29 protein-coding genes (1 of these 29 only partly in view) are annotated in these 57671 nt (G+C 73.9%); 21 read left to right on the top strand and 8 right to left on the bottom strand.

Going from position 1 to position 57671, the window contains the following annotated elements; genetic code table 11:
• The 19 genes from ACIQWR_RS13970 to ACIQWR_RS13880 all read left to right on the top strand — a co-directional run.
• On the top strand, nt 1-11703 hold the 3' portion of the coding sequence (locus ACIQWR_RS13970) for a non-ribosomal peptide synthase/polyketide synthase (RefSeq protein ID WP_404008207.1). The gene continues 10632 nt to the left of window position 1, outside the view; 11703 of the gene's 22335 nt are visible here — the last part of the coding sequence; its start codon lies beyond the left edge, outside the window; the stop codon is at nt 11701-11703.
• Entirely contained in the window at nt 11703-21770 is a 10068-nt protein-coding gene (locus ACIQWR_RS13965) for an amino acid adenylation domain-containing protein (protein ID WP_404008204.1), read from the top strand. The genes ACIQWR_RS13970 and ACIQWR_RS13965 overlap by 1 nt, the downstream gene beginning before the upstream one ends.
• Nucleotides 21771-21830: 60 nt before the next feature.
• Nucleotides 21831-22619 (top strand): thioesterase II family protein, encoded by a 789-nt coding sequence (locus tag ACIQWR_RS13960; RefSeq protein ID WP_404008201.1) that lies wholly within the window; start codon nt 21831-21833, stop codon nt 22617-22619.
• Complete coding sequence (locus ACIQWR_RS13955; protein ID WP_404008198.1) at nt 22616-26257, top strand: SDR family NAD(P)-dependent oxidoreductase; 3642 nt, start codon at nt 22616-22618, stop codon at nt 26255-26257. The genes ACIQWR_RS13960 and ACIQWR_RS13955 overlap by 4 nt, the downstream gene beginning before the upstream one ends.
• Nucleotides 26254-26466: an MbtH family protein gene (locus ACIQWR_RS13950; RefSeq protein WP_404008195.1), complete on the top strand. Its 213-nt coding sequence runs from the start codon at nt 26254-26256 to the stop codon at nt 26464-26466. The genes ACIQWR_RS13955 and ACIQWR_RS13950 overlap by 4 nt, the downstream gene beginning before the upstream one ends.
• Nucleotides 26467-26470: 4 nt before the next feature.
• Nucleotides 26471-27403, top strand: coding sequence for an ATP-binding cassette domain-containing protein (locus ACIQWR_RS13945; protein ID WP_404008192.1), 933 nt, complete (start codon nt 26471-26473; stop codon nt 27401-27403).
• Nucleotides 27400-28227 carry an ABC transporter permease gene (locus tag ACIQWR_RS13940; RefSeq protein WP_404008189.1) on the top strand — a complete coding sequence of 276 codons (828 nt, stop codon included), beginning with the start codon at nt 27400-27402 and terminating at the stop codon, nt 28225-28227. Before ACIQWR_RS13945 ends, ACIQWR_RS13940 begins: the two co-directional genes overlap by 4 nt.
• Nucleotides 28228-28464: 237 nt before the next feature.
• Nucleotides 28465-31389, top strand: coding sequence for an amino acid adenylation domain-containing protein (locus tag ACIQWR_RS13935; protein ID WP_404008186.1), 2925 nt, complete (start codon nt 28465-28467; stop codon nt 31387-31389).
• Between the two features lie 2 nt (nt 31390-31391).
• The gene (locus ACIQWR_RS13930; protein WP_404008183.1) at nt 31392-32375 is read left to right on the top strand and encodes a TauD/TfdA family dioxygenase; all 984 of its coding nucleotides are present in this window, start codon (nt 31392-31394) and stop codon (nt 32373-32375) included.
• Nucleotides 32376-32391: 16 nt separating this feature from the next.
• On the top strand, nt 32392-33423 hold the full coding sequence (gene sbnB, locus ACIQWR_RS13925; RefSeq protein WP_404008180.1) for a 2,3-diaminopropionate biosynthesis protein SbnB: 1032 nt from the start codon (nt 32392-32394) through the stop codon (nt 33421-33423).
• A gap of 29 nt (nt 33424-33452) precedes the next feature.
• Nucleotides 33453-34466: a 2,3-diaminopropionate biosynthesis protein SbnA gene (gene sbnA, locus ACIQWR_RS13920; RefSeq protein ID WP_404008177.1), complete on the top strand. Its 1014-nt coding sequence runs from the start codon at nt 33453-33455 to the stop codon at nt 34464-34466.
• Nucleotides 34463-35449, top strand: coding sequence for a TauD/TfdA family dioxygenase (locus tag ACIQWR_RS13915; protein WP_404008174.1), 987 nt, complete (start codon nt 34463-34465; stop codon nt 35447-35449). Before sbnA ends, ACIQWR_RS13915 begins: the two co-directional genes overlap by 4 nt.
• A gap of 48 nt (nt 35450-35497) precedes the next feature.
• The gene (locus ACIQWR_RS13910) at nt 35498-36145 is read left to right on the top strand and encodes a response regulator (RefSeq protein ID WP_404008171.1); all 648 of its coding nucleotides are present in this window, start codon (nt 35498-35500) and stop codon (nt 36143-36145) included.
• Nucleotides 36146-36243: 98 nt separating this feature from the next.
• Nucleotides 36244-37011, top strand: coding sequence for an ABC transporter ATP-binding protein (locus ACIQWR_RS13905; RefSeq protein ID WP_404008168.1), 768 nt, complete (start codon nt 36244-36246; stop codon nt 37009-37011).
• Nucleotides 37005-38342 carry an FtsX-like permease family protein gene (locus ACIQWR_RS13900; RefSeq protein WP_404008165.1) on the top strand — a complete coding sequence of 446 codons (1338 nt, stop codon included), beginning with the start codon at nt 37005-37007 and terminating at the stop codon, nt 38340-38342. Before ACIQWR_RS13905 ends, ACIQWR_RS13900 begins: the two co-directional genes overlap by 7 nt.
• Nucleotides 38339-39556: a sensor domain-containing protein gene (locus ACIQWR_RS13895; RefSeq protein WP_404008163.1), complete on the top strand. Its 1218-nt coding sequence runs from the start codon at nt 38339-38341 to the stop codon at nt 39554-39556. Before ACIQWR_RS13900 ends, ACIQWR_RS13895 begins: the two co-directional genes overlap by 4 nt.
• 135 nt (nt 39557-39691) lie before the next feature.
• Nucleotides 39692-40687 carry an alpha/beta hydrolase gene (locus ACIQWR_RS13890; RefSeq protein WP_404008161.1) on the top strand — a complete coding sequence of 332 codons (996 nt, stop codon included), beginning with the start codon at nt 39692-39694 and terminating at the stop codon, nt 40685-40687.
• Nucleotides 40680-42017 (top strand): acyltransferase family protein, encoded by a 1338-nt coding sequence (locus tag ACIQWR_RS13885; RefSeq protein ID WP_404008158.1) that lies wholly within the window; start codon nt 40680-40682, stop codon nt 42015-42017. The genes ACIQWR_RS13890 and ACIQWR_RS13885 overlap by 8 nt, the downstream gene beginning before the upstream one ends.
• Before the next feature lie 27 nt (nt 42018-42044).
• Nucleotides 42045-42821: a class I SAM-dependent methyltransferase gene (locus ACIQWR_RS13880; protein WP_404008155.1), complete on the top strand. Its 777-nt coding sequence runs from the start codon at nt 42045-42047 to the stop codon at nt 42819-42821.
• Nucleotides 42822-42919: 98 nt separating this feature from the next.
• Here the strand turns inward: ACIQWR_RS13880 and ACIQWR_RS13875 are convergent, their stop codons facing one another.
• On the bottom strand, nt 42920-45544 hold the full coding sequence (locus ACIQWR_RS13875; RefSeq protein ID WP_404008152.1) for a hypothetical protein: 2625 nt from the start codon (nt 45542-45544) through the stop codon (nt 42920-42922).
• On the bottom strand, nt 45541-47097 hold the full coding sequence (locus tag ACIQWR_RS13870) for a hypothetical protein (RefSeq protein WP_404008149.1): 1557 nt from the start codon (nt 47095-47097) through the stop codon (nt 45541-45543). The genes ACIQWR_RS13875 and ACIQWR_RS13870 overlap by 4 nt, the downstream gene beginning before the upstream one ends.
• Nucleotides 47098-47303: 206 nt before the next feature.
• Between ACIQWR_RS13870 and ACIQWR_RS13865 the strand changes: the two genes are divergently transcribed.
• The gene (locus ACIQWR_RS13865; RefSeq protein WP_404008146.1) at nt 47304-48461 is read left to right on the top strand and encodes a glycosyltransferase family 4 protein; all 1158 of its coding nucleotides are present in this window, start codon (nt 47304-47306) and stop codon (nt 48459-48461) included.
• A gap of 73 nt (nt 48462-48534) precedes the next feature.
• On the opposite strand, the gene ACIQWR_RS13860 is transcribed toward ACIQWR_RS13865, so the two are convergent.
• Complete coding sequence (locus tag ACIQWR_RS13860) at nt 48535-48972, bottom strand: cold-shock protein (RefSeq protein ID WP_404008143.1); 438 nt, start codon at nt 48970-48972, stop codon at nt 48535-48537.
• A 141-nt stretch (nt 48973-49113) separates the two neighbouring features.
• On the bottom strand, nt 49114-49563 hold the full coding sequence (locus ACIQWR_RS13855) for an Lrp/AsnC family transcriptional regulator (RefSeq protein WP_404008141.1): 450 nt from the start codon (nt 49561-49563) through the stop codon (nt 49114-49116).
• A gap of 127 nt (nt 49564-49690) precedes the next feature.
• Here ACIQWR_RS13855 and ACIQWR_RS13850 point away from each other — a divergent pair, with 127 nt between their 5' ends.
• A complete protein-coding gene (locus ACIQWR_RS13850; RefSeq protein WP_404008139.1) occupies nt 49691-50692 on the top strand; it encodes an asparaginase in 1002 nt (333 codons plus the stop codon).
• 69 nt (nt 50693-50761) lie between these two features.
• Here ACIQWR_RS13850 and meaB read toward each other — a convergent pair whose 3' ends face one another.
• From meaB to ACIQWR_RS13830, 4 genes are all read right to left on the bottom strand, one after another.
• Nucleotides 50762-51766, bottom strand: a complete 1005-nt coding sequence (gene meaB, locus ACIQWR_RS13845) for a methylmalonyl Co-A mutase-associated GTPase MeaB (protein WP_404008136.1) — start codon at nt 51764-51766, stop codon at nt 50762-50764.
• Nucleotides 51767-51782: 16 nt separating this feature from the next.
• Nucleotides 51783-53981 carry a methylmalonyl-CoA mutase gene (gene scpA / locus ACIQWR_RS13840; protein ID WP_404008133.1) on the bottom strand — a complete coding sequence of 733 codons (2199 nt, stop codon included), beginning with the start codon at nt 53979-53981 and terminating at the stop codon, nt 51783-51785.
• Nucleotides 53978-55852, bottom strand: a complete 1875-nt coding sequence (locus tag ACIQWR_RS13835; RefSeq protein ID WP_404008130.1) for a methylmalonyl-CoA mutase family protein — start codon at nt 55850-55852, stop codon at nt 53978-53980. The genes scpA and ACIQWR_RS13835 overlap by 4 nt, the downstream gene beginning before the upstream one ends.
• Nucleotides 55853-55929: 77 nt before the next feature.
• Nucleotides 55930-57117, bottom strand: coding sequence for an ROK family protein (locus tag ACIQWR_RS13830; protein WP_404008498.1), 1188 nt, complete (start codon nt 57115-57117; stop codon nt 55930-55932).
• Nucleotides 57118-57671: the final 554 nt, after the last annotated feature.

Here is a 57671-nt window from a genome sequence, read left to right as displayed (position 1 = left end):
GACCGGCCCCGCCCGCCGGTGGCCACCTACGGCGGCGCCGAGGCGCCGCTGCGCCTGGACGCCGCGCTGCACGACGCCCTGCTGCGGCTCGCCCGCACGGCCAACACCACGCTGTTCATGACCATCCAGGCCGGTCTGGTCGCCCTGCTGAGCCGGCTCAGCGGCGGCACCGACATCGCCATCGGCACCCCCGTCGCGGGGCGCACCGACGAGGCGCTGGAAGACCTGTTCGGCTACTTCGTCAACACGCTCGTGCTGCGCACCGACGTCTCCGGCGACCCCACCTTCCCCGAGCTGCTCGACCGGGTCCGGGAGACCGACCTGGCCGCCTTCGCGCACCAGGACGTGCCCTTCGAGCGGCTCGTCGAGGTGGTCAACCCCGTCAGGTCGCTCGCCCGACACCCGCTCTACCAGGTCATGTTGACCTTCGAGAACTTCGACGAGGTCACGCTGGCCGTCCCCGGCCTGGAGACCCGCCTCGAAGACGTGGTCGGCGACGCCTCCAAGTTCGACATGGACGTCCGCCTCCAGGAGCGCTACGGCCCGGACGGCGAGCCGGCCGGCATCGTCGGCGAGATCGAGTACGCCACCGACCTGTTCGACCGGGCGACGATGAACGCCTTCGGCGACCGCCTCATCCGGCTGCTCACCGCGGCCGCCGCCGACCCCACGGCACCGGTCTCGGCCTTCGACCTGCTCGCCGAGGGCGAGCGCGACACGGCGCTCGTCGACGGCGAAGGACGGGCCGTGCCCCCCGGCGTCGTCGCCACGCTCCCCTCCGGAGAGCTGGCGCGCCGCGCCCCGGACGGCGCCATCGAGCCGCTCGGCCGCCCCGAGGACGTCCGCGTGGTGCGCGGCTTCCGCGTCATCCCCGCGGAGGTCGCCGCCCGGCTGCGCGAGGTCTTCGCGGACGCCACCGTCGTGGCCGGCTCCGCCCGGGTCGTCGCGTACGTCGTCCACGACGGCGACGCGACCTCCGCACGGCGCCTCGCCGAGTCCGTGCTGCCCGACTACCTGATGCCCGCCGCGTTCGTCGTCGGTGCGCGGATCCCCGACGAACTCCCGGCCGAGGACCTCGCCGCCGCCGTCGTGCGGCGCGCCCCGCGCACCCTCGCCGAGGAGATCATCGCCGGCATCTTCGCCGAGACCCTGGGCGTCGCCGCCGTCGGCATCGACGACAACTTCTTCGACCTCGGCGGCCATTCGCTGTCCGCGATCCGGCTGCTCAGCCGGATCCGGTCCCAGCTCGGGGCGGAACTGACCGTCCGCTCGCTCTTCGCCGAGCCGACGGTGGCCGGACTCGCCACCCGGATCGACGGCGCGGCCCCCGACCGGCCCGCCCTGGTCCGCAAGGAGCGCCCCGCGCGGGTGCCCCTCTCCTTCGCCCAGCAACGCCTGTGGTTCCTGCACCGGCTGGAGGGCCCGAGCACGACGTACAACGTGCCGCTGCTGATCCGGCTCACCGGAGCGCTCGACGTCGCCGCCCTCGAAGCGGCGCTGGGCGACGTCGTGGCCCGGCACGAGACGCTGCGCACGGTCTTCCCGTCCGACGCCGACGGCACCCCGTACCAGCGGGTGCTCGGGGTCGACGAGGCCCGGCCCGTACTGATCACCGGTGTCGCGGGGCCCGCCGAGGCGGCCCGGCACACCTTCGACCTCGACCGCGAACCCCCGCTGCGCGCCACCCTGTTCAGCGACGGGCCGGCCGAACACCGGCTGCTCCTGCTGGTCCACCACATCGCCAGTGACGGCTGGTCGACCGGGGCGCTCGCCCGTGACCTGTCGGCCGCCTACGCCGCCCGCCGGGCGGACCGCGCGCCGCGCTGGCCCGGACTGCCGGTCCAGTACGCCGACTACACGCTGTGGCAGTCCGAACTGCTCGGCTCCGAGGACGACCCGGACAGCGTCGTCAGCGGCCAGCTGACGTGGTGGAAGGACGCCCTCGACGGCATTCCCGAGCTGCTGCCCCTGCCGACGGACCGGCTGCGGCCCGCCGAGGCCACCCACCGCGGAGTCGAGGTCGCCATCCGCGTCCCCGCCGAACTGCACGGTCGCCTCCAGGCGGTGGCGCGGGAGACGAACACGACCCTGTTCATGGTGGTGCAGTCCGCCCTCGCCCTGCTGCTGTCCAAGCTGGGCGCCGGATCCGACGTCCCGATCGGCACGCCGATCGCGGGCCGGACGGACGACGCCCTCCAGGACCTCGTCGGCTTCTTCGTCAACACCCTCGTCCTGCGCACCGACGTGTCCGGGTCCCCGTCCTTCCGCGACCTGCTGGTCCGGGTCCGCGAGGCGGACCTGGCGGCCTTCGCGCACCAGGACGTGCCCTTCGAGCGCCTGGTGGACGTGGTCCGCCCCGGCCGTTCGCTGGGGCACCACCCGCTCTTCCAGGTGATGCTCGTCTTCGAGAACGACGACGAGGGCGACTTCGCGCTCGCCGGTCTGGACGCCGCCTTCGACGAGGACGTCGAGATGGGCGCGGCCCGCTTCGACCTGACCCTGCACGTGCAGGAGAAGGTCGGCGCGGACGGGTCCGCCGAGGGCATCGGCATCGACCTGGAGTACGCCGAGGACCTCTTCGACGCGAGCACGGCGCAGCGGATGGCCGCGCAGTTCACGCACCTGCTGGAGACGGTCGCCGCCGACGCGGACGCCGTCGTGGACCGGATCGCCCTGCCGCACGCCGTGACCGGCCGCGACGCGGGCGCCTCGGTGGCCACGCCGACCCTGCTCGAACTGATCGGCGCGCACCCGGCGGACGCCGTCGCGCTCGTCGACGCGGACGTCGAGACGACCTACGGACAGCTGCTGGCGCAGCCGCCCGCCGGGATCCTGGCCGCCGTCGTCGCCGGCGAGCCCCTCGTCCTGCGCACCCGCACCGGTACCTCCGTCGTCGTCCCGCAGGACGTCGTCGCGGCCCGGATCGCGGCCCGTCAGGCCGTCCACGGCCTGGACGCCACCGACCGGGTCCGCTCGGCCGCCGAGCCGGGGACCGTGGGCGAGATCGACGAGCTGCTCTGGCCGCTCACCGCCGGCGCGACCGTCGTGCGCGGCGACCGCGCGGCCGCCCTGGCCGCGGCCTCCCCGCAGGGAGCCACCACGCTGCACGTCACGCCCTCCGAGCTGGCCGTGCTGCTCGCCGACCCGGCGCTGGCCCAGGCCGGTCTGCGGCGCGTGCTCTGCTCCGGCGAGGCCCTGGCCGAGCCGCTCCAGCGGGCCTGGTTCGACGCCGTGGACGTCCCGCTCTGGTACGGCTACGCACTGACCGAGGCCGCCGGCACCGTCACGGAACGCGCGTGCGATCCGGACGACTGGGACACCGTGGTGCCGCTCGGCGCCCCGCTGCCCGGCACCGTGCTGTACGTGCTCGACGCGGGCCTGTGCCCGGTCCCGCCGGGCGTCGTCGGCGAGCTCCACGTCGGCGGGCCGCTGCTCGGCTCCGCGCCGACGGTGGTCGCCGATCCCTTCGGACCGGACGGCGCGCGGATGGTCCGCACCGGCGACCTGGTCCGCTGGAGCGCCGAGGGCGAGCTGGAGTTCGTCGGGGCGCCGCTGCCGCTGCCGGGCTTCACCGTCCGGCCGACGCGGCTGGAGGCCGTCCTGGCCGAGCACGACGACGTCGCCCGGGCCGCCGTGGCGGTGCGCGACGGGTCCCTCGTCGCGTACCTGGTCGCGGCCCCCGGCGCCACCGTCGCGCCCGGCGCCGTCACGGCCTTCGCCCGGGCCACCCTGCCCGACCACCTGGTCCCGGCCACCGTGGTGGTCCTGGACCGGCTGCCGCTCACCGCCAGCGGCCGGCTGGACCGCGACGCGCTGCCGGTGCCCGGCCCCGCGGACACCGCGGCGGACCGCGGCCCCGCCAGCCCGGCGGAGCAGATCCTCCAGGGGCTCTTCGCCGAGGTGCTCGGCGTCGACCGGGTCGGCGTCGACGACGGGTTCTTCGAACTCGGCGGGCACTCGCTGCGCGCCACCCGGCTGATCAGCCGCATCCGTACGGCCTTCGGCGTCGAACTCCCCGTGCGTGCGGTGTTCGAGTCGCCGTCGGTGGCGGGGTTGGCGTTGCGTGTGGTGGGTGCGGAGGTGGCGCGTCGGGGGTTGTCGGCGGGTGTGCGTCCGGGGCGGGTGCCGTTGTCGGCGGCGCAGCGTCGGTTGTGGTTCCTGCATGCGTTGGAGGGTCCGTCGGCGACGTACAACGTTCCGTTGGTGTTGCGGTTGGAGGGTGAGTTGGACGCGGGTGCGTTGGAGCTCGCGGTGGGTGATGTGGTGGGTCGGCACGAGAGTCTGCGGACGGTGTTCGCGGCGGTGGATGGTGTGCCGTATCAGCGGGTGGTGCCGGTGGCGGACGCGGGTGTGGTGTGGGAGGTGGTGGAGGTCTCGGAGGAGGGGCTGTCCGCTGCTGTGGATCGTGCTGCGGGGTATGCGTTCGATCTGTCGGTGGAGTTGCCGTTGCGGGTGTCGTTGTTGCGGGTGGGTGAGCGGTCGTGGGTGTTGGTGGTGTTGATGCATCACATCGCTTCCGATGGTTGGTCGTTGGGTCCGTTGGCTGATGATGTGTCGGCTGCGTATGTGGCGCGTGTGGGTGGTGGGGTGCCGGGTTGGGCTCCGTTGCCGGTGCAGTACGCGGATTACGCGTTGTGGCAGGCGGAGGTGTTGGGTGACGAGAGTGATCCGTCGAGTCCGGCCGGCCGCCAGATCGACTACTGGCGCACCGCGCTCCAGGGCGCTCCCGCACTGATCGAGGTTCCGACGGACCGGCCCCGCCCCGCGGTGGCCTCCTACCGGGGCGCCGCCGTCGACCTCCACCTCGACGCCGCGTTGCACGGCCGTCTGCTGGCCGTCGCCCGCGCCTGCGGGGTGACCCCCTTCATGGTGGTCCAGGCCGCCGTCGCGGTCCTGCTCTCCCGGTTGGGCGCCGGTACGGACGTGCCCCTGGGCACGGTCGTCGCGGGCCGCTCGGACCAGGCCCTGGACGCGCTGGTGGGCTTCTTCGTGAACACGCTGGTGCTGCGCACGGACGTGTCCGGGGATCCCTCGGTGCGCGAACTGCTGGGTCGGGTGCGGGAGACGGACCTGGCGGCCTACGCACACCAGGACGTCCCCTTCGAGCGACTGGTGGAGGTCGTCAGCCCGCAGCGGTCGATGGCACACCACCCGCTCTTCCAGGTGATGGTCGTCTTCGACAACAACAGCGAAGCGACCCTCGAACTGCCCGGACTCACGGTGAGCGAGGGCGACTCCACCACGACGGTGTCGCAGTTCGACCTGTCCTTCTCCCTCTTCGAGCGCCACGACGCCGACGGCCTGCCGGCCGGAGTCAGCGGTGAACTCGAATACGCCTCGGACCTGTTCGACGGGGTGAGCGCCGAGGCGCTGGGCGAGCGGTTCGTCCGGGTGTTGGAGGGGCTGGTCGCGGATGTGGACGGTCGTATCTCGCAGGTCGAGGTGCTCTCGGCCGGTGAGCGCGGCCGGGTGCTGGAGGAGTGGGCCGCCCACGCCGGCGCTTCGGTGGAGCGTGCGTCCTTCCCGGAGTTGTTCGAGGCGCAGGTGGCGCGGGATCCCTCCGCGGTCGCTCTGGTCTTCGAGGACGTGGAGCTGACGTACGGCGAACTGTCGTCTCGGGTGGATGCCTTCGCGGGGCATCTGGCCTCGTGCGGGGTGGGTCCGGAGTCGGTGGTGGCGGTGGCGCTGCCGCGCTCGGTGGAGCTGGTGGTGTCGCTGCTGGCGGTGCTGCGGGCGGGCGGCGCGTACGTGCCGGTCGACCCGGACTACCCGGCCGACCGCGTCGCGTACATGCTCTCCGACTCCCGACCGCTGCTGCTGATCACCGACACCGCGACCCTGCCGCGACTCGGCGGGCACCCGGCGACGGTGCTCCTCGTGGACGAGGTGGAACTGTCCGGCGCGCTGCCTCCGCAGACGCGCCCCGGACCGGACCACCCGGCCTACGTGATCTACACCTCGGGCTCGACGGGCCGCCCCAAGGGCGTCGTCGTGACGCACGGCGGCATCGCCTCCCTGGCGCGGGCCCAGCAGGACGCCTTCGGCGTGGGCCCGGGCAGCCGGGTCCTCCAGTTCGCGGCGCTCAGCTTCGACGTGTCCTTCTGGGACAACGTGATGGGCCTGCTGTCGGGGGCGACCCTGGTGGTCGCCCCGGCCGAGCGGCTGATGCCCGGTCCCGACCTGGCCGCGCTCTGCGCCGAACAGGCCGTGACGCACCTGACCATGCCGCCCGCGGCGCTGGCCGTCCTCGCGGACGACGCGCTGCCCGCCGGTACGACCCTGATCGTGGCGGGCGAGGCCTGCGCACCGGAACTGGCGGCGCGCTGGTCGGTGGGGCGCCGGATGGTCAACGCCTACGGCCCGACCGAGACGACCGTCATCTCCACCATGAGCGCCCCGCTGTCGGACGGGGCGGTCGTGCCGATCGGACGTCCGATCGTGGGCACGCGGACGTACGTCCTGGACGCCGCGCTGCGTCCGGTCGCCCCCGGTGTCACGGGTGAGCTCTACGTCGCGGGTGCGGGTCTGGCCCGCGGCTACCTGGGCCGCCCCGGACTGACGGGCGAGCGGTTCCTCGCGGACCCCTACGGCCCCGCCGGCTCGCGGATGTACCGCACCGGCGACCTGGTCCGGTGGACCGCCGACGGCGAGATCGTCTACCTGGGACGGGCGGACACGCAGGTCAAGCTGCGCGGCTTCCGCATCGAGATGGGCGAGGTGGAGTCCGCGGTGCTCGCCGTGGACGGCGTGTCGCGGACCACCGCGGTGGTCCGCGAGGACCGCCCGGGGGACCGGCGCCTGGTGGCGTACTACGTCGGCGACGTCGACCCGGTCGCGGTGCGCGCCCAGGTGGCCGCCACGCTGCCGGAGTACATGATCCCGTCCGCCCTGGTGGCCCTGGACGAGATCCCGCTGATGCCCAACGGCAAGGTCGACCGGGCCGCGCTCCCCGCGCCCCGGTGGACCACGACGGCCGCGAGCGGCCGCCGGCCCGCCGACGCCCGCGAGGAACTGCTCTGCCAGATCTTCGCCGACGTCCTGGGGCTGACCGCGGTCAGCCCGGACGACAACTTCTTCGACCTCGGCGGGCACTCGCTGCTCGCCACCCGCCTGGTGAGCCGGATCCGTTCGGCGTTCGGACGGGAGCTCGGCATCCGTGCGGTGTTCGAGTCGCCGTCGGTGGCGGGGTTGGCGTTGCGTGTGGTGGGTGCGGAGGTGGCGCGTCGGGGGTTGTCGGCGGGTGTGCGTCCGGGGCGGGTGCCGTTGTCGGCGGCGCAGCGTCGGTTGTGGTTCCTGCATGCGTTGGAGGGTCCGTCGGCGACGTACAACGTTCCGTTGGTGTTGCGGTTGGAGGGTGAGTTGGACGCGGGTGCGTTGGAGCTCGCGGTGGGTGATGTGGTGGGTCGGCACGAGAGTCTGCGGACGGTGTTCGCGGCGGTGGATGGTGTGCCGTATCAGCGGGTGGTGCCGGTGGCGGACGCGGGTGTGGTGTGGGAGGTGGTGGAGGTCTCGGAGGAGGGGCTCTCTGCTGCTGTGGATCGCGCTGCGGGGTATGCGTTCGATCTGTCGGTGGAGTTGCCGTTGCGGGTGTCGTTGTTGCGGGTGGGTGAGCGGTCGTGGGTGTTGGTGGTGTTGATGCATCACATCGCTTCCGATGGTTGGTCGTTGGGTCCGTTGGCTGATGATGTGTCGGCTGCGTATGTGGCGCGTGTGGGTGGTGGGGTGCCGGGTTGGGCTCCGTTGCCGGTGCAGTACGCGGATTACGCGTTGTGGCAGGCGGAGGTGTTGGGTGACGAGAGCGATCCGTCGAGCCCGGCCGGCCGCCAGATCGACTACTGGCGCACCGCACTGCACGGCGTACCGGAACTGATCGAGCTCCCCCTCGACCGACCGCGGCCGCAGACCCCGTCGTACCGCGGTGGAGTGGCCCGGTTCACCACCGACGCCGCCCTGCAGGAGCGCCTGTCGGAGGTGGCCCGCACCTGCGGGGTGACCCCCTTCATGGTGGTCCAGGCCGCCGTCGCGGTCCTGCTCTCCCGGTTGGGCGCCGGTACGGACGTGCCCCTGGGCACGGTCGTCGCGGGCCGCTCGGACCAGGCCCTGGACGCGCTGGTGGGCTTCTTCGTGAACACGCTGGTGCTGCGCACGGACGTGTCCGGGGATCCCTCGGTGCGCGAACTGCTGGGCCGGGTACGGGAGACGGACCTGGCGGCCTACGCACACCAGGACGTGCCCTTCGAGCGCCTGGTGGAGGTCGTCAGCCCGCAGCGGTCGTTGGCCCACCACCCGCTCTTCCAGGTGATGGTCGTCCTCGACAACAACAGCGAGGCGGACTTCGCCCTCCCCGGCCTCGACGTCGGCTTCGAGGGCGTCGACCTGAACGTGGCCAAGTTCGACCTCACCTTCCACCTGGAGGAGACCCCCGACGGGCTGTTCGGAGAGGTCCAGTACGCCTCGGACCTGTTCGACGGGGTGAGCGCCGAGGCGCTGGGCGAGCGGTTCGTCCGGGTGCTGGAGGGGCTGGTCGCGGATGTGGACGGTCGCATCTCGCAGGTCGAGGTGCTCTCGGCCGGTGAGCGCGGCCGGGTGCTGGAGGAGTGGGCCGCGCACACGGGCGTGCTGGAGGAGCGTGCGTCCTTCCCGGAGTTGTTCGAGGCGCAGGTGGCGCGGGATCCGTCCGCGGTCGCTCTGGTCTTCGAGGACGTGGAGCTGACGTACGGCGAGTTGGCGGCGCGGGTGGATGCCTTCGCGGGGCATCTGGCCTCGTGCGGGGTGGGTCCGGAGTCGGTGGTGGCGGTGGCGCTGCCGCGCTCGGTGGAGCTGGTGGTGTCGCTGCTGGCGGTGCTGCGGGCGGGCGGCGCGTACGTGCCGGTCGACCCGGACTACCCGGCCGACCGCGTCGCGTACATGCTCTCCGACTCCCGACCGCTGCTGCTCGTCACCGACGGCGCGACGCTCCCCGGGCTCGGCGAGAGCGCCGTTCCGGTGGTGCTCGTGGACGAGGTGGATCCGTCCGGCGCGCTGCCTCCGCAGGTGCGCCCCGGACCGGACCACCCGGCCTACGTGATCTACACCTCGGGCTCGACGGGCCGCCCCAAGGGAGTGGTGGTGCCCCACGGCGGCCTCGCCTCCCTGGCGCGGGCCCAGCGGGACGCCTTCGGCGTGGGCCCGGGCAGCCGGGTCCTCCAGTTCGCGGCGCTCAGCTTCGACGCGGCGGCCTGGGAGATCGTGATGGGCCTGCTGTCGGGGGCGACCCTGGTGGTCGCCCCGGCCGAGCGGCTGATGCCCGGTCCCGACCTGGCCGCGCTCTGCGCGGAGCGGTCGGTCACCCACGTCACCCTGCCGCCGACGGCGCTGGCGGTCCTGCCCGAGGACGCGCTGCCCGCCGGTACGACGCTCGTCGTGGCGGGCGAGGCCTGCGCGCCGGAGCTGGTGGCACGCTGGTCGGTCGGGCGCCGGATGATCAATGCCTACGGCCCGACCGAGACGACGGTGTGCGCGACGATGAGCGCCCCGCTGTCGGGCGAGGTCGCACCGCCGATCGGACGTCCGATCGCGGGGGCGAGGGTCTACGTCCTGGACGCCGCGCTGCGTCCGGTGGCCCCCGGTGTCACCGGTGAGCTGTACGTCGCGGGTGCGGGTCTGGCCCGCGGCTACCTGGGCCGTCCCGGACTGACGGGCGAGCGGTTCCTCGCGGACCCGTTCGGCCCCGCCGGCTCGCGGATGTACCGCACCGGCGACCTGGCGCGCTGGGACGTCGAGGGTGAACTCAGCTACCTGGGACGGGCGGACACGCAGGTCAAGCTGCGCGGCTTCCGCATCGAACTGGGCGAGGTGGAGTCCGCGCTGAACGCCGTGGACGGCGTGGCGCGGGCGACCGCGGTGGTCCGTGAGGACCGCCCGGGCGACCGGCGCCTGGTGGCGTACTACGTCGGCGACGCGGATCCGGTCGCGGCGCGCGCCCGGGTCGCGGGCGGGCTCCCGGACTACATGGTCCCGGCCGCCCTGGTGGCCCTGGACGAGATCCCGCTGCTGCCCAACGGCAAGGTCGACCGGGCCGCGCTCCCCGCGCCCCGGTGGACCACCACCAGCAGTGGGCGTCCGCCGGCCGGCCCGCGCGAGGAACTGCTCTGCCGGATCTTCGCCGACGTCCTCGACCTGCCCGCCGTCGGCCCCGACGACAGCTTCTTCGACCTCGGCGGCGACAGCATCATGTCGATCCAGGTGGTCAGCCGGGCCCGCTCCGGCGGACTCCTGCTGACGACCCGGGACGTCTTCCGGGAGCGCACTCCCGCCCTCCTGGCGCAGGTGGCGACCGCGGTCGCGACCACGGTCGAGGACCGGGACGCGGGTACCGGCACCTTCGCCCCCACCCCGATCATGCGCTGGCTGGAGGACTACGACGCCACCGACGGGTTCAACCAGTCGATGACCGTACGGGTCCCCGCGGGGCTGGACGAGCGGGCACTGGCCGAAGCCGCCCGGGCGCTGGTCGACCACCACGACGTCCTGCGACTGCGCCGCCACGAGGACGGCACGTACGAAGTGCGCGAGCGCGGCACCGCGGCGGTCTCGATCCGGCGGGCGGGCCCGGGCGACGGCGAAGCCGCCGAGTCGGCCCGCCGGGAGCTGTCCCCGACGGCCGGCGAGGTCTCGCGGTTCGTCTGGTTCGACGCCGGACCGGACACACCGGGCACGTTGCTGATCACCTTGCACCACCTGGTCGTGGACGCCGTGTCGTGGCAGATCCTGCTGCCCGACCTCGCCGCCGCCTACGCGGCGGCCGCGGCGGGGCGGACTCCCGCACTCGACCCGGTGCTCACCTCGTACCGCACCTGGGCGGGCCACCTGGCGGCCGCCGACCGGCGGGCCGAACTCCCGGTGTGGCAGGAGATCGCCGCCACCCCGGACCCGCTGCTCGGCACGCGGCGGCTCGACCCGGCGCTCGACACGGCCGCCACGGCCGAGGAGTTCGAGCTGACCCTGGCGGCGGACGTCACCGAGGCGCTGCTCACCCGGATCCCGACGAGCGTGAACGGCACCGTCACCGACGTGCTGCTCTACGGGCTGGCGACGGCGGTCGCGGACGTGCGCGGCGCCGGACCGGTCCTCGTCGACCTGGAGGGTCACGGGCGCGAACACGTCGCCGACGGGGTGGACACCTCCCGGACGGTCGGCTGGTTCACCAGCCTCTACCCGGTCGGCCTCCACCCGGAGGGCCGCACGCCGACCGACCGGCTCAAGCGGGTCAAGGAGCAGTTGCGGGCCTTCCCGGACAACGGCGTCGGGTACGGCATCCTGCGCCACTCGGGCGACGCGCCCGAGCTGGCCGTCGCACCGCAGATCGGCTTCAACTACCTGGGCCGGTTCGGGGACGGCGAGGACACCGGCGCCGACTGGCAGACCGTCGACGGGCCGACGCCCGCGCCGCGGTCGCCGCGGATGGCGATGACGCACGCGGTGGAGATCACCGCGGTGACCGAGCACCGCGGGGGCCGCCCGCACCTGGTCGCCACCTGGGCCTGGGCGTCCGGACTGCTCGCCGAGCCCGACGTACGGGCGCTGGCGCGGGCGTGGTTCGACGCGCTCACCGCGCTCGCGGACGAGCGGCCGGACACGGTCGGGCTGACGCCTTCCGACCTGAGTGACGACTTGACACAGAGCGAGATCGACAGCCTTGAGGCTGAACTGGGGGACTGGTAATGAAGCGCTCGCGCCTCGAAGACGTACTGCCGTTGACGCCGTTGCAGGAGGGACTGCTCTTCCACTCCCTCTACGACGACGAGGCGGTGGACGTCTACAACACCCAGCTCGTGCTGGAGCTCTCCGGTGAGGTCGACGCGGCCCTGCTGCGCCGTAGCGCCGGAGCCGTCCTCCAGCGGCACGCCAACCTCAGGGCCGGATTCCGGATGCGGGCGAACGGCCGCCCGATGCAGATCATCCCGCGGGAGGTGGCGCCCGGCTGGTCCGAGTCGACCCTCGCGGCCGGGGAACTGGACGCGTTCCTGACGGCCGAACGGTCCACCCGGTTCGACCTCGCCCGCCCGCCGCTGATCCGGTTCCACCTGGTCCACCTCGGGCCCGACGAGCACCGGCTCGTGGTGACCAACCACCACATCCTGCTCGACGGCTGGTCCGCGCCCCTCCTGGTCGGTGAGCTCTTCGAGGTCTACGAGGCCGGGGGCAGCGCCGACGCGCTGCCCCGGGTCACCCCGTACCGGGACTACCTGGGCTGGATCGGCCGCCAGGACGCGGCCGCCGGGGCCACGGCGTGGGGATCGGCCCTGGCCGGCCTCGACGGGCCGACCCTGGTGGCCCCCGGCGCCCCCGCGGGCACCGTACTGCCCGAGCGGATCAGCGCCGAGCTGTCGCCCGGGGCCACCGCGCGGCTGGTCCGGCTGGCCGCCGAGCGCGGCCTGACCGTGAACAACCTGGTGCAGGGCGCCTGGGCGATGGTGCTCGGGCAGCTCACGGGCCGCGACGACGTCGTCTTCGGCGCCACGGTCTCCGGCCGCCCGGCCGCCCTGCCCGGCGTCGAGGGGATGATCGGCCTCTTCATCAACACGCTCCCGGTGCGCGTGGGGCTCGACCCCGCCGTGCCGTTCGCCGAGGCCGTCGGCGCCCTCCAGCGGCAGCAGGGCGACCTGCTCGACCACCACCACGTCAGCCTCGCCGAGATCAAGCGGGCGGCGGGCGCGGGAGAACTCTTCGACTCGATCCTCGTCTTCGAGAACTACCCCTTCGAGGAGGCGCAGGAGGCGGCGGACGCCGGGGCGGAGCTCCCGGAGAAGCTCAAGGTCACCGACATCGACGGCGGCGGTGCGACCCACTACCCGCTCACCCTCGTCACCGGGGTCCTGGGCGACCGCCTCGTCCTGCGGCTCGACGTCCGTCCCGGATCCTTCGACCGGGCGCGGGGCGAGGCCATCGCCGCCCGGTTCCTCCAGGTCCTGGACACCGTCGCCGCCGATCCCGACCGTCTCGTCGGGCGCATCGAGGTGACCCTGCCCGCCGAGCGCACGCAGGTCCTGGAGACCTGGAACGCCACGGACCTGGACCTGCCGTCCGCCGTCCTGCCCGAGCTGCTCGACGCCCAGGCCGCCCGCACCCCCGACCGGGTCGCGCTCGTCATGGAGGGCGCGCAGGTCAGCTACGGCGAACTGCACGCCCGGGCCAACCGGTTGGCCCGCCACCTCGTCGGCCGGGGCGCGGGCCCCGGCGGGCTGGTGGCCCTCGTCCTGCCCCGCTCGGTGGACCTCCTCGTCGGGCTGCTCGCGATCGTCAAGACGGGCGCGGCGTACCTGCCCGTGGACGTGGGCTACCCGGCCGAGCGGATCGCCTACATGCTCGACGACGCCGCCCCGATCTGCGTGCTGGACGCCGCCCTGCTGGCCGAGGTGGACGCGGGGGCGCCGGCGGACGCGCAGGCGCCGGCCGACACCCCGCTCACCGACGCGGACCGGCTCCGCCCGCTGCACCCGGCCGACCCGGCGTACGTCATGTACACCTCCGGCTCCACGGGCCGCCCCAAGGGCGTCGTCATCCCGCACGTGGCGGCCGTCAACCGGCTCGACGGCATGCAGCGGGCCTACCGCCTGGCCGCCGACGACCGGGTGCTGCAGAAGACCGCGACCAGCTTCGACGTGTCCGTCTGGGAGTTCTTCTGGCCGCTGCTGCAAGGCGCCACGATGGTGATGGCCAAGCCGGACGGGCACCGCGACCCCGAGTACCTCGCCGAGCTGATCCGCGCCGAACGCGTGACGACCGTGCACTTCATCCCCGCCGTGCTCGCCGCCTTCGTGCAGACGCCGCAGGCCGGCGACTGCACCAGCCTGCGCCGCGTGTTCTGCGGCGGCGAGGCGCTGCCCGCGGACCTGCACCGGACCTTCCGCGACCTGCTCGGCATCCCCCTGCACCACCTGTACGGCCCGACCGAGGCCACCGTCGACGTCACCGCGTGGCACGGCGGGCAGGAGATAGGCCCCGGCAACGCGCCGATCGGCTTCCCCGTGTGGAACACCCGCGTCCACGTGCTCGACCGGGCGCTGCGCCCGGTTCCGCCCGGCGTCGTGGGAGAGCTGTACCTCGCGGGCGTCCAGCTCGCGCACGGCTACTTCAACCGGCCGGGCCTCAGCGCCGAGCGCTTCGTCGCCGACCCCTTCGGCCCGGCGGGCTCGCGGATGTACCGCTCCGGCGACCTCGGCCGGTGGAACCACGACGGCTCGATCCAGTTCGAGGGCCGGGCCGACCGCCAGGTCAAGGTGCGCGGCGTCCGCATCGAGCTGGACGAGATCCGCGCCACGGCGGCCGAACTGCCCGAGGTGGGCCAGGCCGTCGTGACCGTGCTCGACGAGCGCCTCGTCGCCTACGTCGTGCCCGCCCGGTCCGGCCCGGCCGCCGACGCCCCGGCCGCCGACGACCTGGCCCGCACGGTCCGCGAGCACCTGGCCGCACGGCTGCCCGAGGTGCTCGTACCCGGCGCGGTCGTCCTGCTCGACGCCCTGCCGCTGACCCCCAGCGGCAAGCTCGACACCGCCGCCCTGCCCGCACCCGAGTTCACGGCCGCCCCCGCGGGGCGGGCCGCGACCACTCCGCAGCAGGAGATCCTCTGCGGCCTGTTCGCCGAGGTCCTCGGCCTGCACCGGGTCGGCGTCGACGACGACTTCTTCGCCCTCGGCGGGCACTCGCTGCTCGCCACCCGGCTGGTCAGCCGCATCCGGTCCACCTTCGCCGTCGAACTGCCCATCCGCGCGCTGTTCGAGGCGCCGACCCCGGCCGCGACGGCGGCCCGCCTCGACACCGCGGCCGCCGCGCGCCCGCCGGTCCTCGTCCGTCCCCGCCCGGAGCACCCGCCGCTGTCCTACGCACAGCGACGCCTGTGGTTCCTGGACCGGCTGGAAGGCCCCGGCGCCACCTACAACCTGCCGATCGCGCTGCGCCTGACCGGGCGCCTGGACCGCGCCGCGCTGCACGCCGCGCTCACCGACGTGGTCGAGCGGCACGAGGCCCTGCGGACCGTCTTCCCCGACTTCGCGGGCACGCCCTACCAGCGGGTCCTGCCCGCCGAGGTCGACCTGAGGACCGAGCCCTTCTCCCCGCGGGCCCTCGACGAAGCGGTCGCCCGCGCCTTCCACCTGGAGCGCGAGGCCCCGCTGCGCGTCACGCTCTTCGCGTCCGGCCCCGAGGAGCACACGCTGCTGCTGCTCCTGCACCACATCGCCGGTGACGGCTGGTCCGCCGCGCCGCTCGCCGCCGACCTCGCGACCGCCTACGCGGCCCGCTGCGCCGGCGAGGAGCCGGGATGGGCCGCACTGCGCGTGCAGTACGCCGACTTCGCGCTGTGGCAGCAGGAACTGCTCGGCGGCGAGGAGGACCCGGACAGCCTCATCGCACGCCAGCTCGCCTACTGGAGGACCGCACTGGCCGGCGCCCCCGAACTCCTCGAACTGCCCACCGACCGCCCGCGTCCCGGGGTGGCCGGGACCGGCGGCGGTGTCGTGGAGCTGTCCGTGCCGGCCGAGGCCCACGCGGCGCTCGCGGCACTGGCCCGCGACCACCAGGCGAGCCTCTTCATGGTGGTCCAGGCCGGCATCGCGGCCCTGCTGACCCGCATGGGCGCCGGACCGGACATCCCCCTGGGGACGGCGATCGCGGGTCGCACCGACGAGGCGCTCGACGACCTCGTCGGGTTCTTCGTCAACACGCTGGTGCTGCGCACCGACGTCTCGGGCGATCCGTCCTTCGCGGAGCTGCTGCGCCGCGTCCGCACGGCCGACCTGGGCGCCTACTCCCACCAGGACGTGCCCTTCGAGCGGCTGGTCGAGGTCCTCAACCCGGCCCGGTCGCTCGCCCACCACCCGCTCTTCCAGGTGATGTTGACCTTCGCGAACACCGCGGGCGGCGACTTCGACATGGCCGGGCTGGAGGTCGAGCGGGAACAGGTCGGCGGCGACAGCGCCAAGCTCGACCTGTCCTTCTTCCTCTCCGAGGAGCACACCGAGGACGGCCGTCCCGACGGCCTGCACGGGGCGATCCAGTACGCCACCGACCTGTTCGACGCCGAGACCGTACGGGCGATGGCGGACCGCCTGGTCCGGCTGCTCACCGCGGCCGCGGCCGACCCGACCCTGCCGGTCGGCGACCTGCCGGTGCTGTCCGCGCAGGAGCGCCACGACGTGCTGGTCGGCTGGAACGACCCCGGCCGCGACGTGCCCCGCACGACCGTGCCCGAGCTGTTCGCCGCGCAGGCGGCCAGCACCCCCGGGGCCCTGGCCGTGGTCTGCGGGGACGACCGGGTCACCTATGCCGAACTGGCCGACCGGGTCGAGCGGTTGGCCCGGACCCTGGTCGCGCGGGGCGCGGGCCCCGAGACGTTCGTGGCGATCGCCCTGCCGAAGTCCGTCGACCTGGTGGTCGCGGTGCTCGCCGTCTTCCGCGCCGGGGCCGCCTACCTCCCGCTGGACCCCGACCACCCGGCCGACCGGCTCGCCTTCGTCCTGGACGACGTCGATCCGCTGCTGGTGCTGACCACCACGGCGACCGCGCTGCCCGGCACCCGACCGCGCCTGCACCTGGACGAGGACGCCCCGCACGGGGACGGGGGCGCCGACGCGCCGCTGCCGGAGTTCGTACCGGACGGCGCCGCCGCCTACGTCATCTTCACCTCCGGTTCCACCGGCAGGCCCAAGGGCGTGGTGGTGGAGCACCGCTCGCTCAACGCGTACCTGGCGTGGGCCCGTGGCGCCTACGACTCCGTCGAGCGCGGTGCGCTCGTGCACTCGCCGATCTCCTTCGACCTCACCGTCACCGGCGTCTTCGCCCCCCTGACGGCGGGCGGCGCGGTGGACCTCGTCGACCTGAAGGGCGACGCCCCCGCTACGCGGCCCGCCTTCGTCAAGGCCACCCCGAGCCACCTGTCGTTGCTGCTGAACCTGCCGGACGCCTTCTCCCCGACCGAACAACTGGTCCTGGGCGGCGAGTCGTTGATGGGCGAGCTGCTCGACGAGTGGCGCCGGCGCCACCCCGGCGTCACCGTGGTCAACGAGTACGGGCCGACGGAGACGACCGTGGGCTGCACCGAATACCGCATCGCCCCCGGCGACGCCGTCCCCAGCGGTGTCATCACCATCGGCCGGCCGGTGTGGAACACCCGGATGTACGCGCTCGACGCGAAGCTGCGCCCGCTGCCCGTCGGCGTGACCGGCGAGCTGTACATCGCCGGCGACCTGGTCACCCGCGGCTACCTCAATCGGCCCGGCCTCAGCGCGACCAAGTTCGTGGCCGACCCCTACGGCCCCGCGGGCTCGCGGATGTACCGCTCCGGCGACCTCGGCCGGTGGAACCGGCACGGCGAGCTGGAGTTCGTCGCCCGCGTCGACCACCAGGTGAAGCTGCGCGGCTTCCGGATCGAGCTGGGCGAGGTCGAGTCGGCCGTCGGCGGCCACCCGGAGGTGACGCACGCCGCCGCCGTGGTGCGCGAGGACCGGCCGGGCGACAAGCGCCTGGTGGCGTACGTGACGCCCGCCGGGGTCGACCTGGACGCCGTCCGGGCGTACGCCGCCGAGCGGTTGCCCGAGTACATGACGCCGTCCGCCTACGTGGCGCTGGACCGGCTGCCCTCCACCGGCAACGGCAAGTTGGACCGGGACGCGCTGCCCGCGCCCGAAGAGGCGGTCGCGGGGGCCCGGGGTCCCCGGGACGCCCGCGAGGAAGCCCTGTGCGCGATCTTCGCCGAGAGCCTGGGCGTGGCGGGCGTCGGCGTCGACGACGTCTTCTTCGACCTCGGCGGGCACTCGCTGCTCGCCGCCCGGGTCGTCGCCCGCGTGCGGGACGAACTCGGCGTCGAGGTCGGCATCCGCACCCTCTTCGAGGCGCCCACCGTCGCCGGCTTCGCCGCGCGGATCGCCGCGTCGGGACCGCCCGACCGGCCGCGACGGCCCGCGCTCGCCCCGCGCCCGCGACCCGAGCGGGTGCCCCTGTCGGCCGCCCAGCGCCGGCTGTGGTTCCTGTACCGCTTCGAGGGGCCGTCGCCCACCTACAACGTGCCGCTCGCGCTGCGGCTCACCGGCGAGGTCGACCGGGACGCGCTGCGGGCCGCCCTCGTCGACGTGGTGGGGCGGCACGAGAGCCTGCGCACCGTCTTCGGCGACGAGGACGGCGTGCCGTACCAGCGGATCGTGACCGACGAGCCGGTCCTGGAGGAGGTGACCGGCGGCGACGTCACCGCCGCCGCGGCGCACGCCTTCGTCCTCGACCACGAACTGCCCATCCGCAGTTGGCTGTTCACCCAGGCGCCCGACGAGCACGTGCTGCTCGTGCTCGTCCACCACATCGTCAGCGACGGGTGGTCGATGGGACCGCTGCTGCGCGACCTGGGCACCGCCTACGGCGCCCGGCGCGCCGGCCGCGCCCCGCGGTGGACGCCGCTGCCGGTGCAGTACGCCGACCACGCCCTGTGGCAGCAGGAGGTCCTCGGTGAGGAGGGCGACCCGGACAGCGTCCTGGCCGGCCAGACCGCCTTCTGGCGCGACACCCTCGCGGGGGCGCCCGACCTGCTGGACCTGCCCGTCGACCGTCCCCGGCCCGCCGCCCTCAGCCACCGCGGCGGCACGGAGCCGCTGGTGATCGGGCCCGAGCTGCACCGCGCCGTCGCGGACCTGGCCCGCCGCCGCCACGCCAGCGTGTTCATGGTGCTCCAGGCCGCGGTCGCGGCCCTGCTCGCCCGGTACGGCTGCGGCACGGACGTCCCGCTCGGCTGCGCGGTCGCCGGACGCGAGGAGGAGGCCGCCCGCGAGCTGGTCGGCTTCTTCGTCAACACGGTCGTGCTGCGCACCGACGTCTCCGGCAGCCCCTCGCTGAACGAACTCGTCGACCGGGTGCGGGAGACCGACCTGGCCGCCTTCGCCCACCAGGACGTGCCCTTCGAGCGGCTGGTCGAGGTGCTCAACCCGGCCCGCTCGCTGTCGCACCACCCGCTCTTCCAGGTGATGCTCACCCTGCAGAACCTCGACATCTCGGAGCCGGAACTCCCGGGCCTGGTGGTCCGCGGGGAGCAGGTCGATTCGGAGTCCGCCAAGGTGGACCTGGCCTTCGTCCTGGAGGAGGACGAGAGCACGGGCCTGAACGGCATCCTGCGGTACGCCACCGACCTGTTCGACCCGGAGACCGTCCGCGGCCTCGCCGACGCCTTCGTCCAGCTGCTGGCCGAGGCCGTGGCCGCGCCCGACGAGCCGCTGGAGCGGCTCGACGTCCTCGGCCCGGAGCTGGCCCACCGGCTCGTCGAGGAGTGGAACGACACCGCCCGCGAGGTGCCCGCGCTCACCTGGCCGGAGCTGTTCGCGCGCCAGGCGGCCCGCACCCCGGACCGCCCGGCCGTCCAGGACGGCGCCGAGACGCTCGACTACGCAGCCCTCGACCGGCGGGCCAACCGGCTCGCGCACCTGCTGCGCGAGCGGGGTGCGGGACCGGGGGAGATCGTCGCCCTGCGGCTGTCCCGCTCGGCCGACCTGGTGGTCGCCGTGCTCGCGACGCTGAAGACGGGGGCCGCCTACCTGCCGGTCGACCCGGACTACCCGGCCGAGCGGATCGCCTTCATGCTCGACGACGCCCGCCCGGTGTGCGAGCTCTCGGCCGCCTCCTTCCCGGTCCCGCAGGGGCTCCCGGACACGGAGCCGGTGCTCGCCCGCCACCTCGACGACGCCGCCTACGTCATCTACACCTCCGGTTCGACGGGCCGGCCCAAGGGCGTCGTGGTGACGCACCGCGGCATCGCCGGCCTGGTCGCCAACCAGGCCGAGCGCTACGGGGCCGGACCGGACAACCGCGTCGCGCAGCTCATCTCCCCGAGCTTCGACGCGAGCGTCTCCGAACTGTGCCTGGCCCTGCTCAGCGGCTCCTGCCTGGTGATCCCCCCGGCCGCCCTGGCCGGTGACGAACTCGCCGCCTTCCTCGCCGACCGGCGCATCACCCACGCGCACCTCACCCCGGCCGTGCTCGCCGGCCTGCCGCGGATCGAGCTGCCCGCCCTGCGGATGATCGTCACGGGCGGCGACGTGCCCCCGGCGGACGTGATCGCGCACTGGTCGCAGGGGCGCGGCCTCGTCAACGCCTACGGCCCGACCGAGGCCACCGTGGACGTGGCCTCCTGGGTGCACGACGCCCCCGGACGCCAGCCCGCCCCGATCGGCCGGCCCATCGCCAACGCCGGTGTGTACGTGCTCGACCGCCACCTGCGGGCCGTCCCGCCCGGTGTGCCCGGGGAGCTGTACAGCACGGGCCCCGGCCTGGCCCGCGGCTACCTCGACCGTCCCGGCCTGACCGCCCAGCGGTTCGTGGCGAACCCCTTCGTACCGGGCGCCCGGATGTACCGCACCGGCGACCTCGTCCGGTGGGAACGCGACGGCCAACTGGTCTTCGTCGGCCGGGCCGACACCCAGGTCAAGCTCCGCGGCCTGCGGATCGAGCTGGGCGAGATCGAGTCCGCGCTCGCCGAGCAGCCCGGCGTCACCCACGCCGCGGCCGCCGTCCACGGCGAACGGCTCGTCGGCTACGCGGTCGCGGCCCCGGGGGAGACCCTGGACCCCGGCGGGCTGCGCGGGCGGCTCGCCACGGCGCTCCCGGCCCACATGGTGCCCGGCGTCGTCATCGTGCTGGACGCACTGCCGCTGAGCCCCAACAAGAAGCTCGACCGCAAGGCCCTGCCCGTACCGGAGGCGCCCGGGGCGACGGCCGGGCGCGACCCGCGCAGCCTGCGCGAGGAGCTCCTGTGCGGCCTCTTCGCCGAGGCGCTCGAACTGCCCCGGGTCGGCGTCGAGGCGAACTTCTTCGAACTCGGCGGCCACTCGCTGCTCGCGATGCGCCTGGCCACCCGGATCAGTACGGCGCTCGATGTGGTGACGGACGTGCGGACCCTCTTCGAGGCGCCCACCCCGGCCCTGCTCGCTGCGCGGCTCGACGCCCCCGACGACACCGGGCCGCTCGTGGTACTGCGCCGCGCCGCGGGCCGTCCCTCGCTGTTCTGCGCACCGCCCTCCCTCGGGCTGAGCTGGTGCTACGCCGGACTCCTGCGCGGACTGCCCGACGACGTGGGCCTGTACGGCCTGCAGGCCAGGGGACTCGACGGCCCGGGACCGCTGCCGCACTCGCTGGCCGAGTGGGCGCTCGACGCCGTGGAGCAGATCCGCTCCGTGCAGCCGCACGGCCCGTACCACCTGCTCGGGTACTCGACGGGCGGCAACGTCGCGCACGCCATCGCCACCGCCCTGCAGGAACAGGGCGAGCAGGTGGACCTGTTGGCCATCATGGACGCCCGGCCGGGCGACCCCGGCCAGCAGGGCCCGGTGGAGGAACACCGGCCGCTCACCGCCGCCGACGTGCTCGCCCGGGTCAGCGACGACGCGGGCGGTGATCCCGAGGACCGCGGGGACGAGGCCGAACAGCGGGAGCGGGGACTGACGTTGGTCGAGGACGTCCTCGGCGGCGCGGCCGACGAACGGCTCTTCGACGTCATGATCAACACGATCATGGTGGTCACCGCGCACCGGCCCGCCGCCTACAAGGGCGAGGCCGCCCTGTTCACCTCCGGCGGCGCGGAGGGGGGCGAAAAGCTGGCCGCCCACTGGGCCCCCTACGTGGACGGGGAGCTGACGACGATCCCGTACGACTGCGCCCACGACGACCTGTTGGACGCGACCGTACTGCGCGACGTGGCCACCCGTATCGCGGGGACCTTCGAATGCGGCCCGGAAATGGCCGTAATAGAGGACCGATAAGGCTGCTCAATACCGTAGTCCTCATTCCTGTTGTCCCGCAGATTTTGAGGCGGCTCGGTCATGCCTGACAGGCTCATAGCAGAAACTCCATTCGTCCGTCGTGCGCGGCGGACGAACCGGAGGACGCGTCTCTTCTGCTTTCCCCATGCGGGAGCGGGGGCGAGCGCCTTCGCCGCGTGGCCGGCGCTCTTCCCGCCGGAGGTGGAAATCGTGGCCGTGCAACTGCCCGGCCGCGAGGACCGCGTCGGCGAGCCGCACCCCGCCTCCGTCGCGGTCGCCGTCCGCATGGTCGCGGTGGCGCTGCGGCCCTACCTCCAGGGCCCGTACGCCTTCTTCGGCCACAGCGGCGGCGCCCTGCTGGCCTTCGAGCTGGCCAGGGCGCTGCGCAAGCGCGGCACCCAGCCCGGACACCTCTTCCTGTCCGGACAGCCCGCCCCGGGCGTCGACAGCGGCGCACCGGAGCTGCACCGGCTCTCCGACGAGGACTTCGCCGCCGCGCTGCGCGGCCTGGACGGCACGTCGGACGGCGTCTTCACCGACCCTGAGCTGATGAAGCTGCTGCTGCCCACGCTGCGCGCCGACTTCACCCTCTGGGAGAACCACCGGCACAGCCCCGGCGAGCCGCTGGAGGTACCCCTCACGGCGCTCGGCGGGGACACCGATCCGCGCGCCCCCGTCAGCGCCCTCCAGGGCTGGCGGGAGCAGACCACCGGGGCCTTCTCCACCCGGGTCTTCCCCGGCGGCCACTTCTACCTCAACGACTCCGAGAAGGAGCTCACCACGATGCTCGGCAGCACCCTGCTGGGCCGGGAGCCCGCGCACGCGGGCCAGGGGGAACGGATCCGATGACGATGCCCGGACACGATGCGGTGGCCCTGCTGAGGGCCGCGGCCGAATCCGTCGCGGGGGTCGAGGAAGCCGTACCCCTGCTCCGCCGGGAGGCCCGGCTCGACCGGGTGCGCCCGGTCGCGCCCCGCGCCGCGGACGACGCTCCCGCGGCGTCCGCGACGCCGGCCCTCGCCCACGGCGGCGAGCTGCCCGCCGACCCCGACTTCCCGACCACCCTGCAAGAGGCCCTGCGCCAGGCCGCCGCGCTCGCCCCCGACCACGGCACCGTGTACCTGACGGAGGACAGCGAGCGCGTCCAGAGCTACGCGCAGCTGCTCGCCGACGCGCAGCGGCTGCTCACCGGCCTGCGCACCACCGGCATCGCCCCCGGCGAGTCCGTGCTGTTCCAGTTCGACGACAACCGCGCCTTCGTCACGGCGTTCTGGGCGTGCGTCCTGGGCGGGTACCTGCCCACCCCGGTCGGCGCCGCGCCCGGCTACGACCGGGAGAACGCCGTCACGACCAAGCTCCGCAACGCCTGGGAGCTGCTGGACCGGCCGCTGGTCCTCACCGACGCCTCCCTCGCCCCGGCCGTGGCCAAGCTCTCCGCCCTGTGGGGCGTCGACGACCTGCGCGTGGCCGTCTTCGAGGAACTGAGCGACGGCCCGCAGAGCACGGACTGGTTCCCGGCGACCCCGGACACCCCCGCCGTGCACCTGCTCACCTCCGGCAGCACCGGCGTGCCGAAGGTCGTCCGGCACGCCAGCCGCAGCGTCCTGGCCCGCACCCGGGCCACCGCGGCGGCCAACGGCTTCGACTCCGCCGAGGTCGCGCTGAACTGGATGCCCCTCGACCACGTCGGCGGCATCGTCATGTACAACGTGCGCGACGTCGTCCTGCGCTGCCGCCACGTCAACGCCACCATCGACGCCTTCCTCGCGGACCCGCTGCGCTGGCTCGACTGGATCGACCGCTACGGCGTCACCAACACCTGGGCCCCCAACTTCGCCTTCGCACTGGTCAACGAGCGCGCCGACGCCATGACCGACCGGTCGTGGGACCTCACCACGCTGCGCCACCTCTGCAACGCGGGCGAGGCCGTCGTCAGCCGCACCGCGGACCGCTTCATCGAGCTGCTGACGGCGCACGGGATGCGGGCCGACGCGATGCGCCCCTGCTGGGGGATGTCGGAGACCAGCTCGGGCGTGACGTACTCGACGCTGCGCGCCGGGGACCCGCTGGCGGGCCGGCTGCGGGTGGACAAGGCCTCCCTCGGCGGGGCGCTGCGCTGGTCCACCGAGGCCGACGCCGACGCCGTCACCTTCACCGAGGTCGGCCCGCCGATCCCGGGCGTACGCCTGCGCATCGTCGCCCCCGACGACACCGTGCTGCCCGAGGACCACGTGGGGCGGCTCCAGATCACGGGGCCGACGATCATGGAGGGCTACTACCGCAACGAGGCCGCGAACGCGGAGGCGTTCACCGCCGACGGCTGGTTCGGCACGGGCGACCTCGCGTTCCTGCACGAGGGCCGGCTCACCATCACCGGCCGCGAGAAGGACCTCATCATCGTCCAGGGTGCCAACATCCTGAGCTACGACGTGGAGTCCATCGCCGAGCAGGTGCCGGGCACCGAGGTCACCTGGGTCGCCGCCTGCGGCTGGTCCGGCGCGGGCGACAGCACCGACAAGCTGGTGATCTTCTTCGTCCCCGCCGACGGCGACCGGACCGCGGTCCACGACACCATCACCGCGATCAAGGCCCGGGTCGCCGAGGTCCTCGGCCTCCAGCCCGACCTGGTGATCCCGGTGGAACGGGCCGACTTCCCCAAGACGGGCAGCGGCAAGATCCAGCGCGCCCAGCTGATCGCCGACCTCGACGCGGGCACGTACGCGCAGTGGGTCGACGAGCCCGACGGCTCCTGGTACTTCGAGCGGACCTGGACACCGGCCCCCGCCGACCGCGGCGCGCTGCCGCCCGGCCCGTGGCTGGTCAGCGGGGCGCTCCGGGAGGAGCTGGCCGCCGTACCCGGCGTCCCCGAACTCCGCGCGCTCCCCGCGGCCGGGGCCCCCGCGCCCGCACCGGTCGGCGCCGTGGTCCACCTGGCCGAGGGGCCCGACGCGCAGAGCGTCGCCCTCGACGTGCTGCGCCTGGTCCAGGACCTGGCCGCACACGATCCCGCGCCCCCGCTCCTGGTCGTCACGAGCGGCGGTCTGTGGACGGCCGAGGGCGAGAGCCTCGACCTCGCCGCCGCGGGCCTGCCCGGTCTGCTGCGGACGGCCGCGGCGGAGCGGGCCCTGCCGTCCGTCCGCCAGCTCGACGTGGCCGACCCGGCCGCCCGGGCCGCCGCGATCGTCACGGAACTCGCCTGCCACGACGGGGCCGACCTCGTCGCCCACCGCGGCACGCGGCGCCTGGTGCCCCGGCTGCGGCCGATCGTCCTCGACGACCGGGGCGGCGACGCCTTCGTCACGGGCGGCCGCTACCTGATCACCGGCGGCCTCGGCGGCGTCGCCCACCCGGTCGCGGAGTACCTCCTGGCCGCCCACGCCGCGAAGCTGCTGCTGGTGGGACGCGGCCCGGCCGACCGGGGCGAGCGCGCCGAGCGCCTGGAGGACCTGGCCGTCCTGGGCGACGTGGCCTACCGGGCGCTCGACGTGGCCGACCCGGTCGCGCTGGACGCCGCGGTGCGCGAGGCGGAAGCGCGCTGGGGGGCGCCCCTGGACGGGGTGCTGCACCTGGCCGGCGCCGACGTCTCCCACCAGTGGGGACAGCTGGAACTCCACCAGGTCGTCCGGGAATCGCCCCGCGCCTTCCAGGACGCCTACCGGGCCAAGGTGAGCGGCACCCTCGCGCTCGCCGGGCTGCTGGAGGACCGCCCCCGCACACCGCTGGTGCTCTTCTCCTCGGTCAACGGCGAGTTCGGCGGAAGCTCCTTCGCGGCGTACTCCTCCGCCAACGGCTTCCTGCACGGCTTCGCCGACCACTGGGGCCGCGAGCGCGGCCGCCCCGTGCACTGCCTCGCGTGGAGCACCTGGAGCGGCCTGGGCATGAACCGGGGCGCGCCCGAGGGCGCCGCCGCGGCCCGCGGGTTCCGCACCCTCGACCCCGACGAGGGCCTCGCCTCGCTCCTCGCGGTGCTGGGCCAGGACCGGCCCACCGTGCTCGTCGGCCTCGACGGCCGCAACGAGCACATCGCCCGCGCCCTCGCCCCGGAGAGCCTGCACACGGCGGAAGCGATCGTCGTCTACACCGGCACCGCCTCCGAGGCCGACGTGCGGGCGGCCGTGGCGCCGGTCGCCCGGGAGCTGGACCACCCCCTGCGCACCCTGCGCGTCGAGCGGCTGCCCGACGACCGGGAGCAACTGCTCACCGTCGCGGTCGCGGCCCTGGAACGCGGCGGACGGCCCTTCGTGGCACCGGGCACCGAGCTGGAGAAGGCCCTGGCCGACCTCTGGAGCGGCGTGCTCGGCCACGAAGTCGGCCGCGACGACCGCTTCTTCGACCTCGGCGGCAGCTCGCTGCGCGCCGCGCAGCTCGTCAACCGCATCAACAGTGCGCTGACGGCCCGGCTGTCGGTGCACCACCTCTACGAACACCCCACCGTCGGCGCGCTCGCCGCGGTGATCTCACCCCAATTGGAAGGAGAACGAGTATGACCAATCCGTTCGAGGACGCGGACGGCACCTACCTGGTGCTCGTCAACGACGAGGGCCAGCACTCCCTGTGGCCGACCTTCGTCGACGTGCCCGCCGGCTGGCGGACCGCCCACCCGGCCGACACCCGCGAAGCCTGCCTCGCCCACATCGAGGCCCACTGGACCGACATGCGTCCGCGCAGTCTGGCCACCGCGATGGACGCGCAATAGCGTCATGACTCTGGCCATCGAGGTCGAGGGTCTGGTCAAGCGCTTCGGCGCCCACCGGGCCCTCGACGGAGTCGACCTCACGGTGCCCGCCGGGCAGGTCCTGGGCCTCCTCGGCCCGAACGGAGCGGGCAAGACCACGACCGTGCGCGTCCTGGCGACCCTGCTGCGGCCCGATGCCGGGCGGGCCCGGATCTTCGGGTACGACGTGGCGAAGGAGCCCCACCAGGTCCGCCGCTGCATCGCACTGACCGGGCAGTTCGCCTCGGTCGACAAAGAGATATCCGGCAGGGAGAACCTGTACCTCATCGCCCGTCTCCTGGGCGTACCCGCCCGGCGGGCCCGGGCGCAGGCGAACGGGATGCTGGAACGGTTCCGGCTCGACGACGTGGGCGGCAAGCTCGCCCGGGAGTACTCCGGCGGCATGCGCCGGCGGCTCGACCTCGCCGCGTCGCTCATGGGCGAACCGAGGCTCATCTGCCTCGACGAGCCGACCACCGGCCTGGACCCGCACAGCCGCAACGAACTGTGGGCCATCGTGAAGGAACGGGCCCGCGCCGGCTCGACCGTCCTGCTCACCACCCAGTACATGGAGGAGGCCGAGGCGCTCGCCGATTCGGTCGTCGTCGTGGACAAGGGACGGGTGATCGCCGCGGGCACGGCCTCGGAGCTGCGGGCCCGGGTGGGCGGCCGCACCCTGGAAGTGCGCCCCGCGCACGCCCGGGACCTGGAGGCCCTCGCGGGCAGCCTGACCCTCGAAGGGCTGGACGGCCGGATCGACCGGGAGGCCTGCCTGGTCCGGCTGGCGCTCGTGGAACCGGACGAACTGACCCGTGCGGTACGGGCCGTCACCGCCTCCGCGGTGGACGTCCTGGCCGTGGACACCCGGGTCGCCAGCCTCGACGAGGCCTTCATCGAACTGACCAGGAGCGCCGCGTGAGCCCGACCACCGACATCGCGCCGACCGTCGGGGTACCCGCTCTCGCCGGCTCCGCCCGCAACGGACCGCGCGACACCCTGCGCCAGTCGCTCGCCATCGCCCGGCGCAACATGCTCCAACTGCGCGGCGACCCCGGACAGCTCCTGGACTCCGTGGTCATGCCGATGGTCTTCACGCTGATCTTCCTGTACGTCTTCGGCGGCGCCATCTGGGGGGACCGGCCCGGTGACTACCGGCAGTTCCTGCTCCCCGGGATCATGGTGCAGACGCTGATGTTCGCGTCCCGGTCGACCGGCTACATGCTGGCCGTCGACTTCGACAACGGGGTGATGGACCGCTTCCGGTCCCTGCCCATCGCGCGCTCGGCGGTCCTGACGGGCCGGATCGTGGCCGACATGACCCGGCTCCTGCTGGGCCAGGTCGTCATGCTCCTCTTCGCGGTGCTGATCGGCTTCCGGGTGGAGACCAACTTCCTCTACGCGGTGGCCGCCGTCGCGCTCACCCTGCTGTACGGCACCGCGCTGGCCTGGGTCTCGGCCTTCATCGGCCTCTCGATCCGCAGCCCCAACACCGTGCAGTCGGTGGGCTTCCTGTGGATGATCCCGTTCCAGTTCGGCAGCTCCATGCTGGTCCCGACCAGCACGATGCCCGGCTGGCTGCGGACCTTCGCCGAGGTCAACCCCACGACCCTGGTGACGGACGCGTGCCGCAACCTGCTCGGCGGGGGACCGGTCGCCGTGCCCGTCCTCGGCACCGTGCTGTGGAGCGTGGGCCTCATGTGCTTCGCGGTCCCGCTGGCGATATCCCGTTATCGACGTCGCTGAAAAGTGATCGATAACGGGAGGGAAACCCTCCCGAATACATTTTCCCCATTCCAACTCCCCGAGTGGAGGAGTCCTCTCATGAGGTCCGGTCATACCGCCGTTCCGCGATGGCAGACGACTGCCGGTGCGGCACCGGGCACGGCAACCGTTCGCATTCCCCTGGAATACGATCCGGAGCCGGCAGAGCTTCTTGCCGCCCACAGCAAGGTCGTCGCGATCCTCAGTGGTGAGGACGAGGTGGCCATCGGCCCCGCGCCCCACCTGGTGCCGGTGGCCGGCACCACCTGGGCCGGCCTGGTGGAGCGCGTCCGTACGGCGCCCGTCGCCCCCGACCACGGCTACGAGAGCGTGGTCGGCGCGACCTCCGACGCACTCCCCGACGGCGTGGTGTTCGGGGTCCGCGCCACCGACGGCGCACTGGTACTGACGTACCGCACCGAGGACTTCGACGCCGAGCACGCGACGCGGGTCGCCGGCTACCACCGCGCCGCCCTGGACCTCATCGCCACCGACCCCGGTGCGCCGCACGAGGGCCGCAGCCTGCTCTCCGCCGAGGAGCGCCACCACCAACTCGTGGGGATGGCCGGCCGGGACCGCGAGCTGCCGGACCGCCGCTTCCACGAACTCTTCGAGGACCGGGTGCGCCTGCACCCCGACAAGACGGCCGCCATCATGGGCGAGCACCGGATCAGCTACGCCGAGCTGAACGCCCGCGCCAACCGGATCGGCCGCACCCTCCTCGCCCACGGGCTGGGCGCCGAGGACTGCGTCGCCGTGGTCACCGAGCGCAACCTGGACTGGATGGCGTCCGTCCTCGCCGTGTTCAAGGCGGGCGGCGTCTACGTGCCGATCGAGCCGCACTTCCCGGCGGACCGCATCGGCACCACCCTCGACCGCGCGCAGTGCTCCCTCGTCCTCACGGAGCCGGGGAGCGGCACGGGCCTGGAGGAGGCGCTGCGGTCCCGCCCGAACGTCACCGCCCTGCGCGTCGAGGAGAGCGAGGACGCGGACCCGACGGACCTCGGCCTCGCCATCGGTCCCGAGCGGCTGGCCTACATCTACTTCACCTCCGGCTCCACCGGCACGCCCAAGGGGGTGATGTGCGAGCACGAGGGCATGCTCAACCACCTCTACGCGAAGACCGACGACCTCGGGGTGGGCGAGGACGACGTCGTCGCGCAGGTCGCTCCGCAGTGCTTCGACATCTCGCTCTGGCAGCTCGTCTCGGCCCTGCTGGTCGGCGGCACCACGCTCATCGTGCCGCAGGCGGCGATCCTCGACGTCGAGCGGTTCGTGGAGGTCGCCCGCGGCGCGGACGTGGCCCAACTGGTCCCGTCCTACCTCGAAGTGGTGCTCTCGCACCTGGAGGAGCACGGCGGCGACCTCGGTCGCGTCCGCTGCCTCTCGGCCACCGGCGAGGCGCTCAAGAAGGAGCTGGTCGAGCGCTGGTTCGCGGCCTTCCCCGGCACCTCGCTCGTCAACGCCTACGGCCTCACCGAGACCTCCGACGACACCAACCACGAGGTGATGACCGAGCCGCCGCGCGGCGACCGGGTGCCGCTGGGACCCGCCGTCGCCAACGTACGGGTCTACGTCGTCGACCCCGCCCTCGAACCGGTGCCCCTCGGCTCGCCCGGCGAGATCGTGTTCGCCGGGATCTGCGTCGGCCGCGGTTACGTCAACGACCCCGAGCGCACGGCCGCCGCCTACGGCACCGATCCGCACCGGTCGGGCGAACGGCTCTACCGGTCGGGCGACTTCGGCCGCTGGTGCCCCGACGGCAAGCTGGAGTTCCTGGGCCGCCGCGACGCACAGGTGAAGCTGCGCGGCTTCCGCATCGAACTCGGGGAGATCGAGAACCGGCTGCTCGGCGTCGCCGGGATCCGGGACACCGCCGTGATCGTCGTCGGCGAGAGCCTGGTGGCCTTCTACGCCGCCGCCGCCGACGTGCCCGTCGAGGAGCTGCGCGGTTGGCTGGGGGCCGCGCTGCCGGAGTACATGGTGCCGAGCCGCTTCCAGCGCCTGGACGCCCTGCCGCTCACCGCCAACAGCAAGATCGACAAGAAGCGGCTGGCGGAGCTGGTGGAGGTCGAGGAGGACGGCGAAGACGGCCCCGAGCCCCCCGTCACCCCGACGGAACGGCGCATCGCCGAGGCCTGGGCGGGCGTCTTCGGCCTGGCGCCCGAACAGGTCGGCCGCGGCAGCCACTTCTTCGACTCGGGCGGCACCTCCCTCTCCGCCGTGCGCCTCGTCGTGAAGCTCGGCCGGGTCGTGTCCCTGAAGGACCTCACCCGCTACCCGCGCCTGAGCGACCTGGCCGCGTTCGTCGACGGGAGCGCCCCGACCGACGGGCCGGGCGCGGCCGTCGCCCCGGACACCGGGACCGGCCACCTGATCCCCCTGCTGACGCCGCCCTCCCCGGCCGCCACCCTGGTCTGCTTCCCGTACGCGGGCGGCAACGCCGTCAACTTCCGTCCCCTCGCGGCCGCGTTGGCGGACAGCGCGCTGGCCGTCCACGCGGTGGAGCTGCCCGGCCACGACCTCACGGTCGAGAACGAGCCCTTCGCCCCGCTGGAACAGGTCGCCAAGGCCGTCGCGAACGAGCTCGGCCGGCGCCCCGCGGGACCGGTCATCCTCTGGGGCCACTCCTCCGGAGCCGCCCTGGCCGTCCTGACCGCACGGCTGCTGGAGGAGCAGGGCCGCGGCCCGCGGGCCGTCCTGATCGGCGGTCAGCTGGTCGGCACCCCCGAGGCCCGGCGCGGCTTCACCGCCGAGCTCGCGGCCCTGACCCCCCTGGAGATCGCCGCGCGGCTCGGCGGCGAGGGCGGCTACACCGCGCTGTCCGATGCGGACACGAGCCGGGCGGAGCTGGTCGGAGCGGCGTACCGGCACGACGTCCGGGAGGCGAACGCCTTCTTCGCCGACGCCGTGGAACACCCCCCGGCCCGCCCCCTCGCGGCCCCGCTGACCCTCGTGGTCGCCGCCGACGACCCCGCCACCCGGGGACACGAGAGCGGCCTCGACGCCTGGCGCACCCTCGCCCGGGCCGTGGAGGTCCGCGAACTGCCCGACGGCGGGCACCACTTCTTCCGCACCAGGCCGGCGCTGAGCGCCGCCGTGGTGCGGGCCGTCCATGACACGCACGACAGAGAGCGAGTGTGAAAGTGCCGACGCACGACACGGATCCCTTCGCCGGATTCGACGGACAGCGTGAAGAGGGCCGCCCGGCCATCGTCACCGTGGCCGCAGCGGCGGACCCGGTGGCCTGGGCCGCCGAACACCGCGAGGCGCTCTACCGGGTCGTCGCCTCGCAGGGCGCCGTCCTGGTGCGCGGTCTGGGGCTGCACGACGCCGCCGGCGCGGCCGCGGTCCTGACCACCCTCGGGAAGGACCTCGTACCCGAGCGCGAGGCGTTCGCCCCCCGCTGGACCTACGACGACCGCATCTACTCGTCCTCCAAGTGGCCGCCGAACCAGCCCATGTGCATGCACCACGAGCTGAGCTACGCGCTGGAGTTCCCGGCCACCATGGCCTTCGCCTGCCTGAGCGCGCCCACCAGCGGCGGGGCCACCGCCCTGGCCGACGCGGGCCGCGTCCTGGAGGAACTGCCCGCGGACCTCGTCGAGCGCTTCGAGCGGGAGGGCTGGCTGCTGAGGCGCAGCTACACCGAGGACATCGGCGTCCCGTGGACCGAGGCCTTCGGCACCACCGACCGCGCCGAGGTCGAGCGGTACTGCCTGGCCAACGAGATCTCCTTCACCTGGCACGGCGACGACCTGCGCACCAGCCAGCGCCGCCCGGCCGTGCTGCGCCACCCCGCCGACGGCCGGCGGCTCTGGTTCAACCAGATCGCCTTCCTCAACGAGTGGACGATGGCGCCCGAGGTCCGCGAGTACCTCGTCGACGTCTACGGGCCCGAGGGCCTGCCGTTCAACACGAGCTTCGGCGACGGCGGCGAGATCACCGAGGACGTCGTCGCCCTGATCAACAAGGTGTACGACTCCGTCACCGTCGCCGAGCCGTGGCGCCCGGGCGACCTGATGCTCGTCGACAACCTCCGCACGGCGCACAGCCGGCTGCCGTACGACGGGGCGCGCGAGGTGCTCGTCGCGATGGCGAACCCCACCACCCGATCCGCATCCGCATAGAGGTCCGAGGATCCAGATGACGAAGCACAACCCGACCTTCTCCGTGATCTCAGGCCGACAGGTGCAGCGTGCGCTGAGCGGCCAGGAGAAACTGGTCACCGAGATCATCGAGGCGGCGTACCACGCGCACGGCGAGGGCAGGACGGTCAACCCGCCGTCCTACTTCCTCCAGTTCCCCGACCGTCCCACGGCCCGCATCATCGCCCTGCCCGCATCGCTCGGCGGCGACGACGGGGTGGACGGGCTCAAGTGGATCTCCAGCTTCCCGGAGAACGTGCGGTCCGGGCTGCCGCGCGCCTCCGCCGTCCTGATACTCAACGATCCGCGCACCGGGTACCCGTACGCCTGCCTGGAGAGTTCGATCATCAGCGCGAGCCGGACGGCGGCGTCCGCCGCGCTCGCCGCCGACCGGCTCACCCGCGAACGGGGACGCCCCACCAAGGTGGGCTTCGTGGGCACCGGCCTGATCGCCCGCTACCTGCACACCTACCTGGCGGGCACGGACTGGTCCTTCGACGAGGTCGGCGTGCACGACCTGTCGGCCGACCACGCGGCGGGCTTCGCGGACTACCTGGACCGCTCCGGCGAGAGCGGCCGGGTGACGGTGCACGACACCGTGGACGAGCTGATCCGCGCCAGCGACCTGGTCGTCTTCGCCACCGTGGCGGGCACCCCGTACGTCACGGACCCGGAGCTGTTCGCACACCACCCGCTGGTGCTGCACGTCTCGCTGCGCGACCTGGCCCCGGAGATCATCCTCGATTCCGTCAACTACGTCGACGACGTCGAGCACTGCCTCAAGGCCAACACCTCGCCCCACCTGGCCGAACAGCTCACCGGGAACCGGGACTTCATCGCCGGCACCCTCCACGACGTGATGACGGGCCGCGCGACGGTCCCGACCGACCGCACGGTGGTCTTCTCCCCGTTCGGCCTCGGCGTGCTCGACCTGGCGGTCAGCGCCCATGTGTACGACCAGGTCTCGCGCAGCGGCGACCTGCAGGTGGTCGAGGACTTCTTCCACGAGATGAATCGCTACGGCGGCTAGGGGCAACTGCCCGAGAAGGGGAGGTAGCTGTGCCGATCATCTCAGAGGCGCAGGAGTACCACGAGGAGGACCTGTTCGTCGATCTCCGACGGACCTTCGGGCGCAGGCTCTTCCTCAAGTGCGAAGGGTTCAACTTCGCCGGTTCGATCAAGCTCAAGGCCGCACGGGCCATGGTCGAGGCCGCCGAAGCGAGCGGGGTCCTGCGGCCCGGATCCATCCTGGTGGAGTCGTCGTCGGGCAACCTCGGCGTCGCGCTGAGCATCCTTGCCGCCAGCAAGGGCTACAAGTTCGTCTGCGTCACCGACAACAGGTGCAACCTGGCCACCAAGCAGCTCATCGAGTCCGTGGGCGGCACCGTCTACACCGTCACCGAGCCCGCGGCGGAGGGCGGGTTCCTCGGGGCGCGCCTGCGCCTGGTGCGGGAACTGTGCGAATCGGACGAGCGCTACGTCTGGCTGAACCAGTACGCGAATCCCAACAACGCGCTGGCGCACTACCGGTCGACGGCCCCGGCGATCGCCGCGCGCTTCCCCGACCTGAAGGTGGCCTTCATCGGGGCCGGTACCACCGGCACCCTCATGGGGTGCGCCCGGTACTTCAAGGAGAAGCGGCCGGACGTCACGGTCGTGGCGGTCGACGCCGTCGGCTCGGTCACCTTCGGCGGCCCGTCGCTGCCGCGGATGATCCCCGGTCTCGGCACCGGGGTGCGCCCGCCGCTGCTCGACCGCTCCTACATCGACGACGTGGTGCACGTCGCCGAGGCGGAGACGATCCGTGCCTGCCGCCGGCTGGCCGCCCGGGGCTTCCTCTTCGGCGGCTCCACCGGAACCGTGATCAGCGGCGCCCTGCGCTGGCTGGACGAGCACGCCCCGGGCGAGGAGCTCACCGCGGTGGCGATCGCGCCCGACCTGGGCGACCGGTACCTGGACTCGGTCTACCACCAGGGCTGGGTCGAGGAGATATACGGCAGCGCAGCGCTCGCCGACGAATTCGAGAGGCCCGAGGAAGTGGCGATGATGTCCAGTACGGGTGGTGTCCGATGACGGAGCTGCTGGAGAACGGCATCGGCGAGGAGACCGCCTTCGCGCTCGGCGGCGCGGCCGCCGCCCTGGTGGAAGCCGCCGCGCGGGAGCTGCTCGACGTCGCCGACGGCCGGGTCGACTCGCCCGAGTTCGTGGCGGCGGCCCGGGACGCGTGGGAGGGCCTGCCGGCCCCGCTGCGCCAGGAGATCCGCCGGTTCCGCCGGCACTCGGGTCCCCGGGGCCGACTGCTGGTCCGCGGGCTCCCCGTGGGCGACGACGCCCGGGACACCCCCTCCGTCGCGGGTTCGGTCCAGCGGGAGTCCTCCGTCGTCGCCGCGACCCTCCTCATGGTGGCCTGCGGACTCGGCGACCCCGTCGGGTTCCGCCAGGAGAAGTCGGGCGCGCTGGTGCACGACGTCGTACCGGTCGCGGGGCTGGAGCGGTTCCAGGGCAACGCGGGCTCGGTCCAGCTCTCCTTCCACACCGAGAACGCCTTCCACGAGCACCGCCCGGACTTCGTCATGCTGCTGTGCCTGCGCGCCGACCACGAAGGGGTCGCGGGCACCCGCACCGCGTGCGTCCGCGAGATCCTGGACCTGCTCGGCCCGGCCGCCCGCAAGCAGCTGAGCCTGCCGGAGTTCATCACCGACGCCCCGCCCTCCTTCGGGCCGGGCTGCCAGGGCGCCGTCCACCACCCGGTGCTGGGCGGCGCGTGGGACGACCCGGACCTGCGGGTGGACTTCGCCGCCACCCGGGCGACCACCGAAGAGGGCGCCGCGGCCCTCGCCGAACTGGGTGAACTCTTCGAACGGGTGTCGTCCACGTCCGAACTGATGCCGGGCGACCTGGTTATCGTCGACAATCACGTCACCGCGCACGGCCGCACCGCCTTCACCCCGCGCTACGACGGCAGGGACCGCTGGTTGCAGCGCACCTTCGTGCACAGCGCGCTGCGCCGCTCGCGGGGTCGGCGCCCGGACGACGGGTACGTGCTGGTTGAATGAAAGTCCGGTCGACGGCGCACCGCCGACCGCGAACGGGGGGAGCGCACAGTGCGAGTGGTCATCGCCGAGGACTCGGTCATTCTCCGTGAGGGCATGGTGGAGCTGCTCACCGCCCGTGGCTGCGACATCGTCGCCACCGCGGGCGACGCGGACGAACTGCTGGCCGCGGTGGCCGAGCACGCCCCCGACGTCGCCGTGGTCGACATCCGCATGCCGCCGACCCACACCGACGAGGGCATCCGCGCGGCCGTCCGACTGCGCGCGGACCACCCGCGGGTGGGCGTCCTCGTCTTCTCCCAGCACGCCGAGCCGTCCTGGGCGGCCCGGCTGCTGGCGGGAGAGGCGTCGGGCGTCGGCTACCTGCTCAAGGAGCGCGTCGCCGCCACCGCCGACTTCGTCGAAGCCCTGCACCGGGTCGCGGCGGGCGGCGTGGCCCTCGACCCGGAGATCGTCAGCCGCATGCTGAACCGGGGCACCCGCCCCCTCGACCGGCTGACCGCCCGCGAACGCGAGGTCCTGGACCTGATGGCCCAGGGCCACTCGAACCGCTCCGTCTCCGCCCTGCTCGTGATCTCGGAGCGCGCGGTGGAGAAGCACGCGGCCTCGGTGTTCGCCAAGTTCGGCCTCCCCGCGACCGAAGCCGACAACCGCCGCGTCAAGGCCGTCGTCGCGTACTTGCAGGAGGTCGGTCCCTAGACCGCCCCTCCCGCTGCGCGTGGGGGGCGGATATCCGAACCCCGAAGTCGGGAGGTAGCACCGTGGTCCGGGGCGGCCCAGCGGCCAAGAATAGAGACATGTCACCGAGCACCGAGACCCCTGTCCGGCCCACCGTGGAAACGGGTACGGGCCTTCGCGCCGCACACCTGCACCGCTCGTACGGCCGTGGCCGCGGCGCGGTGCACGCCCTGCGCGGCGTGGACATCGGCTTCGAGCCCGGCACCTTCACCGCGGTGATGGGCCCGTCCGGGTCGGGCAAGTCGACCCTGTTGCAGTGCCTCGCGGGCATGGACCAGCCGACCTCCGGCACGGTCCACTGGGGCCCCACCGAGATCACCGCCCTGCCCGAGCGGCGGCTCGCCCTGCTGAGGCGGGCCGAAGCGGGCTTCATCTTCCAGTCCTACAACCTGATGCCCGCCATGACGGTCGAGCAGAACGTCGCCCTGACCGCCAGGCTGGCGGGCCACCGGGTGGACTGGGACGCGGTCCGCGCCGCGCTCGCCCAGGTGGGCCTCGCGGACCGCCGCAAGGAACGGCCCGGCCGGCTCTCCGGCGGCCAGCAGCAGCGCGTCGCCGTGGCGCGCGCCCTGTACGCCCGGCCGCGCATCCTCTTCGCCGACGAGCCGACGGGCGCCCTCGACCGGGCCACCGGCCGGGAAGTGCTGTGGTTGCTGCGCGAGGGCGTCGAGGTCGAAGGCCGCACCTGCGTGATGGTGACGCACGATCCGGTCGCCGCGAGCTTCGCGGACCGGGTCGTCATCCTCGCCGACGGCGTCCTGGTCGACGAGCTGGTCCGGCCCTCCGCCGCGCTGATCGCCGAGAAGCTGGGTGGGCTGGGATGCTGAGGCTCGCCCTGGGAGTCCTGCGGTCCAGGCCCTCCTCCTTCGCCGGACTGGCCGCGGCGCTCCTGCTGGCCGTCACCGTGATCACGCTCTTCGGTTCCCTCATCGCCACGGCGATCGACGGCGGCGGCGGCTCCCGGCTCGGACTGATCGGCGGCGCGTTCGGCGAGATCGCGATGCTGATGGCGCTGTTCGTCGTCGCCAACACGCTCGCGCTCGCCGTACGCCAGCAGGCCCGCGCCATGGCCCTGCTGCGCACCACCGGCGCGACCCCCCAGCAGATCAAGCGGCTGGTCCGCTGCCAGGTGCTGCTGGTGACCCTCCTCGTCTCGCCGCCCGCGTGGCTGATCGGCTCCTGGGGCGTGCGCTGGTTCCTGACCGAGCTGGTCGCCCGGGACATCGCCCCGGCCGGGGCGGCCGTGTCGTGGTCCGCCGGCCCCCCGCTGATCGGGACGGCCGCGACGCTGCTGGTCGGCGTCGGCGCCACCAAGATCGCCGCCCGCCGCACCGTCCGCGGCCGGCCCTCCGCGGCGCTCGCGCAGACGACCGAACAGGGCCGCACGGGCTGGCTCCGGACCATCGCGGGCCTGCTCGTCCTCGGCGGCGCCGTGCCCCTCGTGCTGTTCACCTCGCGCCAACCCGTGGACAAGTCCGTCCAGCTCGCCCTGCTCGGTACCCTGCTCCTGATGATCGCGGTCGGGCTGCTCGGCCCCCTGCTCGCACGGCTCGCGATGGCCCTGCTCGGTCTGCCCTTCCGGCTGTCGGGCGCCCGGCACCGCGGTGAGGCCGGTGGCGCCCTCGCCGCCGACAACCTGCGCGGCCACGCCCACCGACTGTCCTCCGCGGTGGTGCCGATCGCCCTGTTGGTCGGGCTCTCGACCACCTTCGCCGCCGTCACCGCGACCCTCGAACAGGTCGCTCCGCCCGGCGCCTACGCCCGGAGCGACATCTGGCTGCGCGGGGTGGAGCTGGCCATGCTGGCCGGTTTCGGCGCGGTGGCCACGGTGAACACGCTCGCCTCCCTGACCGTCGCGAGGCGACGGGAGTACGCGCTCCTCACGCTGACCGGCGCCACCCGGCGCCAGCTCATGCGGATGCTGGGCACCGAGGCCGCCCTGACCGCCTCGGCCGGAGTCCTGCTGGGCATCGCGGTCGCGGCCCCCATGAGCATGGCCTTCTCGGTGGCCGCCACGGGCTCCCTGATCCCCGTGGTCCCGCTCCAGACCTACGGCCCCCTGGTGCTCGGGTCCGTGGCCCTGACCGTGCTGACGATCCTGGTCACCGGCGCCCGGGCCACCTCCGAACCGGCCCTCTCCGCCGTGGCCGCGCCGTGACGGCGCCCCGCCCCGGCGACGGGGTGCGCGAGCAGTGGTGGCGGATCCGGCCGGGAGCGGTCGCCATGGCCCTCACCGGGCCGCCGCTCTCGCTGCTCGGCGCCGCCTACGTCGCGGCCGTCCTCTACGCCGGCGGTCTGCTCTCGCTGACCCTGATCGGGCTGCCGCTGCTCGCGGTCGGCCTGCGCGGAGCCCGCCACCTCGGCCGGGCCCACGCCCGGCTGGTACGGGCCCTGCTCGGCGAGGTCGTCGCCGCCCCCGCGCCCCCGGTCGCCGCCGGCGGCCCGGTCCGCTGGGTCCGCGGGGCCCTGACCGACGTGAGCGCCTGGCGCGGGATGCTCTACCTGCTGCTCCGGCTGCCGGTCGACCTGCTGGCCTTCGTCGCGACCGTCGGCCTGCCGGTCTTCGGCGTGTGGAGCGCCGTCTGGGCACTGGCCGGTGCCGAACCGGCGTGGCTGGTGGCGGCCGCCGTCGCCTGCTGTCCGGCCGCGCTGGCGCTCACCCCGGTGGCGTCCCGCGCGGTGATGGACCTGCACCGGCTGCTGGCCCGCACGCTGCTCGGACCCACCGACTCCCAACTGCGCGTGCGCACCCTCGAACGGGCGCGCAGCACGGCCCTCACCGAGAGCGACCGCAGCCTGCGGCAGTTCGAGCGCGACCTGCACGACGGCACCCAGGCCCAGCTCGTCGCGATCGCCATGACGCTCTCGCTCACCGCGGACGCGCTCGACGGCGCCCCGCACCTCGACCGGCCCCGGGCCCTGGTCGCCCGGGCCCGCACCCAGACCGACGCGGCCATCGCCGAGCTGCGGCGCCTCATCGACGGGATCAGCCCCGCCGCGCTCGACCGGGGACTCCTCGACGCACTGCCCCGACTGACCGAGCAGGCCGGCGTGCCCGTCACGCTGACGGTGGACGTGCCCGAGCGGCCGGACCCGGTGATCGAACGGGTGGCGTACTTCTGCGTCGCCGAACTGCTCACGAACGTCAGCAAGCACAGCGGCGCGACGCGGGCCTCGGTGGACGCGGACCTCGTCGGGAAGCAGCTGAGGATCACGGTCGCCGACAACGGCGCCGGCGGCGCCCGGATCGGTGCGGGCAGCGGCCTGCTCGGCCTGCGCGAACGGCTGGCCGCCGTCGACGGCACCCTCAGACTCGACAGCCCACCCTCGGGCTCGACCACCGCCGTGCTCGAACTACCCGTCCGGATCTGACCCCCGGCCGATCCGGCCCCGCCGGCGTTCGAGGCGCCGCCGGAGGCTCAGCCCCGCCGCCGTCCCGCGGCGGCGCGTTTCTCCACCGGTCCGACACAGCGGGCCGAGCCATGCCCACAGGAAGGGAAGCTGACCATGCGTGCTGCGCGGATCAGACACGGAATGCTGGTGGCCGCCGTCGCGGGGTGCATCGTCGCGTCCGTCAACGCCGCCACCGCCTCGGCGGTGCCCGGCCTGCCGACCGCCCCCCGGCACACCGCCGCCGCGGCGCAGGACCTGCCCGGCCGCTACGCGGAGAACCGCCGCTACCTCGCCGACGCCGCCGCGGCGGCCGACCGGATGGGCGACACCGGACGGGCCGGGGTGCTGCGTGAACTCGGCGCCCCCGAGCGGAACTTCCTCGACGTCGACGCCACGGGCGACGGCCAGGCGGTGGAGGTGCTCGGCGACCTGGCGCACGCCCAGCGGATCGCCGTCCTGGTACCGGGCGCGGACACCACCATCGACACCTTCGACCACCTCGGCTCCCCGCACTCCTCGGTGGGCGGCGGAACCCGCGCGCTGTACGACGAGATGCGCGCCCTCGACCCCGGGACCCGGGTCGCGGTCATCGGCTGGTACGGCTACCGGGCCCCCCGCACCAAGAGCCGCGACACGGTGACCCAGGACCGGGCGGCGGAGGGCGGCGGCCGACTGCGCGACCAGCTGCTGCGGCTGCGCGACCTCGCCCCGGACGCCTCCGTCGCCCTGTTGTGCCACTCGTACGGCTCCGTGGTCTGCGCGGACGCGGTGCGCGGCACGGACCGCTGGACGTCGTCCGCCCTGACCGGCGTCGCCGTCTTCGGCAGCCCGGGCCTGGGCGTCGATTCGGTCTCCGCCCTGCGGATCCCCGTCCCCTTCTGGGCCGGCCGGGGGAGCCGGGACTGGATCGCCAACGTGCCCCACGTCCAGTTCACCCTGGGCGGCGAGCGCCTGGGCTTCGGCGCCGACCCGGCGTCCCCGGACTTCGGCGCCCGGACGCTCCCCACCGGCGACAGCCCGCACGGCGGCTACCTGCGCCCCGGCGGCCCCGCCCTGCGGAACATCGCCCTGATCGGCCTGGGCCGGGGAGCGCAGGTGTCCCGTGGCTGATCTCCAGGTCCGCCCCGCCACCGCGCCCGCCACCGTGCCCGCCCCCCGCCGGACCCCGCCCCGCCCCGCACCCCTGGAGCCCGCCCGGTCGAGCGCGCGGGACCGGCTGCACCGGGCCGTGCTGCGGATCGACGCGGCGACGCCGTCCTCCCGGGACCGGGCGGTCGACGCCTTACGGGCCTACTCCATCCTCGGCGTGGTGCTCGGCCACTGGCTGGTGAGCGCGGTGGTGCTGCGGTCCGGCGGCCACCTGGCCGGCGACAGCCCCCTGCGCCACGTCCCGGCCCTCACGCCGCTGACCTGGGTGCTCCAGCCGCTCGCCCTCTTCTTCTTCGTCGGCGGTCGCGTCGGATCCCAGAGCTACGCCTCGGCCGTCGCCGCCGGCACCGGCTACCGCGCCTGGCTGGCCCGAAGGCTGCGGCAGCTGCTGCGCCCGGCGCTGGCCCTGCTGGCCGTGTGGACCCTGGTCCTCATCGGGCTCGCCGCGGCGGGCGCGGCGTACGAGACGGTCCGCACCCTGGTGCAACTCGCCCTCTCGCCCCTCTGGTTCCTCTGCGTGTACGCGGCGATCACCGCGGCCACCCCGCTGATCCGGCGGTGCCCCGGCCGCCTCGCCCTCGTGGCCTGCGCCCTGGTCGCCGCCCCGGACCTGGCCCGGGCCCTGGTGGGCGACGCGGCGGGACCGGACGCCCTCCGGTCGCTGAACGTCCTCGCGGGCTGGCTGGTCCCCTACGCGCTGGGCGCGCACTGGGCGGCCGGCGGCCTCGCCCGGCGCGGGCACGGCCTCGCCCTGCTGATCGGCGGCGCGAGCACGCTGGCGGCCCTGGTCCTGTGGTGCGGCTACCCGGCGAGCATGGTCGGCGTCCCCGGGGCCGCGGTGTCCAACCTCAGCCCGCCGACCCCGGCGGCCGTCTGCTTCGGGGTGGCCCAGTGCGGCCTCGGACTGCTGCTGTGCGGAGCGCTGCGCCGCCTGACCGGGCAGCGGGAGCGGCCGACCCCGCCGCCCGCCGCGGATGCGGGTGCGGGTGCGCCCGTACGGGCCACCGCCGGTCAGTTCCGCTGGGCGGCCGTGGCGTTGCTGAACCTCTCGGCCATGACGGTCTTCCTCTGGCACCAGACGTCGATGCTCGCCACCACCGTGGTGGCGCTCGGTCTCGGCGGCTACTGGTCCGGCCTGCACACCGCGCCGGACGGTCCGCTCTGGGTGCTGTTCCGCCTGGCCTGGCTCCCCGTCTTCGCCGGCGTGCTCGCCCTCTGCTGGCTGTCGTTCCGCGACCTGGAGCGATCGGCCCGGCGGCGACCCCGCGAGCACGCCGTGCACGTCCGTTGAACCCAACCAGCTGTAAGGAGAAATCTCGTGACCGTTTCCCAGGGTGTCGGAAGTTCCGCGGAGCGCTGTGTCCGCGGGGCCTCCCCGCGGCGTTCCGGCAGTCCCCTGCACGACCTGACCGTGGATTCCGTGGCGGCGCTCTACCGGAAGTACGCGAAGGACCTGCGCCTGGTCAGGGACGAGCAGCGGGAGTTCCTGACGTGGCGCGGCAGCTCGATGAAGGCGCAGCTCGACGACTACGAGGCGGAGATCACCTATCTGCTGCTGCGCGAGCACCGCCCCGAGACGGTGGTGGAGATCGGCACGTTCTACGGCTGGTCCACGATGTGGATCCTCAGCGCCCTGCGGGACAACGGCGCGGGCCACCTGCACTCCTTCGACATCGTCGACCGGGTGCTGAGCAACGTGCCGGCGGAACTCTCGGCGGACCGCTGGACCTTCACCAAGGGCGACGTCAAGGACCGGCTCGACGGGATTCCCGCCGCGACCGACTACCTCTTCATCGACGCCGACCACGGCGCCCGGTTCGCCCGTTGGTACGTCGAGAACCTGTTCCCGAAGATGCGCGCCGGGACCCCGACCAGCGTCCACGACGTCTTCCACGGGCGGCGCACGAAGCCGTTCAGCGAGGGCTCGGTGCTCGTGAAGTGGCTCGCGGAGCGGTCCATCCCCTACTTCACGCCGTCGGCCGCGAAGGCCCCCGAGGTCATCGAGCACCTCGCCGGGACGAAGGAGCGCCTGGGCCTCGGCGTCCCGGTCCGCACCAGCGGCCACAACCCGATGGTGTTCTTCACCCTGCGCTGACGCGCGGACCGGACACCATCCCCCGAAGACCGCCCTGGCGGCGAACACCCCCGCGCCGCCAGGGCCCCACACCCCCGGCTCCGCCCCGCCCCGCACCGTCAGCGGACCGTCCGCTCCCCAAGGCCCGGCCCCGGCAGCGGGAACAGCCGGTTCCGTAGCCACGCGGGGTCGAGGGGCGCGCCCAGCATCGCTTCGAGCACCGGCGGCGGGCCTTGCACGGCCCTGCGGTCGGGCCGCACGTGCCCCAAGACCCCGGACAGGCCGTCCGTCGAGAACCGGGACGCCGGGGTGCCCGGCGACCGCACCGCGTAGGTCCGCCACATGCCCTTGGTGAACAGCACCAGGTCCGGGGCGTTCCACGCGGCGAAGGTCCACTCGCTCCTGCTGCCCGCCCGCACCAGTACGGTCCCTGGCAGGTGCTCGCCGAGCAGGCTGACGGCCTTCGTCGCGACCCGCACGGTACTGCCCGACCGGCCGGTGACCTCCCAGAGCCCGTCGTCGTAGCGGGCGTCCAGCCCCGCCCGGGCCAGCTCCTCGCGGACCTCGGCCCACGGATCGTCGGCCGCTCCGGCCCGGCCGATCACGGCCTCCAGGTCACCGGCGGCCACGGTGGGCGCGCCCGGCCGTCCCGCCGGGAGCAGCAGGTCCCGGGCGTCGTCCGGATCGGCCCGGGCCACCGCTTCCCGGGCGCGCGCCCAGGCCCCGGCGGCCAGGGGCTCCGCGCCGGGGCCGCTGACCTCGCCGTGCAGGCCCAGCAAGGACATCAGCACGGCCAGCACCGCGGCGCGGCGTTGCGTGAGTTCCGGAGCTTCCTCCGCCTCCTGTGCTCCCTCTGTGAGGGCGTCGACGAGGGTGGCGAGTCCCCCGCGCCAGCCGTAGTCGGTGGCGTCCCAGGCCCCGGCCGCCATCAGCTGTACGTACAGGCCTGCGAGGGTGAGCGGGACCAGGGGTGGCCCGCTCCTCCGCAGCCTGGGTAGCTGGCGGGCGATCCAGGTGCGCAACCACGCCCGGTGCTCCGGCGGGAGCGGGCCCCGCGGTTCCCCGTCGCCCTCGTCCCCTTGCTCGTCGCCGTCACTCTCATCGTCGTACCCGGCGGTGACCGCCGAGACACTCCAGGGCGTTGATTTCGGCAGCTCCGGCAGCCCGAAGTACGCCCGACCCAGGGCCAGTTCGGTCAGTGGCGCGCCGATCATCAGGCGGCACTCCGTGAGGTACGCCGACCAGCGGTCCGCCCTGCCCTGCTCCAGCGACGTGCCGAGCAGCGCCGGGGCGCTGATGGCGGCAGCGGTCCTCGGGGCCGTAGCGAGCAACTCCCGCAGTCGGTCCAGCTCCTCCTCGAAGCGCCTGGCCGCCCGGGGGTCGGTGAAGAGCTCCTCCACCGTGTACGGGCGCCCCAGCCGGGGCGAGGTGTCGGCAGCGCCGACCCGGGCGCAGTGCTCGGGGCTGTACAGGAAGACGGGGGCCGAGACCGCGCCGCCGTACGCGGCACGCAGGACGCTGCCCGGTGCCCGGCCGTCGAGCGGGAACCGGGCCCCCCGCTCCTGCGGTGCGATCTCGCCGATCGCCGTCCACGAGCCCGGCGTTCCGTCGCGGGAGGAGTCCACCCGCACCGGTCCGGGCGCCGGAGCAGCCAGGTGGACTTCGAGGAACAGTCCGTCGGTCCGCGCCCCGAGCAACACGAGCGAGGCGCGCGACTCGGTCCGGATGCGGACCGTGCGGCCCGTCAGTTGCTCCGCCGGTGCGACGGACACGGCCTCCGGGAGCAGCGGTTCGCCGCCGGGGGTGAGCACGGCCAGCTCGCAGTTGCCCCGTGCCACCGTGCGGCCGAGCGCGGCGGCGGTCAGGTTCGGGCTGCCCGTCAGCGAGTACCGGACGCCGTCGGCCCGCCACTCGATGAACTTGCCGTGCCGGGAGCGGGATTCGGCCAGGCTGCGGACCGCGGCGGTACGCCCCGCGAAGGCTCCCTTGATCACGTCCGAGTCGTAGCTCGACCAGCGGGGCTGGAGCCCGAGGACGACGTCGGCCGGGTCGAAGCGGTCCACCAGGGGCCGCAGCAGGCCGCCGCTCGGGTCGACGAAGGGCGCGTACAGGTGGAGTTCGTCGACCGGGCCGCGCGGTAGCTGGTCGATCAGGGGTCGGTCCAGGTTGTGCAGCAGCCGGGCCCCGCCCGGCTCCACCGGTCCGGCGGGCGCTTCGACGTGGTGCTCTTCGAGGAGCCAGGCGATCGTGCGCAGGTGCGCGGACCACCAGGGAGCGAGCGAGACGTCGGGGGATCCGGCGAGCTGCTCCAGCCAATCCGCGAGGTCGGCGAGCACCGGATGGGAGGCGTCGTCCTCGGTCTCGACGACCGTCCACAGCTCGTCGTTGGCGCCCCAGCCGGACGGGGTCGGATTGCCCGACCCGACGGCGATCCGGCAGGCGTGCTCACCGAACAGGAGCGCGACCTTCGGGTGGAAGGCGCCGTGGACGCTCGCCAGCCCGTGCAAGTAGCCCCGCCCGGCCTGGTGCACGTCCACCGGATGGTAGAGCCCGTGCCGGGCGTCCCCGAGGACCGCGACGCGGGCCCCGAGCCCGCGGGCGACGGGTAGCGCGACCTTCTCCAGGAACGGCAGGTCGACGGTGAAGCCCAGCAGGAGGAACTCCAGCAGCGGTGTCTTCTCGTCCCACTGGTGAAGCAGGGTCAGCGGCGAGGCGAAGGTGGTGTGCACAGCGGCGGTGCTCATGCGCTCACCTCCAGGATCGCGCGTCCGGCGGGCGTCACACGCAGGCTCTCGCCCTCCCGCTCGAACAGCCCCAGCTGGAGGCCGAAGCGGCCGAGCTGGGGGACTCGGGTGCCGATCTCCGCGCTGCTCTCCTCGCCCGTGCTGAAGTACCGCTCCCCGCGCACGTGGAGCCGGGAGAAGACCTTGACCCGCCCCGTCCCGCGCTCGGTGCGGATCTTCGCCAGGGCCACCCGGCGGGACTGCGCGAGCATGTCGTCGACGAGCCGGCCCGCGAACTCGGCCAGAGGCCGGTCCCCGTACTCCCGGACCAGTCCTTCCACCCAGGTGGGATCGAGGAACTCGCGCCGCAGTCGTTGCCGCCCAAGGAAGACGGCCCGTACGTCGTCCCCCAGCGCCCCCTCGCGCGAGCGCAGCGCGCCGACCAGCAGCAGCCGTACCTCCCGCCAGCAGGACGGCGGATGCGTGGTCATCAAGACGCGCTCCACCGGCCGGGGGTGGCCGTCCGGGTCGCTCAGCGGTCCAAGCCCGGCCAGGGCCTGCTCCAGGGTGAGGTCCGCCGGCATCTGCCCGGCGAGCCAGGCGCGAAGGTCCGCGGCGGACCGGTCCGCCGCCCCCTGGTGGGCCGCGACCTCGCCGACCAGCGCGGCCCACAGGCGCCGCCACGCGCCCACCGAGTAGTGGCGCAACAACAGGCCCCGCCAGCCGGCCGCTTCGGGGATCCCGGCGAGAACGGGGTCCACGGCCACCTGGTCGCCGAAGGCCACCGTGTCGCGGAGCACGCAGAGGAACGAGGGTTGCCCCTCGCCGTGCAGTGCCACCGAACGGGCCAGCAGCCGCAGGGTGGCCCGCCGGGTCCGGTCCTGTGCCGTCCAGTCCCCGGGGCGGTGGACTCCGTGACGGGAGGCGGTCATGACCGAGGTCAGCCAAGCCCGTTCGGCTTCGCACGGGGCGCCGAGGGCCGCCCGGCGCGCTGCTGCGAGCGCGGCGCCGTCGATCCGGTCGCTACCGGGGCGGGCGAGCGCGAGCAGCGGGGCGAAGAGGTCGCGCACCGGGGCCGGGCACGCGTGGCGCCCGGGGCGCAGCGCCCCCTCCCGCAGCTCGACCAGGCCCAGCACCTGCGCCGGTCCGCCGTACTGGTCCCAGAACCCCCAGGAGCGCGGGGAGTAGGCGGCGGCCGCCAGCGCCAGTTCCACCGGGCCGTCCTGCGGGCTGAAGGGCCGCACCCCGTCGATGCCGTGGGCCGACCAGACCTGTTCCGTGGGATCCGCGGCGGTCAGCTCCGGCTCCGGCGCACCGGACACCGCGGCGAGCAGCACCTCGGCGCGGCGCAGCAGGGCGCGGCACTCCTCCCGGTCGAGCCGCTCCTCCTGCGCGTGCGCGGCCAGCGCGGCGTAGAGGGACGGGTAGCGCACGTACTTCGTCACGCCGGAGAGCCCGGGGACGAGCCGGTCCACGGCCCGCATTACCGGTCCCTCGACGGCCAGCGGGTACTTCGGGCCGCCCGGCCCCAGTCCTTCGCGGGCCCACGCCGGCCCGGCTGTCGTCACGCTCACGAGTCCCCCACGGTCACGGTCCGCAGGCCAGGATAGTCCGGTCGCGGTGCGCCGCCCGCGGTCGAGCGGGCCGGACGCCCCCCGCTACGCGGCGCACTGGTGGGGCGACGGAGTGTGGGTGCGGGTGACCGAGGTCACGGACGAGTTCGGCAATATGCCGGTCACAGTGCGTCCGATCGCCCTCCGTTGAAGGATGCTGGACTGTCATGGGCTCCACTCTTGTCATCACCAACGACTTCCCGCCGCGCCAGGGGGGCATCGAGACCTTCGTCCACGCCATGACCACCCGGGTCCCGGGCGGTGACGTCGTCGTCTACACCTCGCACGAGGAGGGGGGAGCGGCCTACGACGCCACGCTCCCCTTCCCCGTCGTCCGGGACACCAGCGGCATGTTGCTGCCGACCGGTCGGGTCACGAAGAAGGCCGTCGAGATAGCCCGGGCCCACGGCTGCGACCGGGTCTGGTTCGGTGCGGCCGCGCCGCTCGCCATGATGGCCCCGGCCCTGCGCGCGAACGGCGTGCGGCGCATCGTCGCCACCACCCACGGCCACGAGATCTGGTGGGCCCGGCTGCCCGGTGCCCGGCGGATGATGCGCCGCATCGGTGACGGCGTGGACGTGGTCACCTACCTCGGCGAGTACACGCGCTCCCGGATAGCCCCGGCGCTCGGTCCGACGGCCGAGCTGAGCCGCCTGGTGCCGGCCGTCGACGCGGACGCCTACCGCCCCGACCCGGACGCGGGCGCCGCGCTGCGCGCCGAACTGGGGCTGGAGGGCAAGCGGATCATCCTGTGCGTGGCCCGGCTGGTGCCGCGCAAGGGGCAGGACAAGCTGATCGAGGCGATGCCGCTGATCCGTCGACAGGTGCCCGACGCGGTGCTGTTGGTGGTCGGCCAGGGGCCGCACGAGGCCCGGCTGCGCAAGCTGGCGCTGCGGCACGGCGGCGAGGACGCGGTCCGCTTCGTGGGCGGCAAGACCCACCGGGAGACCCCCCGGTACTACGCGGCGGCCGACGTCTTCGCGATGCCCTGCCGGACCCGCAAGGGCGGGCTGGAGGCGGAAGGCCTCGGCATCGTCTTCCTGGAGGCGGCGGCCAGCGGCCTGCCGGTGGTCGTCGGCGCCTCCGGCGGAGCTCCCGACACGGTGGTCGACGGCACCACCGGGCGCGTCGTGGACGGCACCGACCCGGTGGTCGTGGCCGCCGTGTTGACCCGGCTGCTGCTGGACGCGGGACGGGCCGCGCAGATGGGCGCCGCGGGCCGCGAGTGGGCGCGTGAGTCCTGGTCGTGGGACGCGCAGGCGCAGCACCTGACCCGCCTGCTCGACCCGGCCCACGCCCCGGTCCCGGACGCGCGCACCTCCTGAGCCGGCGGAGCGCCGTTCCCGCGCCGGCCCCGGGCCGGCCCCGGGCCGGCGCGGGAACGGCGCACGGAACGATCTAGCCCTCGATCCACCCGTGGCCCTGGGCCACCTGGAGGAAGCGGTTGCGGACCTGGACGATCTGGGCGCCGGTCAGGGTGGGCACCGACTCCAGGAGCACCTCGGTCACTTCGCGCAGGTACTGGCTGCGGCTCAGCGCGTCGCACAGGGCGTCGTCGCCGGCCGCGGCCCGCCCGGTGGAGGTCCCCGTGGAGGCTCCGCCGGAGGCCGAGGCGGCCGCCGGCGGCGTCACGGGGGTGCCGTCCGGGTTCGTGGCGAGCCGGACCGAGGAGGCCTTCAGGCCGCGGTCCCCGTCCTCCACCTCGAATTCGAGCGCGGTCCCGGAGCGCACGTAGGACTCCGGGATCAGCATGTCGTTCACGTGGAGGAAGACGTCCTCCCCACCATCTTCCGGAGCGATGAACCCGTAACCCCGGGTACCGTCGAACCGGATCACACGACCAGAAACCACACCAACCCCCAATGGACTTCGGGCACCTGTGCCCGGACAACACCACCGGGCCACCCTAGTGCGCCGCGCGCCGGGGCGGGGGCGCCGCCGTGGTGATCCGTCAGCTCACACCGGCGACCCGCCCCCTCACACCGGCAACCCCGTCGGCTCCTTGATCCGCTTCATGATGATCTGCGAGTTGACCTCGGTGATCCCGGTCAGCGCGGTCAGCTGCTCGATCCACAGCCGTTCGTACGCCCGCAGGTCCGCGACCGCGATCCGCAGCAGGCAGCCGGGGCTGCCGAAGAGCCGGTAGGCCTCGATCACGTCCGGAATGTCCTGGAGGGCCGCCTCGAAGGCCTCGACGGACTCCCGGTCGCGGCGCACCTCGACCGAGACCAGCACCTCGAAGCCGCGCCCGACGGCGTCCGGATCGATCACCGCCCGGTAGCCCTGGATCACCCCGTCCTGTTCCAGCTGGCGGACCCGGCGCATGCAGGGGGAAGGGGTGAGGCCCACCCGCTGGGCCAGCTCCTGGTTGGTGAGCCGCCCGCCCTTCTGTAGCTCGCGCAATATTTCACGGTCGATGGCGTCCATGGAGCAATTATCACCCCTCGTGCGTTACATCTCGGGCTGAAATCGCAATCACATTGCGCGTAGATATTCCTATGATTGCTGGATACGAATACATGTACGGGGGCTATGCGGGGAAAGGCGGGCATCCATGGGACGGATCGTCGTCATCAGCACCGGCGGGACGATAGCGAGCCGGTGGCAGGGTTCGGGATTCGCGGCCGACGCCGACGGGCGCGAGGTCATGGCCACGGCGCCGCTGCCCGAGGGGATCACGGTCGAGATCGTCGACCTGTTCAGCGTGAACAGCCCCCGGCTCACCACCGCCCACCAGCTGACCCTCCTGCGCACCGTGCACGAGGTGCTCGCCGACCCCGACGTCCAGGGCATCGTCGTCACCCACGGCACGGACACCCTCGAAGAGTCCGCCTTCCTGGTCGACCTGCACCACCACGACCCGCGCACGGTCGTCTTCACCGGCTCGCAGCTGCCCATGGGCGCCACGGACGGCGACGGCCCCGGCAACCTCTACGACGCCCTGCTCACCGCCGCCACCACCCGCGGGCTCGGCGTACTGATCGCCTTCGCCGGCCGGGTCCACGCCGCCCGCGGAACCGTCAAGACCCAGACGCTGATCGCGGACGCCTTCGCCGACCCCTCGGGCGAGCAACTCGGCAAGGTCGGCTTCGGCAAGGTCACCGTGCTGCGCCACGCGGTGCGCCCGCGGGCGCTCGCCCTGCCCGCGATGCCGGAACTGCCGCCCCGCGTGGACATGGTCATGCACCACGCCGACGCCGACCCGGTGCTCTTCGAGGCCGCCGTCGCGGCCGGCGCGCAGGGCGTGGTCCTCGTCGCCACCGGCGCCGGCAACGCCACCCCCGAGATCGTGGAAGCGGTCCGCGCGGCCACCGCGCGCGGCGTACTGGTGGCGCTGACCACCCGGGTCGCGGCCGGACCGGTCACCGAGATCTACACCCACGGCGGAGCCGTCGACCTGGTCGCCGCCGGAGCCGTGAAGAGCGGCACGCTGCGCGCCGGTCAGGCCCGGATCGCGGTCCTCTCCGCGCTGCTGGCCAGCCAGGACCCGGCCGAGCGGGTGCGGATCCTGCACCGCTCGCTCGTGACCGAGAGCCCGGTCCTCGTCGACGCGTGAGCACGGTCGACGCCTGAGTGCGTCGGATCCGGGTCGTCGTGCGACCGACCCGGATCCGGCGGATCCGCCTCACGCTCCGGCGGGCCCGCCGCCCCGCCCGAAGGCCGCCAGCAGTTGGTCCGCCGCCGAGGTCGCGGTCACCGTGCCCGCCCGCACCCCCGCCTCCAGGCCCGGGGCCAACTCCCGTACCGCCGGGTCCGCCCGCAGCCGCCCGAGCAGCTCGTCACGGACCATCGACCAGGTCCACTCCACCTGCTGCGCCGCCCGCTTGGCCGCCAGCCGGCCGTCCGCCTCCAGCACCCTGCGGTGCGCTTCGAGCCGCTCCCAGACCTCGTCCAGCCCCGCCGACTCGCGCGCGCTGCACGTCAGGACCGGCGGGGTCCAGGCCGCGTCCGCCGGGTGCATCAGCCGCAGCGCACCGGAGAGTTCGCGCGCGGCCGCCCGCGCCTCCCGCTCGTGCGGACCGTCCGCCTTGTTCACGGCGAGCACGTCCGCGAGCTCCAGGACGCCCTTCTTGATGCCCTGGAGCTGGTCGCCCGTACGCGCCAGGGACAGCAGCAGGAACGAGTCGACCATCCCGGCCACCGTGGTCTCGGACTGGCCGACGCCGACCGTCTCCACGAGCACCACGTCGTAGCCCGCGGCCTCCATGACGATCATCGACTCGCGGGTCGCCTTCGCGACCCCGCCCAGGGTGCCCGCCGAGGGGGACGGCCGGACGAAGGCCGCCGGATCCACCGCCAGGCGCTCCATCCGGGTCTTGTCGCCCAGGATCGACCCGCCCGTCCGGGTGGAGGACGGGTCCACGGCCAGCACCGCCACCCGGTGTCCGAGCCCGGTCAGCATCGTGCCGAAGGCATCGATGAACGTCGACTTGCCCACGCCCGGCACACCACTGATCCCGATCCGGCGCGCGGCGCCCGTGTGCGGCAGCAGCTCCGTCAGGAGCCGCTGCGCCAGCACGCGGTGATCGGCCCGGGTGGACTCGACGAGGGTGATGGCGCGCGCGATGTGCGCGCGCTTCCCGTCGAGCACGCCCTTGACATAGGCCTCGATGTCGATCTTCGGGGGCATCGGGTCGCCGCCCCGCCTACAGCTCGTGGCCGAGGTCGGCGGCCAGTCGCGTCACCAGGTCGTGCGCCGCGTCCGGGATGACCGTGCCGGGCGGGAACACCGCGGTGGCGCCCATCTCCAGCAGCGTCGGCACGTCCGCGGGCGGGATCACCCCGCCGACCACGATCATGATGTCCTCGCGGCCCTCGTGCGCCAGCTGCTCGCGCAGCGCCGGTACGAGGGTGAGGTGACCGGCCGCCAGCGAGGACACGCCCACCACGTGGACGTCCGCCTCGACCGCCTGGCGGGCGACCTCCTCCGGCGTCTGGAAGAGCGGGCCGACGTCCACGTCGAAGCCCAGGTCGGCGAAGGCGGTCGCGATCACCTTCTGGCCGCGGTCGTGCCCGTCCTGGCCCATCTTGGCCACCAGGATGCGCGGCCGACGGCCCTCCGCCTCCTCGAACCGGTCCACCAGCGCACGGGTGCGCGCGACCGACGGGGACTCGCCTGCTTCGTTGCGGTACACACCGGAGATCGTACGGATCTGGCTCGCGTGCCGCCCGTACACCTTCTCCAGCGCGTCCGAGATCTCGCCCACGGTCGCCTTCGCGCGCGCCGCGTCCACCGCCAGCTTGAGGAGGTTGCCCTCCAGGCCCGATCCCGCACCGCGCTCGGCGGCGTTCGTCAGCGCCCGCAGACAGTCCTGCGTCACCGCCTCGTCGCGCTCCTCGCGCAGCCGCCGCAGCTTGGCGATCTGCTGGGTGCGCACCGAGGAGTTGTCCACCTTGAGCACGTCGATCAGCTCGTCGCTCTCCACCCGGTACTTGTTCACCCCGATCACCGGCTGGCGGCCCGAGTCGATCCGCGCCTGCGTGCGGGCCGCGGCCTCCTCCACGCGCAGCTTCGGGATGCCCGCGTCGATGGCCTGCGCCATGCCGCCGGCCGCCTCGACCTCCTCGATGTGCTGCCACGCCCGGCGGGCCAGGTCGTAGGTCAGCTTCTCGACGTACGCACTGCCGCCCCACGGGTCGATCACCCGGCAGGTCCCCGACTCCTGCTGGAGCAGCAGCTGGGTGTTGCGCGCGATCCGCGCCGAGAAGTCCGTCGGCAGCGCGAGCGCCTCGTCGAGGGCGTTGGTGTGCAGCGACTGGGTGTGCCCCTGGGTCGCCGCCATCGCCTCGATGCACGTGCGCGTCACGTTGTTGAAGACGTCCTGCGCCGTCAGCGACCAGCCCGAGGTCTGCGAATGCGTGCGCAGCGAAAGGGACTTGGGGTTCTTCGGGTCGAACTGCTTGACCAGGCGCGCCCACAGCAGGCGGGCGGCCCGCAGCTTGGCGACCTCCATGAAGAAGTTCATGCCGATCGCCCAGAAGAAGGACAGGCGCGGCGCGAAGGCGTCGACGTCCATCCCGGCGCCCAGCCCGGCCCGCAGGTACTCCACCCCGTCGGCCAGGGTGTAGGCCAGCTCCAGGTCGGCGGTCGCCCCCGCCTCCTGGATGTGGTAGCCGGAGATCGAGATCGAGTTGTACCGCGGCATCTTCTGCGAGGTGAAGGAGAAGATGTCGGAGATGATCCGCATCGACGGCTTCGGCGGATAGATGTAGGTGTTGCGGACCATGAACTCTTTGAGGATGTCGTTCTGGATGGTCCCCGCGAGCTTGTCGGGGGACACCCCCTGCTCCTCGGCCGCCACGATGTACAGCGCCAGCACGGGCAGCACCGCGCCGTTCATCGTCATCGACACCGACATCTTGTCCAGCGGGATCCCGTCGAACAGCTGGCGCATGTCGTAGATCGAGTCGATCGCCACGCCCGCCATGCCGACGTCGCCCGTCACCCGGGGGTGGTCGCTGTCGTAGCCGCGGTGCGTCGGCAGGTCGAAGGCGACCGACAGGCCCTTCTGGCCGGACGCCAGGTTGCGCCGGTAGAAGGCGTTGGACTCCTCGGCCGTCGAGAAGCCCGCGTACTGCCGGATCGTCCAGGGCTGGTTGACGTACATCGTCGGGTACGGGCCGCGCAGGTACGGGGCCACGCCCGGGTAGGTCCCCAGGAAGTCCAGGCCCTCCACGTCCCGCCCGGTGTACAGCTGCTTGACGCCGATGCCCTCGGGCGTCTCCCACAGCAGGTCCTCGGTGGCGGAGCCGGTGGACTCCTTCACCGCCGCCCGCCACTGCTCCTCGGACCCGGCGGGAGCGGTCCCGCCGAGCGCCAGCTCGGAGAAATCGGGGATGCTCACGTGGTCACTCCCATCCGGTCGAGTACGGAGGACAGCACGGCGACCGCGTCGCAGCCGGCGAAGACGTACTCGTCCACATCGTCCGCGCGGGTACCCGGTCGGCCCGCGAGGAAGACCGTCGTGGCGCCCGCGGCGCGCAGCGCGGCCGCCACCGCCCCGGCCCGCTCCTCGTACAGCGCGTCGCTGGAGCACAGCACGGCCATGCCGTCGGCGCCGCTCGCCGCGTAGGCCGCGGCCGCGGTGTCCGCGTCCACGGACACCGGGTCGTGCACCGCCTCGACGCCGCCCGCCTGGAACAGGTTGGAGGCGAAGGTGGCCCGACCGGTGTGGGCCGCGGCCGGACCCAGCGCCGCGAGGAAGATCCGCGGCCGGGCGCCGGTCGCCGCGAGGTGCGCGTCGGACCGGGCGCGCAGCGCCTCGTAGGCCTCGTCGCGGCGGACCCGCGGCAGTCCGCCCGAGGGCGCGGCGGGCGCGCTGTCGCGCACCACCGGCTTCTCGGACAGCAGCGGGAACTCGCTGACGCCGGTGATCGGTTCGCGGCGCTTGGCGAGCTTCTTGGACCGCTCGGCCCAGGTGGCGGCCAGTCGTTCGGCGACCAGGCCGGAGCGCAGCGCGGCGGGCAGGCCGCCCGACTTCTCGACCGTCTGGAAGAACTCCCAGGCGGCGTGCGCGAGTTCGTCGGTCAGCTGCTCGACGTACCAGGAACCGCCCGCCGGGTCGATCACCCGGGCCAGGTGCGACTCCTCCATCAGGATGGTGGAGGTGTTGCGGGCGATCCGGCGCGCGAAGGCGTCCGGCAGCCCGAGGTCCTGGTCGAAGGGGAGCACGGTGACCGAGTCCGCCCCGGCCACACCCGCGGCCATGCAGGCCACGGTGGTGCGCAGCATGTTCACCCACGGGTCGCGCCGGGTCATCATGACCGGCGAGGTCACCGCGTGCTGGCGCTGGGCGCCCGCCCCCGGGGCCCCGCACGCCTCGGCGATCCGGGCCCACAGGCGGCGCGCGGCCCGCAGCTTGGCGATGGTGAGGAACTGGTCGGCGCTGGCGGCGTACCGGAACTCCAGCTGCCCGAGGGCCGCCGCGGTGTCCAGGCCCGCGTCGGTGAGGGCGCGCAGGTAGGCCACGCCGGTGGCCAGGGACAACCCCAGCTCCTGCCCCGCCGAGCCGCCCGCCTCGTGGTAGGGGAGCGCGTCCACGACCAGGGCGCGCAGGCCGGGCCATCCGGCCGCCGTCTCCCGGGCCAGCTCCACGGCCCCGGCGAGCTCCAGCGCCTCGCCCGTACGTGCCTCGTGGCCCAGCGGGTCGGCGCCGAGGTTGCCGCGCGCGGCCTCGGGGGCCACCTCGCGCTCGGCGTACAGGCGCAGCAACTCCCGCGCCGCCCCGAGGAATTCGGCTCCGGCGTCCAGGGCGACCGGTGCGAGGTCCAGGTAGACCCCGGTCAGCGCGCGGTCCAGCCCCGCGACCGGAACGCCGTCCCGGCCGACGGTCAGCCACAGCGAGGTGACCCCGTTCTCCAGGTCGGCGAGGACGGCCTCGTTCAGGAGCGCCGGGTCGGTGTGCGCGAGCCGTTGGCGCACGTCCCAGCCCGCGGCGGCCGTGCCCTCGGCCCGGCCCCCGCGCAGGAAGGGCGCGAAACCGGGCAGGCCGATGGCGCCGGTGTCCGCGGAGCCCCCGGAAGCGGGTGCGGTGTAGAGCGGGCGCGTGCTGAGCCCGTCCTCGAGCGTGGTGGACAACGCGTTCTCAGCTGCCTCGCCGGATGCTTCCTTGCCCGACTTGCGCAGTACGCCCTCTACAAGGCGCTGCCACTGCTCATGCGTCGCGTCAGGGAACTCGGCGGCCAGGGAAAGCCCGTCATCAGGCAGGACCGTCATGGCTCGAATGCTAGGGGCGGCGCTAAAGCGAAGCCACCTTCCCTCTATGTGATCTGTCACTCTCGGTGCGTGGCGCTTCAGGACAGACCGGCGGGATCCCGGAACAACGGACCGAGCAACACGGTCGCCGCGGCCTGGGGGAGTACGGCGGGCCCGGCGTGCGGGGCGACGATCCGCCCGGGGCCCGCCGACCCCGGGGACAGCTCGGCCGCCGCCGCGCGGATTTCATCCAAATAGCCTTCGTGCAGGACGCTCGACAGCTCGGAGACCACCATCACGGCCGGGTTGAAGACGTCCAGGAGCAGCGCCGCCGCCCGCCCGACGGCACGGGCCCGCTCGCGCAGCAGCGCGTCCGCGCGCGGGTCCCCGGTGGCCGCCGCGTCGACGACCAGCCCGACGGAGGGCTCCGGCACGATCCCCCGGCGCACCGCCTCGACGCCGAGCGCCGTGTCGGACGCGGTGGCCTGGAGGCAGCCGGTACGTCCGCACGCGCACGGCACGGTCGACCCGGGCACCGGCAGGTGCGCCACGTCACCGGCCGCGGCCCCGGGCCCCTGGTGGACGGCGCCCTCGATGCCGAAGGCGGCGTCCACGACGTTGCCGATGAAGAGGTGGACCAGGCTGCGCCGGGCCTGCGGGTGCCCGAAGAGGATCTCCGCGTGCCCGACCGCGCGCGCGTGGTTGTCCACCCGGACCGCCACCCCCATTGCCCGGGCCAGCACGTCGGCCAGCGGTACGTCGCGCCAGCCCAACGCCGCGTGCCGGACCACGGTCCCGGTGTCGGGGCGGACCCACCCGCCCAGCGCCGCGCCGACCCCGAGCAGCGGGCGCCCGCCGCCGAACTCGCCCAGGAACCGGTCCAGTTCGGCCGCGACCAGGCCGAGCAGCCGGTCCGCACCGAGACCCTCCTCGTGGGGCAGGGCCCGGCGGGCCAGCACCTGCCCGCGCAGGTCGACCAGCCCGAGGACGCAGGCCCGTACCCCGATGTGCAGGGCCCCGGCCAGCGGGCCGCCGACGGCCCCGGTGTGCAGGTCCAGCGGGATCCGGGGCCGCCCCGCCGCCGTGGCGGGCCCGGCCGGGGGAGCGGGCACCTCGCGCAGCAGGCCGCGCCGGACCAGCAGGGTGGTCTGCCGGGACACGGCCGCCGGACTCAGCCCGCACAACCCGGAGACCGCGCTCCGGGCGACGGGCCCGTGGTCGAGCACGGTCCGCAACACCGTGGCGGCATTGGCCACCGCCCGCCCGTCCCCGGCCCGACGGGGCACGGCCACCCCGTCACGCTCACTGGCCCCGAACCTCAAACGCTCTCCTAGAACGAAAACGACCTCCCCCAGATCATGCCGGAGCCCCCGCCATCCAGCCCCGCGGCCCGAGCCGCCCGCCCATCCCCGGCCCCGCGGCCCGAGGCGCCCGCCCATCCCCGGCCCCGCCACCCGAGGCGCCCCCGCATCCCGGCCCCGCCACGAGAGGCGCCCCCGCATCCCGGCCCCGCCACCCGAGGTGCCCGCACCTCCCAGCCCCGCCGGCGTTTGAGGCGCCCCCGGAGGGCACGCGGACCCGCACCCGGCGTCGCAGCCCCACCCCTCCAGCCCCGCCCGGGGCCCCTCCCAGCGGTAGCCGGGGGAGTTCGAGGCGCCCCCGGAGGGCAGCGGACCGCCGCACCCCACCCCACCCGCCACCCCGTGTCGGTCGAACGCATGGCGCCCACGTTGCGGCGCCATGAAATCCACCAGGGTCGATCATGCGCCACCGGCCATCCCCCGCCCGGCGCGCAGCCGCAATAACCCCAGGTCAGGCGGGTCGGCAAGGCCACCCCCCA

Source organism: Streptomyces sp. NPDC098789 (genome assembly GCF_044759975.1).
Taxonomy (GTDB): domain Bacteria; phylum Actinomycetota; class Actinomycetes; order Streptomycetales; family Streptomycetaceae; genus Streptomyces.
Note: the sequence above shows the minus strand (reverse complement) of the source record. Positions and strands in the feature narration are given on the sequence as shown.

Coding starts and splice junctions, on each gene's coding strand:
- ACIQWR_RS13965 (WP_404008204.1), top strand. CDS start 11,703: ATGAAGCGCTCGCGCCTCGAAGACGTACTGCCGTTGACGCCGTTGCAG.
- ACIQWR_RS13960 (WP_404008201.1), top strand. CDS start 21,831: ATGCCTGACAGGCTCATAGCAGAAACTCCATTCGTCCGTCGTGCGCGG.
- ACIQWR_RS13955 (WP_404008198.1), top strand. CDS start 22,616: ATGACGATGCCCGGACACGATGCGGTGGCCCTGCTGAGGGCCGCGGCC.
- ACIQWR_RS13950 (WP_404008195.1), top strand. CDS start 26,254: ATGACCAATCCGTTCGAGGACGCGGACGGCACCTACCTGGTGCTCGTC.
- ACIQWR_RS13945 (WP_404008192.1), top strand. CDS start 26,471: ATGACTCTGGCCATCGAGGTCGAGGGTCTGGTCAAGCGCTTCGGCGCC.
- sbnB (WP_404008180.1), top strand. CDS start 32,392: ATGACGAAGCACAACCCGACCTTCTCCGTGATCTCAGGCCGACAGGTG.
- ACIQWR_RS13915 (WP_404008174.1), top strand. CDS start 34,463: ATGACGGAGCTGCTGGAGAACGGCATCGGCGAGGAGACCGCCTTCGCG.
- ACIQWR_RS13905 (WP_404008168.1), top strand. CDS start 36,244: ATGTCACCGAGCACCGAGACCCCTGTCCGGCCCACCGTGGAAACGGGT.
- ACIQWR_RS13900 (WP_404008165.1), top strand. CDS start 37,005: ATGCTGAGGCTCGCCCTGGGAGTCCTGCGGTCCAGGCCCTCCTCCTTC.
- ACIQWR_RS13890 (WP_404008161.1), top strand. CDS start 39,692: ATGCGTGCTGCGCGGATCAGACACGGAATGCTGGTGGCCGCCGTCGCG.
- ACIQWR_RS13875 (WP_404008152.1), bottom strand. CDS start 45,544: ATGAGCACCGCCGCTGTGCACACCACCTTCGCCTCGCCGCTGACCCTG.
- ACIQWR_RS13865 (WP_404008146.1), top strand. CDS start 47,304: ATGGGCTCCACTCTTGTCATCACCAACGACTTCCCGCCGCGCCAGGGG.
- ACIQWR_RS13855 (WP_404008141.1), bottom strand. CDS start 49,563: ATGGACGCCATCGACCGTGAAATATTGCGCGAGCTACAGAAGGGCGGG.
- ACIQWR_RS13850 (WP_404008139.1), top strand. CDS start 49,691: ATGGGACGGATCGTCGTCATCAGCACCGGCGGGACGATAGCGAGCCGG.
- meaB (WP_404008136.1), bottom strand. CDS start 51,766: ATGCCCCCGAAGATCGACATCGAGGCCTATGTCAAGGGCGTGCTCGAC.
- ACIQWR_RS13835 (WP_404008130.1), bottom strand. CDS start 55,852: ATGACGGTCCTGCCTGATGACGGGCTTTCCCTGGCCGCCGAGTTCCCT.